Source organism: Streptomyces sp. NPDC002896 (genome assembly GCF_040295225.1).
In the GTDB taxonomy this organism is placed as follows: domain Bacteria; phylum Actinomycetota; class Actinomycetes; order Streptomycetales; family Streptomycetaceae; genus Streptomyces.
The window spans coordinates 115,344-172,710 of the sequence record NZ_JBEOVA010000001.1; the positions used below are offsets into that span (position 1 = coordinate 115,344).

Genomic DNA, 57,367 nt, shown 5'->3' on the forward strand with positions numbered 1-57,367 from the left:
ACGTAGTACGTCAGCTGCTGGCTCTCGGCGCTGAACTGGACGCGCGAGACGACCTCCGAGCCGACCTCGAAGGAGACCTTGCCGGGGTGGTCGACGAAGACGCCGTAGCCCGCGTCGGTGAGGTAGAACGGCACGTTCTTGTAGGCCTGCTCGGTGGCGGTGCCGCCGTCCGCGTTCCACATGTCGACGACCTGGCCGTTCTTGACCAGCGGGCCGAAGCGCTCGCCGAGCCCGAAGACGGAGGTGCCGACGCCGAGGTTGAGCTGCTCGCGCAGGTAGTGCCCGCCCTCGGCGTCCCGCATGATGCCCATGGCCTTGGTGCCGCTGGTGGTCAGCGTCCGGCCGCCCGCCAGGAAGTCGACGTGCCAGGGCCCGGTGCGGGCCACGCGTACGGACAGCGCGCCCGCCGTCAGCACGGCGTGCTCCTCGTCGTACGACACCTGCGGAGCGAACTCCCCGTCGGGCGCCTCGTGCACCTGGAAGCGGGGGCCGCGCTCCTCCTCGCCCTCGAAGTGGGTGACGGTGACGCCGATGACGTCGGGCATCGGGGCGTGCGCGCTGATGGTCACGACCGGTCCCTTCAGCAGGTCACCGCGGTGGCGGATGGGCTGGGTCGGGGCGTGGATCTGCAGGGTGCCGGGCTCTTCGGAGGTGACGTCGAGGACCTGGACCGGGTAAGCGGCGGTGACCCCTTCGCGCAGCAGCCAGTAGCCGTCGGTGAACTTCATGGGCTTCGTACACCCCTTACTTGACCGCGCCCACGGCGATGCCGCGGGTGAGCGTCCGCTGGAAGACGAGGAAGAAGACGATGGCGGGCAGCACGCCCAGCAGAGCGGCCGCGTTCGTCATCGTGGCGTCCATCAGGCGCTGGCCCTGAAGGACGCCGAGCGCCACCGACACGGTCTGGTTGTCGTTGGAGATCAGCATGACCAGCGGCAGCAGGAACTCGTTCCACGTCCAGATGAAGAACAGGACCATCAGCACACCCATGGTGGGGCGGCTGACCGGGACGACGATCCGCCACAGGACCTGCCACTTGTTCGCCCCGTCGATCTGGGCCGCCTCGATGATCTCGCGCGGGAACTGGCCGAGGATGGACGACAGCAGATACGTCCCGAACGCGGACTGGATGACGACGAACACGATGATGACGCTGAGCCGGGTGTCGTAGAGGCCGACTTCCTTGGACAGGTAGTAGACGGGGTAGACCAGGGCCTCCTGCGGCAGCATGTTCGCCAGGACGAAGAAGGCGAGCACCCAGGGGCGGCCCTTGATCCGGCCGATGCCGATCGCGTACGCGTTGAGGACCGACAGGACGACAGCGCCGACCGCCACCGACCCGCTGATCAGCACCGAGTTGATCAGCTTCTGCCCGAAGTCGACGCGCTCCCAGAAGTCCTTCAGGCCGTCGAGGTAGAGGCCGTCGGGCAGGCTGAGCGGCCCGTTCGCGGAGTACTCGGCCGGCGACTTGACCGCGTTGAGCGTGACGATCAGGAACGGCAGGACCATGAAGAGGGCCGCGATGACGAGAGCGGCCAGCACCGGGTATCTGCGCACGGCGGTCACCGGGCCACCCCCTCCTCCGCGTCCTCAGCGCGGGTCTGCAGACGCAGGCCCACCAGGGCCAGCGCCATGATGATCACGGTCAGTACGGTGGCGACCGCCGAGCCGTATCCGACCTGCGTCTTCTCGAAGAAGTTCTGGAACGAGAAGTACGAGGGGACGTTGGTCGCCCCGCCGGGACCGCCCTTGGTGAGTACGTACACGGCGCCGAACACCTTGAGCGCCGCGATCGTGCACCACAGCAGGACGACGTAGATCTCGGGCCGGATCTGCGGCAGCGTGACGTGCCAGAACCGCTGCCACCAGCCGGCCCCGTCCAGCTCGGCGGCCTCGTACAGCCCCGGGTCGACGCGCTGGAGCCCGGACATGAACACCACGAGCGGGAAGCCGATCTGCACCCAGACCATCACGCCCATGACGCTGTAGAGCGCGATGTCGGGATCGCCCAGCCAGTCCTGCTGCAGCGAGCCGAGGCCGATGGCCTTCAGGAGCTCGTTCAGCGAGCCGTTCTCGGGGGCGAGGATCCAGCTCCACACGATGCCCGCGACCGCGATCGGCAGCACCTGCGGCAGATAGAAGCAGGCCCGCAGGACGGCCGCCGTCTTCGAGCCGAAGTGCTTGGCGACGAAGTCGAACAGGGCGGCGGCGAGCACCAGGCCGACGGCGGTCGGCAGGACCGCCATCGCCACGACCATCGCGAGGCTGTGGCGGAACGACTCCCAGAACGCGTCGTCCTCGAGGAGCCTGCGGTAGTTGTCGAGCCCCGTCCACTTCGGCGACCCCACGCCCTGCCAGTCCGTGAAGCTCACGCCCGTGTTCATCAGGAACGGCAGGACGACGACCGCGAGGAAGGCGAGCCCTCCCGGGAGCAGGAAGAGCGCGTACGAGTTGTGGCGGGGGCGGTGCGGGGGCCGGGCCGCCTTACTAGGCGCCTGGCCCCCGCCGCTCCGTTCGGCGAGCACGGTCATTACTGGGGCACACCGTCGTCGTAGGCCTTCTGCAGGGCGTCGAGATACGCGTCCGGCTTGGCCTTGCCCGTGATGAGCTTCTGCGTCTCGGAGACGAGGACGTCGTAGAAGCCGGGGACGGGCCAGTCCGGGTAGAAGGCGAGGCCGTCATTGGTGGACAGCGTGTTGAAGTTCTCGATGAGGGCCTTGGACTGCTCGTCGGTGATGGCGGAGGCGTCGGCCGCGACCGGGACACCGCCCTTGTTGCCGAGCAGGTTCTGGTACTTCTTCTTCATCGTGATGTCGATGAAGTCGTAGGCGAGATCCTTGTTCTTGGCGCCCTTCGGCACCACCCACAGATTTCCGCCGGAACCGAGCGTCATCTTCGATCCGGGCCACAGGAAAGTGCCCCAGTCGTACTTGATCTCCGCCTTGAACCGGCCGAACCACCAACTGCCCGAGAACAGAATGGGATTCTTGCCGGAAATGAATGCGACGCCCGCGTCCTCGGCCTTGGTGCCGCTCGAACTCTTCGCTATGTAGCCCTTCTTCACCCAGTCCGCGAAGGTTTCTGCGGCATACGTCCAGGCGGCGTCGTGGAAGTCCGTCTTACCCTTGTAGAGCTCATAGGAATCGACCCAGGAGCGGTCGGCCTGGGAGAGCGCCAGCTGGTAGAGGTACTGCTGCGCCATGTACTCAGCGCCCGCGTTGGCGAGCGGCGTGATTCCCTTCTTGACGAAGGTGTCCATGGCGTTGGTGAGATCGTCGACGGTCTTCGGCTCGGCGATGTCGTACTTCTTGAAGAGGTCCTTGTTGTAGTACACCATCGTGTACTCGGCGTAGTTCGGCACGCCGTACCAGTTGCCGGACCCCATCACGCCCTTGGCGTCGTACTGGCTGGTCGTGCGGACGCTCGGCGCGATCAGCTTGTCCCACCCGCGCTTCTCGACCTCCGGAGTCAGGTCGGTGAGCAGCCCCTGCTTCGAGAGCAGACCGGCCGTCGCGTTTCCCTTGTTGTACTCCATGAGATCGGGCGCGTCGTCCGAGTTGAGCACCATCGACGCGGTCTTCTGGATCTGCTCGAAGCCTTTCTCCTCGAACTTCACCTTCACGCCGGGATGCGTCTTCTCGAATTCCTTGATCGCCGCGTTCCAGGCCTGGGCCATTGCGCTGTCCGGGCCTTCGTAGTGCCAGAGTTTGAGGGTCTTCGCGTCGGACGAACCGCTGTCCGAGTCGCTGCAGGAGGCCAGGAGCAGGGTTCCCGAAAGAACCGCAGCCGCCACTGCCGCCGCACGCCTTCGTGCCGTCAACATCCAGTGCCTCCGAAGGGGAGTGGGAAGATCACTTGCCGGTGGATCACATGACGCCGCGCTGTCGAATGCCGTCGAACCTCGTCGAATCGTTTCGATGATCATCGTCGAAGCGCTTCGATGCGGGAACTTATGTGCGCGCTGTAGGTGCGTCAATGGGCTGGACGGAATTTCTGGCAGATGTGTGCGAGCGGTCGCACGGCGCTACGGTCGGGCCGATGGTGCCGACGCCAGCGAGACCAGCAGCGCAGTCGCGGCCGCGGCGACCGGAACCCCGTATCCCGCCGTGGCCGACACGTGCTCCACCACCCAGCCGCCCGCGGCCGAGCCGCACGCGATGCCGCCGAGCAGGGCGGTCACCGCGAGAGTCATGCCCTCGTTCAACCGGTCAACCGGGATGCGACGCTGCACCAGCGTCATCCCGGTGATCATCGTCGGAGCCGTCGCCATCCCCGCGATCAGCAGCGAACCGGCCACGATGATCAGGCTCCCGGTGAGCGCGGCCGCCGCCATCGGCAGGCACATGAGGGCCGTCATCGCCGCCACGCACAGCGGATAGCGGCGCTCCGCCGGGCCGGCCGGTTTCACGGCTCCGTACAGCAGCCCGGCCGCGCATGAACCGGCCGCCTGCAGCGCGAGCACCACACCCGCGGCGGACCTGTGTCCCTGTGCATCCGCGAACGCGATCGTCACGACCTCCATCGACCCGAAGACCGCGCCGGTCGCGAGGAACGCGGTGAGCAGCGGCGGCATCCCGCGCGCGCGGAGGGGTGACCTGGCCGTGGTGGCGGTACGTGGACGGGGCGGCGGCTCGGTCGAGCGCTGGGCGGCGAAGACGAGAATGCCGGTCATCAGCAGCACGCCGCCGACCAGGGTGCCCGCCTCCGGGAAGAACGTCCCGCAAAGGAACGCGGCCAGCACCGGACCGAGCATGAAGCACAGTTCGTCCGCGGACTGCTCGAAGGAGTTCGCGGCGTGCAGCGCCTTGTCGTCGCCCTTGAGCAGGTGGGACCAGCGGGCTCGCGACATGCCGCCGGTGTTGGGTGTCGTGGCCGTCGCGGCGTACGCGGCGAACAGCGTCCAGTCGGGGGCTCCGCAGCGCACGCACAGCAGCAGCGCGATGCTGCCGAGCACCGCGAAGGCCGTGGCGGGCACCGCGATCCGCGCCTGCCCCCAGCGGTCCACGAGCCGTGCCGTCCAGGGGGCGACCACGGCCGTCGCCGCCAGCCCCGTCGCCGTCACCGCGCCCGCGAGTGCGTACGAGCCGCGCGACCCGGCGATCATGATCACGGCGCTCACACTGAACATGCCCATGGGCAGCCGGGCGATGAGATTCCCGATCGTGAACGCTCGGGCGCCGGGGATGGCGAAGAGACGGGCGTACGGGTTCACCGGATTCCCGGGTCGCCGCCGGGGGAGGCGCCCGCCGCCCGGACGGGCGCGCTGCGGCTCGTCGTCCACCAGGTCACGCGCACGCGGCACCGCCGCCGCTATCAGGGAATCCCCGGTGACGGCCAGGAACATCGAAGACGGTTGTTGTGGCATGCACCAAACGGTGCCCGCCCTCGTTTCCCCAGGTCCAACACCTTCTCGGCGCCGATTGACGCACCTGCGTTGTAAGTTCGCCGAGTGCCCGACGCCCTGGACCCCCGCCTCCTCCGAGCCTTCCTCGCCGTCGCGGACGAGCTGCACTTCACCCGCGCCGCCGCCCGGCTGTACGTCGCACAGCAGGCCCTGAGCCGCGACATCCGGCGCCTGGAACGGGAGTTGGGCGCCGACCTCTTCGTACGGACGACGCGGCAGGTCGCCCTGACCGCCCATGGCGAGCGGCTCGTCCCGTATGCGCGGCGCGTGCTGGAGGCGCAGGACGCGCTGCTGGCCGCGTTCGGCCGCGGGACGCCGGCTCCGGGGCGCCCGCTGCTCGTGGACGTCAACAGCCCCGGCCTGGTCTTCGGCCGGATCCTGGACCACGCCCGTGAACTCGCGCCCGACTGCGAGCTGATGGCCCGCTTCGAGAGCGGACTCACCGGCGCCGCGGCCGAGATGCTCGCCGGGCGCCTCGACGCGTCGTTCGGGCGGTACGCCGGCCTCGACCCCGCGCTACGCGGCCGCCTCGCGCAACAGCCCGTCAGATACGAACCGATGGCCGTCGTCCTCCCGAAGGACCACCGGCTGGCGGACCGCGAGGCCGTACCGCTCGACGAGCTCGCGGGCGAGACCGTGTACGCGGGCGCCGGCAACCCCCGCACACCGGAGTGGACCGAGCTGGCGCACCGGCTCTTCGAGGGCCGGGGCATAGAGATCGCGCCGCCGGCCCCGCTGGCGATGGGCGCCGAGGAGTTCCAGCGGATCATGGCGAAGTACCGGAACCCGGTACTGGCCGTGGTGGATTTTCCGGCCATGCCCGGCACCGTGCTGCGGCCCCTCGTCGATCCCGTGCCGCTGTCACCGGTGTCACTGGTGTGGCCGAAGGGGCTGGTGCATCCGGCTCTCGACGCGCTGCGTGAGGCAGCGGCGACTCTGGCGAGCCGGCACGGATGGCTCCGCCGGCCCACGAACGGATGGATTCCGGCCGGGGACGCCCGCGTCATGCTGAGCCAGGACTGACTCAGCGATACGACTGTCACTCCGGTGCGCTACATTCATGGTCCGGGCGCAGTGTGATAGGGGGGCGCTCGGATCGGGTGGGGGCCCGATCCGACGGCAGGTGCCCGGAGTCGTACGCGCACCCGGTTCAGTCCCAGGGGGGAAGTGCGGATGCGCGTGGAAAAGTGGCGGGAAGACGCCCGGCTGGCGGAGGACGCCGGACAGGCGGACGACCCGGAAGGTCCTGACGACGACGGCTGGGCGGACGGCGCCGCACGGTGGCCCGATACGCCCGATGATGCCGGCCTGGCCCGGGACCATGACCCGAACGAGGTCACCGTCCAACTCGACGCCATCGGGTACGAAGAGGGCCGGCTGACCGCCCAGGAGAAGCAGGGCGGTCACGAAGTCCCGGTGTTCGTCGACGATTCGGGCCGCCGCAGCCGCACCCTGCGCCGTATCGGCATCGCCGTCGGCACGGTCTGCGCGGTCTACGCGGTGGTCATCGTGGGGACCCTGCTCTCGGGAAACTCGAGCGCACCCTGGCTGCCGATCACCGGCCAGAACGACGAGGACAAACCGGCGAGCCAGGTGGAGACGTCACCGCTGCCCGCCGACCCTGCGAGCCCGTCCGGCTCGGTGGGCACCGCACCCGGCGTGAGCCCGTCGGGCACCAACGGCATCACGACCTCTCCGGGTGCCAGCGCCTCGCCCGACCCCAGCGCCAGCGCGAGCAAGCCGGGCAAGACCGCCGACCCCGACCCCACGACGAGCAGCGAGCCCGACCCCGACGACAGCAGCTCCGCGGACCCCGGTCCCGGCCCCGACCCGACCGGAGGCGGCCCCTCGACCGATCCGGTCGACCCCGAGCCGACGGAGACCGCTGAGCCGTCCACCGAGCCGACGTCGACCAGCGGCGAGGGTGACGGCACGGACACCGTGGCGGAGAGCCCGATCGCCGAGGTCCCCGTGGAGCTGGACCCTGGCACCCCGTCCGAACCGTCCGCTTCCTCCTCGTCCTCGGAAAGCACCCTGTAGATGACCTCCCGCCCGCGCAGTGCGCAGCGCCGCAGGCTGCCCATGCGCTACCTGCTGCCGTCGCTGATCCTGGTCGCCCTGCTCGCGATGCTGATGCTCCGCGGCTATGTGCACAGCGAGATCCTCGCCGACCACCGCGTCCGCCCGCCGGTGGCCGCCGACAAGGTGCCGGAGAAGGTCCTCGAGGGCGGCCCGGTCATCGACACCCGCAGCGGCGAGGCCACCACGCTGAAGGTGCCGGAGCGCCGCCTCGTGCTGACCTTCGACGACGGCCCCGACCCGACGTGGACCCCCAAGGTCCTCGACGTGCTGGCCGAACACCACGCGCACGCGGTGTTCTTCGTCACCGGCACGATGGCCTCCCGCTATCCGGAGCTCGTGCAGCGCATGGTGGCAGAGGGCCACGAGGTCGGGCTGCACACGTTCAACCACCCCGACCTGTCGTACCAGTCCAAGAACCGCATCGACTGGGAGCTGTCGCAGAACCAGCTCGCGCTCGCCGGCGCCGCCGGTATCCGCACGTCGCTCTTCCGCCCGCCGTACTCGTCGTTCTCCGACGCCATGGACAACGCGTCGTGGCCGGTCACCGAGTACATCGGCAGCCGCGGGTACATCACCGTCGTCAACAACACCGACAGTGAGGACTGGCGGCGGCCGGGCGTCGACGAGATCCTCCGCCGGGCCACGCCGAAGGGCCACCAGGGCGCCATCGTGCTGATGCACGACTCCGGCGGCGACCGCTCGCAGACCGTGGCCGCGCTCGACCGCTTCCTGCCCGAACTGCAGGCGAAGGGGTACGAGTTCGCCAACCTCACCGAAGCCCTGGACGCACCGAGCGCCCACACGCCCGTTACCGGCCTCGAGCTGTGGAAGGGCAAGGCGTGGGTGTACCTGGTCGAGGCCTCCGAGAACGTGACCGGCGTCCTCGTCGTCGGCCTCGCCGCGATCGGTGTCCTCGTCTTCACCCGCTTCGGCCTCATGCTGGTGCTGTCCGGAGTGCACGCCCGGCGCGTACGGCGGCGCGGCTTCCGCTGGGGGCCGCCGGTCACCGAACCGGTGTCGGTGCTGGTCCCCGCGTACAACGAGGCCAAGTGCATCACCCACACGGTGAACTCGCTGGCGCAGAGCGACCATCCCATCGAAGTGATCGTCATCGACGACGGCTCCACCGACGGCACGGCACGCATCGTCGAGGACATGCGGATGCCCAACGTCCGCGTGGTGCGCCAGCTCAACGCCGGCAAGCCCGCGGCGCTCAACCGCGGCCTCGCCAACGCCCGTTACGACGTCATCGTGATGATGGACGGCGACACGGTGTTCGAGCCGTCCACCGTCCGTGAACTCGTGCAGCCCTTCGGCGACCCACGGGTCGGCGCCGTCGCGGGCAACGCCAAGGTGGGCAACAAGGACTCGCTCATCGGCGCCTGGCAGCACATCGAGTACGTGATGGGCTTCAACCTCGACCGCCGGATGTACGACATGCTGCGCTGCATGCCGACCATCCCCGGCGCGGTGGGTGCCTTCCGCCGCACGGCGCTGGAGCGGGTCGGCGGCATGAGCGACGACACGCTCGCCGAGGACACCGACATCACCATGGCGATGCACCGCGACGGCTGGCGCGTCGTCTACGCCGAGAACGCCCGCGCCTGGACCGAGGCCCCCGAGACCGTCCAGCAGCTGTGGTCCCAGCGCTACCGCTGGTCGTACGGCACGATGCAGGCGATCTGGAAGCACCGCAGGGCGATCATCGAGAGCGGCCCGTCCGGCCGCTTCGGCCGGATCGGCCTGCCGCTGGTGTCCCTGTTCATGGTGGTCGCCCCGCTGCTGGCCCCGCTGATCGACGTCTTCCTGCTGTACGGGCTGGTCTTCGGCCCCACGCAGAAGACCGTCGGCGCCTGGCTCGGCGTCCTCGCCATCCAGGCCGTCTGCGCGGCCTACGCCTTCCGGCTCGACCGCGAGCGCATGACCCATCTGATATCCCTGCCGCTCCAGCAGATCCTGTACCGGCAACTCATGTACGTGGTCCTGCTCCAGTCCTGGATCACCGCTCTCACCGGAGGCCGGCTGCGCTGGCAGAAACTCCGGCGCACCGGAGTGGTGGAGGCGGCGCCGGGCGCCGTGCCCCAGCAGAGAGTGGCGAGCAGCGGTGATCGGAGGCCGGTGGCATGACGTATCCGTACGGGACCGGGGGCGCGTCTCCCTACGGGACGGGGGACGCGTCGGCGCCCGGGACCGGGGCCGCCTCGGGGGCCACGCCGGCCGAGGCAACGTCGCCGTTCGGTTTTCCGTCGCAGCGCGGGGCCGGGGCGCGCTACCCCGCGGCCGACGGGTCGTACGGGCCGACCGGCCTGGGCGACATCCTGGGCGACTCCACGCGTTCGCTCACCACCGAGCAGCTCCCACCGCGCACCGAGCACACGCCTCCCACGCAGACGCCTCCTGCGGGGGCGGCACCCAAGAAGCCGGGCCGCGATCGCTACCTGGACCTGCTGCGTTCCATCGCGCTGGTCCGCGTCGTCGTCTACCACCTCTTCGGCTGGGCATGGCTGACGATCCTGTTCCCCTCCATGGGCGTGATGTTCGCGCTGGCGGGCTCGCTCATGGCACGTTCACTGAACCGCCCCGCGCTGGGCGTGATCCGGGGTCGAGTCCGCCGGCTCCTGCCGCCCATGTGGGCGTTCAGCGCGGCGGTGCTCGTGCTGTTGTTCGCGGGCGGCTGGAACCCGGGCACCGATCCCGACCACGGCGGCACATGGGGCTGGGCGAGCCTGTTCAACTACATCGTCCCGATCGGCGCCCCGCCGTTCCCGTGGCACATCGGTGACAAGGCGGGCCTCCTCGAGGACACCTGGCCCGCCCAGGCGGCGGGCCCCTTGTGGTACCTGCGGGCGTACCTGTGGTTCGTGATCGCGTCCCCGCTGCTGCTGTGGGCGTTCCGCCGCGTGCCGTGGGTGACGCTGCTGGCCCCGCTGGCCCTGACGGCGGTCGTCGGGACGGGCATCGTGACGATCCCCGGCGAGACCGGCAACGCCGTCACGGACTTCGCCGTCTTCGGCAGCTGCTGGGTCCTGGGCTTCGCCCACCACGAGGGCGTACTGCAGCGGATCCCCCGCTATGTGGCGGTCTCCTGCTCGGCTCTGATCATGGCCTTCGGCCTGTGGTGGGCCTCCGGCCACCTCGGCCCGGACGGCTGGGACCTGAACGACATCCCGCTCGCCCAGGCCACCTGGTCCTTCGGTTTCGTCGTGATCCTGCTCGTCTACTCCCCGTCGTGGCAGCAGCTGCCGGGCCGCCTGGCGAAATGGGACAAGCTCGTCACGCTCTCCAACAACCGAGCCGTGACGATCTACCTCTGGCACAACATGCTGATCATGGCTACGGTTCCGATCATCGACCTGGCGTACGACCTGCCGTTCATGAACGACCGCCTCTCCTCCGCCCTCGACACGACCTACTCGCTGTGGATGTTCGCGCTCGTGTGGCCCCTGATAGGCGCGGCGATCCTGGCCGTGGGCTGGCTCGAGGACCTGGCGGCGAAGCGGAGTCCGCGGCTGTGGCCGAACGGGGCGAAGAAGACGCGGGCACGGGCGCGGTAGCGGCCGCTCCGCCGCAGTGCCCGAAACGGAGGGGATGATTGTGAGCGACCGCCAGGTGCGGAAGATGTTCCAGCTCATGGCGACCGGGGAGGCCGTCGAGCTCACGAGCGCCATGGCGTCCGTGAAGAAGCTCGCCCGGCTCGCCTTCATCGCCGAGCAGTTCGGGTACCAGTACGCGGACGTCCGGCAGGGGGGCGGGCGGAACAGCTCGCTGAAGATGGTCGTCGTCCCCGACCCCAGCCCGGCGGCGCAGCAGCGCGCCGCGCAGAACTGGGCGCAGTATCCGCAGGCGGGCAGTGGCGGGCCACTGCCGCCCCTCGTGCCGGACGCCCTGGAGCTGCTCAAGGCGCGTCTCAACTTCGACCTGACCGGCAAGAGTGCCGAGAAGCGCATGGCCCTCGGCGCTGTCGGTTTCACCGTCGGTGCCTTGATCGGGCTTGGCCGCGCCGACGACGGTATCCCGTTCATCATCGGCACATGGGTGGTGCTGATGGCTGTCCTGGGCGTCGGCATCGCCGTCACGCGCAAGCGCAACGCGAAGTTCGCGGCGCGGCTGCGGTCCGCCGGCTTCACCCCGGTGACCGACGAGACGGGGCGCGTGCGCTACCTCCCGCCGGGCGGCGGGCTGCCGGGCCACAGCAACCCCTTCGCGGCGGGTGCGTACGGGGTCCAGGGTCCGGGTGCGAGCGGTGCACCCGTGCCTGGCCCGTACGGTGCGCCGGGCACCCCCGGGCCGTACGGTGCCCAGGCGGGCACTCCCGCGCAGTACGGCGCACCGGCACCCGGGCAGTACGGCGGACCGGCACCCGGTCCGTACAGTGCACCGGCACCCGGGCAGTACGGCGGCGCCCCAGCACCCGGCCCGTACGGTGCGCCTGCTCCCGGCCCGTACGCTCCGCAGGCCCCTGGCCCGTACGCTCCGCAGGCCCCTGGCCCGTACTCCCCGCCGCAGGCGCCCGGCGCCCACGCCCCCCAGGTCCCCGGCCCGTACGGTGAGTCGTCGGCCCAGGGCCCCTACGGCGCCCCCGCCGCGTATCCGCAGCAGCCCCAGCCCCCGCAGCGCTGAGGCGGACGGATGCCCTGAACCTGGTGCTCGGGGGCTTATCGCGCCTGCTCACCGGGCGTGGTCCACGGTCAAGCCGTCATGATCCACGGCAAAACCCTCACCGACCCGTCCTGCCCGGGGTGAGAGCAAAGTTCCCCGGCGGTCACCCACAGCCACAGGGCCGGAAACGCGCCATCCCTACCTTCGGGCTCATCAGCCGAGATACGTGGAGGCGTGAGATGACAGCCCCGAGCACCACCACCGCATCACGCAAGGGGGGCCGCTGGATCGAGCAGTGGGACCCCGAGGACGAGGGTTTCTGGAAGGAGACCGGGGAGCGCATCGCACGGCGCAACCTGATCTTCTCCGTCCTGTCCGAGCACATCGGATTCTCGATCTGGACCCTGTGGTCCGTGATGGTCCTCTTCATGGGGCCCGAGTACGGGATCGATCCGGCCGGCAAGTTCTTCCTCGTGGCTATGGCCACCTTCGTCGGGGCGTTCGTCCGCGTTCCGTACACCTTCGCCGTCGCCCGTTTCGGCGGCCGGAACTGGACGATCATCGCGGCGTCGATGCTGCTCCTGCCGACGATCGCCGCGTTCGTGGTGATGGAGCCCGGCACCTCGTACACCACGTTCATGCTGTGTGCGGTCCTCACCGGCGTCGGCGGCGGTAACTTCGCCTCGTCCATGACCAACATCAACTCCTTCTTCCCGCTGCGCAAGAAGGGGTGGGCGCTCGGTCTGAACGCCGGCGGCGGCAACATTGGTGTGCCGGTCGTGCAGCTCGTGGCCCTCGGCGTCATCGGTGCGTCAGGCGGTCCGCGGGTGCTGCTCGGGATCTACATCCCGCTCATCCTGGTCTCCGCGGTGTGTGCCGCGCTCTTCATGGACAGCATCGCGTCCGTCAAGAACGACACCGGCGCGGCGAAGGAAGCCGTCCGCGACGCGCACACCTGGATCATGTCGTTCCTCTACATCGGGACCTTCGGCTCCTTCATCGGCTACAGCTTCGCCTTCGGTCTCGTGCTGCAGACGCAGTTCGGCCGTACGCCGCTGCAGGCCGCGTCGGTCACCTTCATCGGCCCGCTGCTCGGCTCGCTGATCCGGCCCTTCGGCGGCTGGCTCGCCGACAAGTACGGCGGCGCCCGCATCACGCTCTGGAACTTCGTCGGCATGGCCGCGGCCACCGCCGTCATCGTGATGGCCTCGATGGAGAAGTCGCTGCCGCTGTTCACCACCGCCTTCATCGCGCTCTTCGTCCTGACGGGCCTGGGCAACGGCTCCACCTACAAGATGATCCCGGGCATCTTCGCCGCCAAGGCCGTGCAGAAGGGGCTGACCGGGGAAGAGGCCGCGGCCTACGGGCGCCGGCTGTCCGGTGCCTCGATGGGCCTGATCGGTGCGGTCGGTGCGCTCGGCGGTCTCGGTATCAACCTCGCCTTCCGGCAGTCGTTCATGACGTCGGGCACCGGCACCGGCGCCTTCGTAGCGTTCCTCGTCTTCTACGCGGTGTGCTTCACGGTGACCTGGGCCGTATACCTTCGCCGTCCGGCCGCCACCGCATCGCCCGCAGCGGCGACGTCCGAGACGAAGCCGCAGCTCAGCTACGCGGAGGTGTGACGGAACCGCGCCATCCCGGGGGACGTCGACATCGGCGGCTGACGCCGCGGGCATCAGGTCCCGGCCGCACCGGCGGCCGGGACCTGGGCCCGCCGCCGGTCTGTACGGGATCCGCGGTGACGTAACACGGACGACATGACGACGATCCGAGCCTGTCACGGGCTGTTGGCAGGCTCGGTGAAGCCCGGAGGAACAACTGACAGCCGCCGGTGAACCACTAGAGCTCGGGACGAGAGCCAATGTTCGACCACAAGGAAGGACCCCTCGCGGGGTTCACCGTCGCGGTGACGGCCGCACGCCGTGCCGACGAGCTCGGCGCCCTGCTGCAGCGGCGCGGAGCCTCCGTCGTGCACGCGCCCGCGCTGCGCATCGTGCCCCTCGCCGACGACAGCGAACTGCTCGCCGCGACCAAGGACGTGATCGACCAGCGGCCCGACGTGGTGGTGGCCACCACCGCCATCGGGTTCCGCGGCTGGGTCGAGGCCGCCGACGGGTGGGGGCTCGGCGAGGCCCTGCTCGACCGGCTGCGCGGCGTCGAACTGCTCGCCCGCGGCCCCAAGGTCAAGGGCGCCATACGGGCCGCCGGGCTCACCGAGGAGTGGTCGCCGTCGTCCGAGTCGATGGCCGAGGTGCTGGACCGGTTGCTGAGCGAGGGTGTCGACGGGCGCCGGATCGCGGTGCAGCTGCACGGCGAGCCGCTGCCCGGCTTCGTCGAGGCGCTTCGGGAGGGTGGCGCGGAGGTCGTCGGCGTACCCGTCTATCGGTGGATGCCGCCGGAGGACATAGCGCCCGTCGACCGGCTCCTCGACCTCGCCGTCTCGCGGGGCGTGGACGCGCTCACCTTCACCAGTGCGCCGGCCGCCGCCTCCCTGCTCTCCCGTGCCGAGAGCCGCGGCCTGCTGCCCGAACTGCTCGCGGCCCTGAACCACGACGTGCTCCCCGCCTGCGTCGGCCCCGTCACGGCGCTGCCGTTGCAGGCTAGCGGCATCGACACCGTCCAGCCGGAGCGCTTCCGGCTCGGCCCTCTCGTACAGCTGCTCTGCCAGGAACTGCCCGCCCGCGCGCGTACGCTGCCCATCGCGGGGCACCGGGTGGAGATCCGCGGCCACGCGGTGATGGTGGACGACTGTCTGCGCCCCGTGCCGCCCGCCGGGATGTCGCTGCTGCGTGCGCTGTCACGGCGTCCGGGATGGGTCGTGCCCCGCGCAGACCTGCTGCGTGCCCTGCCCGGCGCGGGCCGCGACGAGCATGCGGTCGAAACGGCGATGGCGCGACTGCGCACGGCCCTCGGCACACCGAAGCTGATCCAGACGGTGGTCAAGCGGGGGTACCGGCTGGCGCTGGACCCGGCGGCGGACTCCAAGTACGCGGACGCGTAAGTCTCGGACGCGTAAGGGCGGGGTGGTTCGTTACCGCGACCGCCCGCAGCGGCGCGCCCGCCGTCGTACCGTACGAGGATGATCAGCGACGGAATACGGATACGGCGCGCCACCCCTGAAGACGTCCAGGTGCTCGCCGACGCACAGGTACGCAACCGGGAGCGCCTCCGGCCCACGGAGCCGTATCGCAGCGAGGAGTTCTACACCGCCGAAGGGCAGGCCGCGCGGCTCGCCGAGGCGGGGAGTGCGCGGTGGATCGTCACCGACGGGCCGCTCGTCGTCGGGCGCGCCGATCTGACCGGCATCGTGCTCGGGCCGTTCCGCAGCGCCAGTCTCGGGTACTGGATCGACGCGCGGTACGTCGGCCGGGGCCTGGCCTCCCGCGCGGTCGAGGAGGTGTGCCGTGCCGCCTGCGACGAACTGGGTCTGCACCGCATCCAGGCCGGCACACTGACCGACAACACCGCCTCGCAGCGCGTCCTCACGAAATGCGGTTTCGAACGCATCGGCACCGCTCCCAACTACCTCCACATCAACGGCGCCTGGCGTGACCACCACCTGTTCCAGCGGATCCTGCACGACGAGCACCCGCCCGGGATCCCGAGCCACTCGGACCGGTAGCAGGGGTTCCGGCGGCGCGCCGGGGCAGGCACTGTAGGGATACGGCACTCACCGGTATCCCCGAGGCGGTGACAGGCTCATGGCATCAGGCGCCACCAGTGTGGCCGCAGCCACCCGTACGTCCCCGGCGCCGGCCGCGGCTCCGTCCCCGCACGAGCCGCGGTTCGACGCCGGGCGGATCTGCCTGGACTTGCTGGCGACGGCGCATCCCGAGGAGCGGCTCAGCTCCGTTGAACGGTTGCGCACCTGGTGTGCGGGTGCGGGGCTCGTCCCCGCAAGTACGCCGTTGAGCGAGGCCGAGCCTTCCTGGCTCGCGGCGTTCCACGAACTTCGTTTCCACGTCGGCCAGTTGGTGCGCGGCGAACTCGACGGACGGTACGCGGGCGGCGCCCTGGAACGCGTCAACGCACTCGCCCGCTGGGCCCCGCCCGCCCCCAGGGCCGTCCGCGCCGAGGACGGCACTCTCGTGCGGGCCCTGCACGCCGACCCCGGTAGCACCGCGCTCCTCGCCGCCATCGCACGCGATGCCGTCGAGCTGCTGACGGACCCGGTCGCCCGAGCGGGGCTGCGCCAGTGCGAGGGCGACAACTGCCCCCTCATCTACCTCGATACGTCGCGCGGCCGGCGCAGGCGCTGGTGTTCGAGCGAGGCGTGCGGCAACCGGGAACGCGTGGCCCGGCACCGCCGCCGGGCGGCACTCGCGCGGGCCTGAACACCCAGTCTGTGGAATTCCTTTGACGGAGCCTTGAACACAACGCCGTCCGACTACGTACCCCGATGGTGAGCGACCGGCTGGGCAGCACCGGCTGGGCAGCCCCAGTCGATTCGGGGACACCGGAGGTAGGCGTGCGCAAGGATTCCGCCGTGGCCGATGAACGTCCGCCCAGGGCACGACATCGCATGTCCCAGCCCGCGGAACCCGACGAGGAGCTCATGCGCGTCCTCTACCGGGAGCACGCCGGTCCGCTCCTCGCATACGTGCTCAGGCTGGTCGCGGGGGACCGGCAGCGCGCCGAGGACGTCGTGCAGGAAACGCTCATCCGTGCCTGGAAGAACGCCGGTCAGCTCAACCGTGCGACCGGCTCGGTACGCCCCTGGCTGGTGACGGTCGCCCGGCGCATCGTCATCGACGGTCACCGCAGCCGGCAGGCCCGGCCGCAGGAGGTCGACCCGTCGCCGCTGGAGGTCATCCCCGCGGAGGACGAGATCGACAAGGCGCTGTGGCTGATGACACTCTCGGACGCGCTCGAGGACCTGACCCCGGCTCACCGAGAGGTACTGGTCGAGACGTACTTCAAAGGGCGTACGGTCAATGAGGCGGCCGCGACGCTCGGCATACCCAGCGGCACGGTGCGCTCGCGGGTGTTCTACGCGCTGCGCTCGATGAAGCTGGCGCTGGAGGAGCGGGGGGTGACGGCATGAGCGCGTACGACGCGTACGGGTCCGGGTTCGGATCGCCCGGGTCTCCGGGGGCTCCCGCGTCCGGGCGGTCCCCCGGGCCCGAGGGGCCCGATGACGTGCACGAGACGGTCGGCGCCTACGCCCTCGGCATCCTGGACGACGCAGAGGCGACCGCGTTCGAGGCCCATCTGGCCGGCTGCGACTGGTGCGCGCAGCAGCTGGAGGAGCTCGCCGGGATGGAGCCGATGCTCGCGGCGCTCGCCGATCTTCCCGGCGCCCAGAGCGATCCCGTCAGGCAGCAGCTCGGCGCACAGCTCGCGGCCAAACCCAGCCCGAAGCTCGCCGAACGCCTCATCGACGAGGTCGCGGCCCGGCGCGCCGTGAAGCGCAGGCGCGGCCTGTACCTGGTGGCGGCAGCGGCCGCGCTGGTCATCGGCGGCCCGCTGACGGTCATGGCGGTGGACGGCGACGACGCGAACACGCTGGCCGATCCGCATCCGACCAGCCCGGCCGAGGACGCCTTCTTCAACCACATGCCGGAAAAGGTGCAGGCCACGGACGCGTCGACCAAGGTCACCGCCACCATCGGCATGGAGACGAAGGCCTGGGGCACGCACACCGTCCTGGAGCTGAAGAACGTCAAGGGCCCGGAGAAGTGCTCCCTCATAGCCGTCGGCAAGAACGGCGAGCGCGAGACGGTGACCACCTGGTCGGTCCCGAAGTGGGGATACGGCGTTCCAGGCAGCACGCACGAGTCCGCCAAGAGCCCGCTGTACGTGCACGGCGGCGCCGCATTCGCCCGCAACGACATCGACCACTTCGAGGTTGAAACGTTCGACGGCAGGCGACTGGTGGAGGTGGACGTGTAGGACAGCCGGCGGTCTGCGCAGCACGTTTGTGCAGGAATGTGCGCACGCAGGTGCACACAAGGCCCCCCTTTCGCGTACGGTGGACGGCTGCCCAGCACGTCAGAAGGGGGCCTCGGTGGCCGCGCAGGAAGCCGTCGATTCGGCTGCAGATACCGCTGTCGATTCCGTACGCTACCGCGAGATCGGCGTCGAACAGGAACATCTGGACCTTGTGTACCGGCGTCTCGAGGAGAAGATCCACGAGGCCGAGTTCCTGATGAACGACGCCGCCAAGCGCGGTCACGTCGGCACGCCCGGCGCGCTCGCCGAGCGGGATGCGCAGGTCTTCCGTGCCGGAATCCACCTCAACCGGCTCAACAACGAGTTCGAGGACTTCCTCTTCGGCCGTATCGACCTGCTGCGGGGCAAGGACGGCCAGAAGGGTCCCGACGGCGCGTACACGGCGGTGGAGCCGGCCGAGGGCGCCGTGCGGCCCGACAACACGGCCGACATCGCCGAGACCCTGCACATCGGACGCATCGGTGTGCTCGACGCCGACTACTCGCCGATGGTCATCGACTGGCGTGCTCCCGCCGCCGCGCCCTTCTACCGCTCCACGCCCGTCGACCCCGGCCGGGTGGTCCGCCGCCGCGTCATCCGCTCCAAGGGCCGCAAGGTCCTCGGTGTCGAGGACGACCTGATGCGCCCCGAGCTGACGGCCCACCTGGACGGCCAGGCGCTGCCGGTGGTCGGCGACGGCGCGCTGATGGCCGCGCTCGGCCAGGCCCGCACCCACACGATGCGGGACATCGTCGCCTCCATCCAGGCCGAGCAGGACCTGGTGATCCGGGCGCCCGCCGCCTCCGTGACGTACGTCGAGGGCGGCCCGGGCACCGGCAAGACGGCGGTCGCCCTGCACCGCGCCGCGTATCTGCTCTACCAGGACCGGCGCCGGTACGCGGGCGGCATCCTGATCGTCTCGCCGACGCCGCTGCTCGTCGCCTACACGGAGGGTGTCCTGCCGTCCCTCGGCGAGGAGGGCCAGGTGGCGATCCGCGCGGTGGGCTCGCTGGTCGACGGCGCCGAGGCCACGGTCTACGACTCGCCGTCGGTGGCCCGCGTGAAGGGCTCGTCGCGGATGCTCCGGGTGCTGCGAAAGGCGGCGCGCGGGGCGCTGGACCTCGACCCGCCCACCCGGCTGCGGGTCGTCGCCTTCGGGCGCCGGCTCGAACTGGAGGGCGAGCAGCTCGGCCGTATCCGCCGTACGGCTCTCGGCGGCACCGCGCCCGTCAACCTGCTCCGTCCCCGCGCGCGCAAGTTGCTGCTCGACGCCCTGTGGGAGCAGTCTGGCGCCGGATCCCGGCACACCGACCCGGAGCTCGCCGCCGAGCTGCGCTCCTCCTTCGACGAGGACATCATCTCCGAGGACGCCTTCATCGGGTTCCTGGACGCCTGGTGGCCCGAGCTCACCCCGCGCGGTGTCCTGACGGCGATGGGCGACGAGAAGCTCCTCGGCCGGTGGGCGCGCCGCGAGCTCAACCCGGGGGACGTGCGCAGGGTCGCCCGCTCGCTGCGGCGCGACGCGCTCTCCGTCCACGACGTGGCCCTGCTCGACGAGCTCCAGGCGATCCTCGGAACGCCCGCCAAGCCCCGCAAGAAGCGCGAGCTCGACCCGCTCGACCAGCTCACGGGCCTGGAGGAGCTCATGCCGGTCCGCGAGGAGTCCGCGCGCGAGCGCGCGGAGCGGCTGGCCCAGGAGCGTACGGAGTACGCGCACGTCATCGTCGACGAGGCGCAGGACCTCACCCCCATGCAGTGGCGCATGATCGGCCGCCGCGGCCGGCACGCCACGTGGACGATCGTCGGAGACCCCGCCCAGTCCTCGTGGTCCAACCCGGACGAGGCCGCCGAGGCCCGCGACGAGGCCCTCGGCACCCGGCCCCGCCGCCGCTTCACGCTCACCGTGAACTACCGCAACCCGTCCGAGATCGCCGAGCTGGCGTCCCGCGTCCTGGCCCTCGCCATGCCGGGTTCCGAGGCGCCGTCCGCCGTCCGCTCGACGGGCGTACAGCCCCGCTTCGCCGTCGTACGCGGCGAAGGGATGGCGGAGACCGTCCGGGCCGAGGCCGGCCGCCTGCTGGAACAGGTCGACGGCACCGTCGGCGTCGTCGTCGCGATGCACCGCCGCGGGGAGGCCGCCCGCTGGCTCGCCGGACTCGGCGAGCGCGTGGTGGCGCTCGGCAGCCTGGAGGCGAAGGGACTGGAGTACGACGCGACGGTGGTCGTCTCACCTGCGGAGATCGCCGACGAGTCGCCCGCCGGACTGCGCGTCCTGTACGTCGCGCTGACCCGCGCGACGCAGCAGCTCACGGTCGTCTCGGCGGAGCGGGACGAGCCGGACGCCTCCGGAATGCCGGATCTGCTCCGGGACTGATGAGCGCGACGGGAATTGCCTTACGAGGATCGTTTGTTACCGTTGACGTGACACCGGCTCGATCCAAGCCCCCGGGCCCAACCTTCGTCGCTTAGAGCGACCACTTGCCGCGAGGCGAGCATGGCGGGTCGGTGTCACTGAACGTACGAGAGGTCCGCGCCACGATGTGGCGCGGACCTCTTTGTCTTCGCGTCCACGGATCTTTGCGTCCACGGACTGATCTTCGCGTTCCCGGGCACCCCGCTGCCGTACAGTGCCCGCCCGCTCTCGTAAGGTCAGAGCGGTCTTCCGTGAGAACAAAACGTTCGCAATCCGAGGCGGCTACCGCGTACTCGGCGGTAGGTGACACCATCGGATGACGCTGTCCGTGGACTCGCGGGCAGCGCACGCGATACACGCGACACAAAGGGAAAGCAGAGGAAGTCGGCCATGGCAACGGCGCCCAGCGTCTCCTACTCGATGACGGTCCGGCTGGAGGTGCCCGCGAGCGGAACCGCGGTGTCCCAGCTCACCACGGCCGTCGAGTCCTCCGGAGGCTCGGTGACCGGCCTCGACGTCACCGCTTCGGGGCACGAGAAGCTCCGTATCGACGTCACCATCGCCGCGACCTCCACCGCGCACGCAGAGGAGATCGTCGGCAAGCTGCGCACCATCGAGGGCGTCGTCCTGGGCAAGGTCTCGGACCGTACGTTCCTGATGCACCTCGGCGGCAAGATCGAGATGGCGTCCAAGCACCCCATCCGCAACCGCGACGACCTGTCCATGGTCTACACGCCCGGCGTGGCCCGCGTGTGCATGGCGATCGCCGAGAACCCCGAGGACGCCCGCCGCCTCACCATCAAGCGCAACTCCGTTGCGGTCGTGACGGACGGCTCCGCCGTGCTGGGCCTCGGCAACATCGGCCCCAAGGCCGCACTGCCCGTCATGGAGGGCAAGGCGGCCCTCTTCAAGCGCTTCGCCGGCATCGACGCTTGGCCGATCTGCCTCGACACCCAGGACTCCGACGCCATCGTCGAGATCGTCAAGGCCATCGCCCCGGGCTTCGCCGGCATCAACCTCGAGGACATCTCCGCGCCCCGCTGCTTCGAGATCGAGGCGCGGCTGCGCGAGGCCCTCGACATCCCCGTCTTCCACGACGACCAGCACGGCACCGCGATCGTCGTCCTGGCCGCCCTGACCAACGCACTGCGCGTGGTCGGCAAGGGGATCGAGGACGTGCGCGTGGTCATGTCGGGCGCCGGCGCTGCCGGTACGGCCATCCTCAAACTGCTGATCGCCGCGGGCGTCAAGCACGCCGTCGTCGCCGACATCCACGGCGTCGTGCACGCCGGCCGGACGGACCTCGTGGACGCGGCCCCGGACTCGCCGCTGCGCTGGATCGCGGACAACACCAACCCCGAGGGTGTCACCGGCACGCTGAAGGAAGCGGTGCGCGAGGCCGACGTGTTCATCGGTGTCTCGGCGCCGAACGTGCTCGACGGCGACGACGTGGCCGCCATGGCGGAAAACGCCATCGTGTTCGCACTGGCGAACCCGGACCCGGAGGTCGAGCCCGCAATCGCCCGCCAGACGGCGGCAGTTGTGGCCACGGGCCGTTCGGACTTCCCGAACCAGATCAACAACGTGCTGGTGTTCCCCGGCGTCTTCCGCGGCCTGCTCGACGCCCAGTCGCGTACGGTCAACACGGAGATGATGCTGGCCGCCGCCACCGCCCTCGCGGACGTCGTCACCGAGGACGAGCTCAACCCGAACTACATCATCCCGAGCGTCTTCAACGACAAGGTCGCGGGCGCCGTCGCCGGAGCGGTGCGCGACGCCGCGAGGGCCGCCGGGGTTGCTGTGACGGGTAACACCACCGCCTGAACGACCGGCGGCCGGGCGTTGTCAGTCCGGGGTATTAGAGTCGGCGCGTCGTGGAACGCGGGGCCTGAGGCCTCCCTCTAGGGTGGCGGGCAGCCAGCCTGAGCCCTGCGGTCCGCTGTCGGGAGTGGACGGAGCGTCATCAATTCGAGGCAGTGGCGCTTTTCGTGTGACTCCCAGGGGTGCCGGATTGGCTTTCCCGCCGCAGGTGGGGGCAGGATGCGTTTCTGGGCGCGAGGGTCTGGCTACGGACCCGGGTCCGGGGACCGACCGAGGACCCTGGCAGCATCGGCTTCGCCGCATCAAACATGCGGCTCCGCCGCGTGGCACGCCTCAACGGCAAGAAGAACACGGGAGTACAAACATGAACCGCAGTGAGCTGGTGGCCGCGCTGGCCGACCGCGCCGAGGTGACCCGCAAGGACGCCGACGCGGTGCTGGCCGCGTTCGCCGAGACGGTCGGCGAGGTCGTCGCCAAGGGCGACGAGAAGGTCACCATCCCCGGCTTCCTCACCTTCGAGCGCACGCACCGTGCCGCTCGCACCGCGCGCAACCCGCAGACCGGCGAGCCGATCAACATCCCGGCCGGCTACAGCGTGAAGGTGTCCGCGGGCTCCAAGCTCAAGGAAGCAGCCAAGGGCCAGTAAGCCCATACGAAAGGGCGGCCACCCCCTCGGGGGGTGGCCGCCCTTTCGCATGCGCAACTTGGTGGTGGGTGGCGGGGGGCCTCTTGGCGGCTCCCGCCGTCGCGGGGTGCCGCTGTGCCCCCAAGCTCTCGGCTTCGCTCGAGCAGGGGGGACCCCCATCGCCCTGGGGAACGCCTGCCCACAGCGGCGCGGCGCGATTGCCCACAGCGGCGCCCGCCGGAGCGGGGCTCGGCGAGGCTTCTAGAGCGTGCTGCCCGGCAGCTCCACCTTCGCGCCCAGCTCCACCAGCTTCTCCATGAAGTTCTCGTAGCCGCGGTTGATCAGACCGATGCCGTGGACGCGGGACGTACCCTGGGCCGCGAGCGCTGCGATCAGGTACGAGAAGCCGCCGCGCAGGTCGGGGATGACCAGGTCTGCGCCCTGCAGCTTCGTGGGGCCCGAAACGACCGCGGAGTGCAGGAAGTTGCGCTGGCCGAAGCGGCAGTCGGAGCCGCCCAGGCACTCGCGGTACAGCTGGATGTGCGCGCCCATCTGGTTCAGCGCGGACGTGAAGCCGAGCCGGGACTCGTACACCGTCTCATGGATGATCGACAGGCCGGTGGCCTGCGTGAGCGCGACGACCAGCGGCTGCTGCCAGTCGGTCTGGAAGCCGGGGTGCACGTCCGTCTCCAGCGCGATGGCGTTCAGCGTGCCGCCCGGGTGCCAGAAACGGATGCCCTCGTCGTCGATCTCGAAGGCGCCGCCCACCTTCCGGTAGGTGTTCAGGAACGTCATCATCGAGCGCTGCTGGGCGCCGCGGACGTAGATGTTGCCCTCGGTCGCCAGCGCCGCGGACGCCCAGGAGGCGGCCTCCAGGCGGTCCGAGAGCGCACGGTGCGTGTAGCCGCCGAGCTTGTCGACGCCGGTGATGCGGATCGTCCGGTCGGTGTCCATCGCGATGATCGCGCCCATTTTCTGCAGGACGCAGATCAGGTCCTCGATCTCCGGCTCGACCGCGGCGTTGGACAGCTCGGTGACGCCCTCGGCGAGGACGGCGGTCAGCAGCACCTGCTCGGTCGCGCCGACGGACGGGTACGGCAGCCGGATCTTGGTGCCGCGCAGCCGCTGCGGGGCCTCCAGGTACTGGCCGTCCGCGCGCTTCTCGATCCGCGCGCCGAACTGCCGCAGCACCTCGAAGTGGAAGTCGATCGGCCGGCCGCCGATGTCGCAGCCGCCCAGGCCCGGGATGAACGCGTGCCCGAGCCGGTGCAGCAGCGGGCCGCAGAACAGGATCGGGATGCGCGAGGAGCCCGCGTGCGCGTCGATGTCCGCAACGTTCGCGCTCTCGACATGCGACGGGTCCATCACCAGTTCGCCCGGCTCCTCGCCGGGGCGGACGGTCACGCCGTGGAGCTGCAGCAGACCGCGTACGACACGGACGTCGCGGATGTCGGGGACGTTGCGCAGCCGACTCGGAGCGCTGCCGAGCAGTGCGGCGACCATGGCCTTCGGCACGAGGTTCTTCGCGCCGCGGACACGGATCTCGCCCTCCAGCGGGGTTCCGCCGTGAACAAGCAGGACATCGTCAGTGACCGTCATGAATCTCGCGTTCCGAGTAAAGGGGCAGGGCCGAGCAGCAAGCGTAATGGCCGCCTACCCCCCTTCCGTAAGCCCAAGGGGGGCACGAAGGCGTCATGAGTTCGCCACAATACGAACGGTGCCCGGCCGGGGACGCCGGGTCACCGGTCCGCCGCCCTCCCCGCGGCTGCCCGTCCGGCTCCCGCCGAGCCCCTCGAAAGGGGGCGCCACCAGGCCACACCTTTCCTCCCCGGCCGTATTCACTCGGGTAAGGGCATTGGGTGTCCCCACGCGGGGAAGATGCGGGATCATGTCTGCCATGACCGAGGTGTCCTCGCTCACAGGGCGGCTGCTCGTGGCCACCCCCGCCCTGGCGGACCCGAACTTCGACCGCGCGGTGGTGCTCCTCCTCGACCACGACGAGGAGGGCTCGCTCGGCGTCGTCCTCAACCGGCCGACCCCGGTGGACGTCGGCGACATCCTCGAGGGCTGGGGCGATCTCGCGGGGGAGCCGGGCGTCGTGTTCCAGGGCGGCCCGGTCTCGCTCGACTCGGCGCTCGGCATCGCGGTGATCCCCGGCGGCGCTTCGGGTGAGCGGGCGCCGCTGGGCTGGCGGAGGGTGCACGGCGCGATCGGACTCGTCGATCTGGAGGCACCGCCGGAGCTGCTCGCCTCCGTGCTCGGCTCGCTCCGTATCTTCGCGGGATACGCCGGATGGGGGCCCGGTCAGCTGGAGGCCGAACTGGCAGAGGGCGCCTGGTACGTCGTCGAGTCCGAACCCGGTGACGTGTCGTCCCCGACGCCGGAGCGGCTCTGGCGCGAGGTGCTGCGACGCCAGCGCAACGAGCTCGCCATGGTCGCCACCTATCCGGACGACCCGTCGCTCAACTGATCCCGGCGCGCTTCAGTACCCTTGGCGTTTATGAGCACTCTTGAGCCCGAGCGCGAGCGCGGAACAGGTACGGGGACCCTCGTAGAGCCGACGCCACAGACGTCGCACGGTGACGGTGACCACGAGCGCTTCGCCCATTACGTCCAGAAGGACAAGATCATGGCGAGCGCCCTCGACGGCACGCCCGTAGTCGCGCTCTGCGGCAAGGTGTGGGTGCCCGGCCGCGACCCGAAGAAGTACCCCGTATGCCCCATGTGCAAGGAGATCTACGAGTCCATGGGTGCCGGCGGCGGGGACAAGGACAAGGGCAAGGGCGGCGACAAGTAACGCTCTCGTGCCTGTAGCCGCTGCGGCGGCCCATGGCCGGCTGATGGCGGCCCCTGGCGGTATTCCGGCTCGCGGTGGTGGGCCTGCATTCCGGCTCGCGGCGGTGGGTCTGATCCGCCGCGATGCCGCCGTGCCGGTCGCGTGAGATGGCCGGGCTCGTGACATGGCTGGTCGTATGACAAGGCCGGTCGTATGACAAGGCCCCGGATGTGCGCTCTCTGCGCCTCCGGGGCCTTTGTGCTGCCCGGGCGTTGCACGGAGTGCTTCCGGTGGTCACAGAGTGGTTGAGACCACTTGTGGTCATGTTCATTGAACTTCTAGCCTCCGTTGTGTTGTGCAGAGCGAAACCGCTATTGCATATGCTGCAACGCCTTCGGAGGATGTCCGATGAAGCTCCCTGCCTCTGCCCGAATGACCGCCTCCGTGGCGGCACTTGTCCTCGCCGGGCTCACCGCCACCGCCTGCGCCCCGGGGACCTCCGACAGCAGCTCGACCAAGGACGAGAAGAGCGGCACGCTGCGTGTCTGGCTCTTCCAGGAAGTCAACAACGCGCCGAAGCAGAAGGTCGTCGACGCCGCCGTCGCCGCCTTCGAGAAGGCCCATCAGGGTACGAAGGTCACCGTCGAGTACATCCCCGTCGATACGCGCGCGGAGAAGATGAAGGCGGCCTTCAACGACCCCAAGAGCGCCCCCGATGTCGTCGAGTACGGCAACACGGACACCGCCGGCTACGTGCAGGACGGCGGACTCGCCGATGTCACCAAGGAGTTCGGCGCCTGGGCCGAGGCGAAGGACACCGACCCGACCGCCAAGGAGTCCGTGACGGTCGACGGCAAGATCTATGGAGCGCCGTTCTTCGTTGGCGTCCGGGCCCTGTACTACCGGACCGACATCTTCAAGGAACTGAAGCTCGAAGTTCCGAAGACGCAGGCCGAGTTGGCCGCGACCGCCAAGAAGATCCACAAGGCGAAGCCGGACCTGTACGGGATGGCGGTGGGCGGCACGTCCACCTACGCCGCGATGCCCTTCGTCTGGGCCAACGGCGGTGAGCTGGCCGTGGAGAAGGGCGGCACCTACCAGTCCGCCATCGACAGCGCCGCGTCCCAGAAGGGCATCAAGGCCTACACCTCGCTCTTCGGTGACGACAACTGTCCCGCCGCCAAGTGCGCGGCCATGACCGGCAACGACGTCGTGACCGCCTTCGCGTCCGGCAAGGCGGCCATGGCCATCGGAGGCGACTTCAACCACGAGGCGGTCGAGGCCGGCAAGGTCAAGGGCGAGTACGCGGTCGTGCCGCTGCCGGGCGTCAAGGCGGGCGAGATCGCGCCGGCGTTCGCGGGCGGCAACAACCTCGGCGTACTGAAGAGCACCTCGCACCGCACGCTCGCGGTCGAGCTCATGGAGCAGTTGGCGAGCAAGGACACCCAGGAGAAGCTCTTCGACGCGATGGGCTTCCTGCCGACCTACAGCGATGTGCGTGAGACCGCCGCGAAGAAGGAACCTTTCGTCGCGCCCTTCATCAAGACCCTCGGCGCGGGCACCAAGTTCGTGCCCGCCTCACCCGCCTGGGCCCAGATCGACGCGTCCCTGGTGCTGCCAAACATGTTCCAGGAGGTCATCAGCGGCCGTAAGGACGTGGCGGCGGCCTCGAGCGACGCGGCGAAGAAGATGGACGACGCGTTCACGTCCGTGGGCTGAGCCGATGATGCAGAACGCCACTGCCGAGCCGGCCGCCGTGGTCCCCGTGACCCCGGCGGCCGCCTCGGCCGTACCCTCACGGTCCGGGCGCCACGGCGGCCGCTGGACCCCCTGGCTGTATCTCGCCCCCGCCCTCGTCGTCCTGGCGGGCCTGTTGGTCTACCCCGTCTACCAACTCGGCCTGATCTCCTTCCTGGAGTACACACAGGCACAGGTCAGCGGCGGTGAGCCGACCAGCTTCCAGGGCTTCGGCAATTACGCGACGCTGTTCGCGGACGACCAGTTCTGGCAGGTGCTGCTTGCCACGGTGCTGTTCGCCGCCGCCTGTGTCGTGTCGACGCTGGCCGTCGGCTGCGCACTCGCCGTGCTGCTCACGCGCGTACGGGCCGTGCCGCGGCTGGCCCTGATGCTGGCCGCCCTGGGCGCCTGGGCGACTCCCGCGGTCACCGGTTCGACGGTGTGGATGTTCCTCTTCGATCCCGACTTCGGGCCCGTCAACAAGGTGTTCGGGCTCGGCGACCACTCGTGGACGTACGGCCGTTACAGCGCCTTCGCCCTCGTCCTGCTCGAAGTGGTGTGGTGCTCCTTCCCGTTCGTGATGGTGACCGTCTACGCCGGCATCAAGGCCGTACCCGGCGAGGTCCTGGAGGCCGCCGCGCTGGACGGCGCATCGCAGTGGCGGATCTGGCGTTCGGTGCTCGCGCCGATGCTGCGGCCGATCCTCACGGTCGTGACCATCCAGTCGGTCATCTGGGACTTCAAGGTGTTCACACAGATCTATGTGATGACGGGCGGCGGTGGAATCGCCGGGCAGAACCTGGTCCTGAACGTGTACGCGTACCAGAAGGCGTTCGCGTCCTCGCAGTACAGCCTCGGTTCGGCGATCGGTGTCGTGATGCTGCTGATCCTGCTCGCGATCACGCTGGTCTATCTGCGGCTGCTGCGCCGGCAGGGGGAGGAGCTGTGAGCATGACGGGTTTCGTACGGGGTGCGGTGCGGCGGCCCTGGCGGCTCGCTGCCGAGGCGTCGGCGCTGCTCATCGCCGTTGTTGTGGCGTTTCCGCTGTACTGGATGGTGCTCAGCGCCTTCAAACCGGCCGGTGAGATCGAGTCGACCCATCCCCGGCCGTGGACGCTGTCCCCCTCGCTCGATTCCTTCCGGCGCGTCTTCGGACAGCAGGAATTCGGCCGGTACTTCCTCAACAGCGTGGTCGTCGCGGTGACCGTGGTCGTCGTCTCCGCGCTGATCTCCTTTCTCGCGGCGACGGCGGTCACGCGATTCCGCTTCCGTTTCCGCACGACGCTGCTGATCATGTTTCTGATCGCCCAGATGGTGCCCGTCGAGGCCCTGACGATCCCGCTGTTCTTCCTGATGCGGGACTTCGGGCAGCTCAACACGCTGGGCTCGCTGATCCTGCCGCACATCGCCTTCTCGCTGCCGTTCGCGATCTGGATGCTGCGCGGTTTTGTGAAGGCCGTTCCGGAAGCGCTCGAGGAAGCCGCGTACATCGACGGAGCGAGCCGCACCCGGTTCCTCTGGCAGATCCTTTTCCCGCTGGTGTTCCCCGGGCTCGTCGCGACCAGTGTCTTCTCGTTCATCTCGACCTGGAACGACTTCCTCTTCGCCAAGTCCTTCATCATCAGCGACACTTCGCAGTCGACTCTGCCGATGGCCCTGCTCGTGTTCTTCAAGCCCGACGAGAACGACTGGGGCGGGATCATGGCGGCGTCCACGGTGATGACCATTCCGGTACTGGTGTTCTTCGTACTCGTACAGCGGCGGCTCGTGTCGGGCCTCGGGGGAGCGGTGAAGGACTGATGACATCCACAGGAGCATCCGCAATGGATTCAGGAGCATCGGAAATGGATTCGGGAGCATCCGCAATGGATCTGATTCCGGCACCCCGGCGCGTGTCCGGCCACGGCGACGACTTCTTCGCGCTCGGCCCCGAAACCCGACTGGCCGCAGGCGAGGGGACGGAAGGCACCGAGCGGTGGCTGCGCTCCATCCTCGGGGCCGCCACCGGATTCCCGCTGGCACCGGGCTCGGTCGACAACGCCATCTGGCTGTCCGTCGACCCGGCGGTCACCGAGGAACTCGGCGAGGAGGGCTACCGCCTGACGGTCCTGCCCGAAACCGTGGACCTGGTGGGCGGCGGACCCGCCGGGCTCTTCTGGGGCGCACAGACCCTCAGGCAGCTGCTCGGCCCCGACGCGTACCGGCGTGCCCCGCTCCCCGGGCGGGAGTGGCGGCTGCCGGTGACCCGCATCGAGGACTCCCCCCGCTTCGCCTGGCGCGGGCTCATGCTCGACGTCGCACGGCATTTCATGCCCAAGGACGGCGTCCTGCGCTATCTCGACCTGCTCGCCGCGCACAAGCTGAACGTCTTCCACTTCCACCTCACCGACGACCAGGGCTGGCGCATCGAGATCAAGCGCTACCCGAAGCTGACGGAGACCGGGTCGTGGCGGGCGCGCACGAAGGTCGGCCACCGCGCCTCACCGCTGTGGGAGGAGAAGCCGCACGGCGGCTACTACACGCAGGACGATATCCGCGAGATCGTCGCGTACGCCGCCGAGCGGCATATCACCGTCGTCCCCGAGATCGACATCCCGGGCCACTCGCAGGCCGCCATCGCCGCGTACCCCGAACTCGGCAACACCGACGTCATCGACACCGCCTCCCTCTCCGTCTGGGACACCTGGGGCATCTCCGCCAACGTACTCGCCCCCACTGACAGCACCCTCCGCTTCTACGAGGGGGTCTTCGAGGAGGTCCTGGAGCTCTTCCCGTCCACGTTTGTCCACGTCGGCGGCGACGAGTGCCTCAAGGACCAGTGGAAGCGGTCGCCGGCCGCACAGGCCCGCATCAAGGAGCTCGGGCTCGCCGACGAGGACGAGCTGCAGTCCTGGTTCATCCGGCACTTCGACGCCTGGCTCGCCGCGCGCGGGAAACGCCTCATCGGCTGGGACGAGATCCTCGAGGGCGGCCTGGCCCCGGGAGCAGCCGTGTCGTCGTGGCGCGGCTACCAGGGCGGCATCACCGCCGCCCGCGCGGGCCACGACGTCGTCATGTGCCCCGAGCAGCAGGTCTACCTGGACCACCGCCAGCACGGCGGCGACGACGAACCGATGCCCATCGGATACGTACGCACCCTGGAGGACGTCTACCGCTTCGAACCCGTACCGCCGCAGCTCGGACCCGACGAGGCGCGGCACGTCCTCGGCGCCCAGGCCAACGTCTGGACCGAGGTGATGGAGAACCACGCGCGCGTGGACTACCAGACCTTCCCGCGCCTGGCCGCGTTCGCCGAGGCGGTCTGGTCCCGGCTGCCCGCCCCGGCTGACCGAGACTTCGCGGACTTCGAGCGGCGGATGGCCGCCCACTACCGGCGGCTCGACGCCCTCGGCGTCGGCTACCGCCCGCCCACGGGTCCCCTGCCATGGCAGCAGCGTCCGGTCCCCGAGGGAATGGAAGGCGGTTTCGGACGCCCGATCGACGGCCCGCCCCCGAACGTGTGAGGTGACCCCGGCGACGTGACGCACGGCGGCCGTTGCTGCGACGGTGGGGCCTGGAAGGAAAATCGGTACAAGAGGCTCTGAAGAGTGGCAATTCGAGCTGACCGGCGAGGTTGTGCGAAACCGGGACCATCCACCTGCGCAAGGAGGAATGACTCCTAGCGGACCCCCGCGTCGGGCCTGCGGAAAGATGTGCCAGAGTTGCCACGTCCGGCCTGTGAGCACGTACCGTACGGCAACACGGGTGGACCAGGTGGACAGCGGGAAGGGGCAGCCGGTTTGACCACGCACGCACCGCAGGCGGCGCAGTCCGTGACGCTGCCGGGCTCGCTGGACGAGGCTGTGGCGGCCCTGACCGCCATGCCCGCCGCGGTGCCCGTGGCGGGTGGCACCGACCTCATGGCCGCCGTCAACTCCGGTCTGCTGCGCCCTGCCGCCCTCGTCGGACTCGGCCGGATCAGCGAGATCCGCGGCTGGCAGTACCAGGACGGGCACGCCCTGCTCGGCGCGGGCCTCACCCACGCGCGCATGGGCCGCCCCGACTTCGCGGCCCTCATCCCCGCCCTCGCCGCCGCCGCGCGCGCCGCGGGCCCGCCCCAGATCCGCAACGCCGGCACGCTCGGCGGCAACATCGCGACCGCCGCCCCGACCGGCGACGCGCTGCCCGTGCTGGCCGCCCTCGAGGCCACGCTGATCATCGCGGGCCCGGACGGCGCCCGCCGCGAGATGCCCGTCTCGCACCTGCTCGCCGGCATGGAGATGCTGCGCGCGGGCGAACTCATCGGGTACGTGCGCGTGCCGCTGCTGCACGCCCCGCAGGTGTTCCTGAAGGCGACCGGACGCACCGGCCCCGGGCGCGCGACCGCCTCCGTGGCCCTGGTCCTCGACCCGGCCAGGCGCGGCGTACGGTGCGCCGTGGGCGCCGTCGCGCCGATGCCGCTGCGGCCCCTCGATGCCGAGCAGTGGGTCGCCTCGCTGATCGACTGGGACGGTGAGCGGTCGCTCGTCCCCGAGGCGTTGGCCGCGTTCGGCGAGTACGTCGCCGCGGCGTGCATCCCGGACCTGCCCCCGGCCGAGGACGGCACCCCGCAGCAGCTGCCGCCCGCCGTACTGCACCTGCGGCGTACCGTCGCCGTGCTGGCCCGACGAGCACTGGGGAGGGCGCTGTCGTGACCGACCACCACGACGACCACGGAAACGGCGGCCCGACAGGCGTGCCGGGTGCCTGGGAGCCGCTTCCCCAGGGCGAGTACGACGCGGACGCCACGGCGTTCGTGAAGCTCCCCGAGGGGGGCATCGACGGCTACACCGGCATCCCTCTCGCGGCGCCCGGACACGGCTATGTGCCGCCGCCCATAACGGTCGCTCCGGCCGCGGGCGGGGCGACCGATCCGGCCGCCACGGGCGCGTGGGTGATTCCGGGCGCGGTGCACGGCGGCGGGCACGTGCAGACGGACGCCTCCGGGCATGTGCAGACGGTGCAGTGGCCGGATCCGGCCGGGGCGCCGGACGCCGGGCCGGGTGCGGGAATGGATGCCGCTGCGGCGGGGGACCACGCGTCGCAGACCGCGCAGGGCTCGTACGGCGGCACGGACTCGTACGACGGGCAGGAATCGTACGGCGGCCAGGACCTGTACGGCGGGCAGGATTCGTACGGTGGGCAGGACCCGCACGCCGTCCGCGAGCCCTTCTCGTACGACCACGGGATGACCGGGCAGTGGTCCTTCGCTGAGTCGGAAGAGGCCCACGCGGGCTCGTCCGACGTGACCGGACAGTGGTCGATCCCGGTCGCCGATGGCGACCTTCCGGACGAGTCGGGCGAGTTCACCACTTCGGCGCTCGCTTCCCAGTGGGGCGGCACGCCTCCGGCGACCCTCCCCGGCGGTGCGTCCGCGCCATGGGCGACGGGGGCCGACGCGGGGCAGTCGTGGAGCGGTCGGCCGGAAGCAGGAGGTCCGCCCGAGCCGGGGCAGGGACACGAGCTTCGGCCCGAGGCCGGGCACCACACCCAGGCGGGCCTGTACCCGGGCCACCCTGTGGAGCCCGAACAGGGTTTCAGCGGTGCCGATTTCGGGGGTGCCGGTCACCCGGAGCCCGGGATTCCCGCCGCCGCGGCAGAGCCCACCGGTGAGGCGTCAGCCGTCGTCTCCCGGGAAGCGGCCCCCCAGGCATCAGCCGACTCCTCCTCCCCGGCACCCTCCTCCCCGGAACCTTCCGCCTCGGAGACGGCTCGCTCGGACGCTTCGGACGAGCATGTCGTTTCTGCCGAGCACGCCGCTTCGGCTGAGCATGCGGCTTCGGCCGATGACGCGGCTTCCGCCCGAGCCCAGGGACCCGGCGACTCGCCGGAGGTCGCGGAAGCGGCACCGGACCACGAGCCCGCCGCCGACCCCTCCGACGCGGACTCCGCCGAAGACGCCCCGCAGTCCGGCCCCGACGGGTCCGACGACGGTGCAGAAGCCGCGAACACCCCGGCCCTCCACGACGAGCACCCCCTCGCCTCCTACGTCCTGCGCGTGAACGGGATGGACCGCCCCGTCGCCGACGCCTGGATCGGCGAGTCGCTGCTCTACGTGCTGCGCGAGCGGCTCGGTCTGGCCGGCGCCAAGGACGGCTGCGCACAGGGCGAGTGCGGTGCCTGCAACGTCCAGGTGGACGGCCGGCTCGTCGCGTCCTGCCTGGTCCCGGCGGCCACCGCCGCCGGAAGCGAGGTGCGCACCGTCGAGGGCCTGGCCACCGACGGGCAGCCCTCCGACGTGCAGCGCGCGCTGGCCGACTGCGGCGCCGTGCAGTGCGGTTTCTGCGTACCGGGCATGGCGATGACCGTCCACGACCTGCTCGAAGGAAACCCCGCGCCGTCCGAGCGCGAGACCCGGCAGGCGCTCTGCGGCAATCTGTGCCGCTGTTCCGGCTACCGGGGCGTCGTGGACGCCGTACGCGAGGTCGTCGCCGAGCGCGAGGCCTCCGCCAGGGCCGCAGAGACGGAGGCAGAGGCCAAGGCAGAGGCCAAGGCGGAGGCCAAGGCCAAGGCGGACGCGGACGCCGCGGCCGGTTCCGCAGAGGTGCGCATCCCGCACCAGGCGGGCCCGGGCGCCGGCGGCGTCAACCCGGCGGCACACGAGGCGCAAGGGCCGTACGACGACCACGCGCCAGGGCCGTACGACGACCAGGACGGAGGCACGGCATGAGCAACGAGGCCGCAGCCGCCACCGCGACCACCCCCACCGGCACGACCGCGCAGCCCGCCACGGGTCCCGAGGCGCCGCCGCACGGCATCGGCGTCTCGCTCACCTCCGCGCACGGCCGCGCCAAGGCGGAGGGCACCTTCCCGTACGCGGCCGACCTGTGGGCCGAGGGCTTGCTCTGGGCCGGCATCCTGCGCTCTCCGCACCCGCACGCCCGCATCGTCTCGATCGACACCACCCACGCGCGCGAGATGCCCGGCGTCCGTGCGGTCGTCACGCACGAGGACGTGCCGGGCGCCGCGGTGCACGGCCGCGGCAGCGCGGACCGCCCCGTCTTCGCCTCCGAGGTCGTACGCCACCACGGCGAGCCCATCGCCGCCGTAGCCGCCGACCACCCGGACACGGCCCGGATGGCGGCGGCCGCCATCATCGTCGAGTACGAAGTACTCGACCCGGTGACCGACCCGGAGAAGGCCTTCGAGGCCGAACCCCTGCACCCCGACGGCAACCTGATCCGCCACATCCCGCTTCGCCACGGCGACCCGGAGGCGGCGGGTGAGATCGTCGTCGACGGCCTGTACCGCATCGGCCGCCAGGACCCCGCGCCCATCGGCGCGGAGGCCGGACTCGCCGTGCCCCGCCCGGACGGCGGCGTCGAGCTGTACGTAGCCTCCACAGACCCCCATGCCGACCGCGACACGGCGGCCGCGGTCTACGGCCTCGCACCGGAGCGCGTGAAGGTCGTCGTCACCGGCGTGCCCGGCGCGACCGCCGACCGCGAGGACTCGGGCTTCCAACTTCCGCTCGGCCTGCTGGCGTTGAAGACCGGCTGCCCGGTGAAGCTCACCGCCACGCGCGAGGAGTCCTTCCTCGGCCACGCCCACCGCCACCCCACGCTGCTGCGCTACCGCCACCACGCGGACGCCGAGGGCCGCCTGGTCAAGGTCGAGGCGCAGATCCTGCTCGACGCGGGCGCGTACGCGGACACCTCGTCGCAGGCGCTCGCCGCCGCCGTCTCCTTCGCCTGCGGGCCGTACGTCGTCCCCAACGCGTTCATCGAGGGCTGGGCGGTCCGTACGAACAACCCGCCGTCCGGCCATGTGCGGGGCGAGGGCGCGATGCAGGTGTGCGCCGCCTACGAGGCGCAGATGGACAAGCTCGCCAAGAAGCTCGGCATCGACCCGGCCGAGCTGCGGCTGCGCAATGTCATGTCGACCGGCGACGTCCTGCCTACCGGCCAGACCGTCACCTGCCCGGCACCGGTGTCCGAACTCCTCACCGCCGTACGCGACTTCCCGCTGCCCCCACTCCCCAAGGACAGCCCCGAGGACGAGTGGGTCCTTCCCGGCGGCCCGGAGGGCGCGGGCGAACCGGGCGCGGTGCGCCGCGGCGTGGGCTACGGCCTGGGCATGGTGCACATGCTGGGCGCCGAGGGCGCCGACGAGGTCTCAACGGCCACCGTGCGGGTCCAGGACGGCGTCGCGACCGTCCTGTGCGCCGCCGTCGAGACCGGCCAGGGCTTCTCGACGCTCGCCCGGCAGATCGTCCAGGAGACGCTCGGCATCGACGAAGTGCACGTGGCGTCCGTCGACACCGACCAGCCGCCGGCCGGGCCCGGCTGCCGCGGCCGGCACACCTGGGTGTCGGGCGGCGCGGTGGAGCGCGCCGCCAAGATGGTCCGTACGCAGCTTCTCCAGCCCCTCGCACACAAGTTCGGCATGTCGACGGAGCTGCTCCAGATCACGGACGGCAAGATCACCTCGTACGACGGGGTGCTGTCCACGACCGTCACCGAGGCCATGGACGGCAAGGAGCTGTGGGCCACGGCCCAGTGCCGCCCGCATCCGACGGAGCCGCTCGACGACTCGGGCCAGGGCGACGCGTTCGTCGGCCTCGCGTTCTGCGCGATCCGCGCGGTGGTGGACGTGGACATCGAACTGGGCTCGGTCCGCGTGGTCGAACTCGCCGTCGCCCAGGACGTGGGGCGCGTCCTCAACCCCGCCCAGCTGAAGGCGCGTATCGAGGCCGGCGTCACGCAGGGCGTCGGCGCGGCGCTCACGGAGAACCTGCGCACTCCGCGCGGGCTGGTCCGCCACCCCGACCTGACGGGCTATGCGCTGCCGACCGCGCTCGACGCGCCCGACATCCGCATCGTGAAGCTGGTCGAGGAGCGCGACGTGGTCGCCCCCTTCGGCGCCAAGTCGGTCAGCGCGGTGCCGGTGGTCACCTCGCCGGCGGCCATCGCCTCCGCGGTCCGCGCGGCGACGGGCCGCCCGGTCAACCGGCTGCCTATCCGGCCGCAGGCGGCTGTGGTGACGGCCCAGTGACCGCGCCGGAGCCTCCTCGGTACGAACCGCCGCCCAGCGTCGGGAAGTTGCTGGTGTGGATCCTGGTGTTCGTACTGGCGGCGATCGCCGTCGTGCTCGGTGGCGTGTACCTCACGTGATGCGCGGGGTCGTCCTGGTCACCGGTGTGATGGCGGCCGGGAAGTCGACCGTCGCGCAGGCGCTGGCGGAGCGGCTGCCGCGGGCCGTGCATGTGCGCGGTGACATCTTCCGCCGCGTGATCGTGTCGGGCCGCGAGGAGTACGGGCCCGACGCGGGGGCGGAGGCCGAGGCCCAGCTGCGGCTCCGCTACCGGCTGTCGGCACTGACGGCGGACGAGTACGCGAAGGCGGGGTTCACGGCGGTCGTCCAGGACGTGGTCCTGGGCGAGCATTTGAGGCAGTACGTCTCGTCGGTCCGCACCCGGCCGCTCTACGTCGTGGTGCTCGCCCCGAGCCCGGAGGCTGTGGCGGAGCGGGAGGCCGCCCGCGCGAAGGCCGGGTACGGCGCGTGGACCGTGGCCGACCTCGACCGGAGTCTGCGGGTGGAGACCCCGCGGATCGGGCTCTGGCTGGACACCTCCGAACTGACGGTGTCCGAGACGGTGGACGCGATTCTGTCCGGACGGGACGAGGCCCGGGTGGGGTGACGGCGCCGGGGGGCGTTGTCAGTGGTGGGCCGTAGGGTTCTTGAGCAGTGGGGACGGCCGTTGGGGTGGCCGTGGCCGGGGATGTCGTCTGCATCGGTGCATAGGTTCATGGGGGAGTCATGAGCAAGACCGTTACCGCCGCTACTGAGCTCGAGGAAGAACTGCGTCAGGGCTCGGACCTGGCGCTGGACCTGCCGCAGCGGCTCCTGGACGAGGAGTTCGGGCACGGCGCCGTGATGCGCTTCGAGGACGTCGACTTTCCGCGGGCCCTCACCCATGAGCCGACCCGCCGCTTCCTGAAGGACGTCGGACTGCCCGAGGACGGGTTCGTGTTCCAGCTGGACACGGACGTGCCGCTGCCGACACTCGCCGAGTACTACGCGGACGACCGGCTCGACGCCGCCGCGGACCACGTCCTCCCGGAGTGGGCGTCGCAGCTGATCCGCCTCGGGCGCCTCGTCGAGGGCACGGACCTCGTCGTCGACGGGACTACCGGCGCGATCCTCGGCTGGAGTGCCTGCGACGGCACTCCACGCCCGCTCGACGCCGACATATCCACGCTGGTCTGGACCCTGTGGCTGATACACCGCGAGAGGGCCGCCGACGTGGCTCCTGCCTAGCCGGTGCCATGTGGAGGCCGAAGGCTCCGGAATCCGCCCGGTGCCGGCCCGCCGGGCCGAGGTCAGCCGGCGAGGCAGGCCAGCTCGATGGTGTGTCCGGTGTGCTGGGCCTTGGCCTGCAGGTAGCGCACGTTGCTGTCGGTGGCGAAGACGCCGGTCGGCACGGTGGTGCGTACCGAGATACCGAGCTCGTCCAGCTGTCGCGCCTTGTCGGGGTTGTTGGACAGCAGATCCAGTTTCCGGATGCCGAGGGCGGTGAGCATCTGGGCGGCGGCGGTGTAGTCGCGGGCGTCCTCGGGCAGGCCCAGAGTGGTGTTGGCCTCATATGTGTCCAGGCCGGTGTCCTGGAGTGCGTAGGCGTCGAGCTTGTTGTAGAGACCTATGCCGCGGCCCTCCTGGCGCAGATAGAGCAGGATTCCGCCGGCGGCGTCGATGCGCTGGACGGCCTCGCGCAGCTGAGGGCCGCAGTCGCAGCGAGCGGAGCCGAACACATCCCCGGTCAGGCACTCGGAGTGCAGCCGCACCAAGGGGGACTCCGAGGCGGTGGGGTCGCCCAGGACCAGCGCCACATGCTCGGCGCCGTCGGCAAGGCCGTGGAAGGTGACAGCCTCGGCGGTGACCGCGTAGCCGTCGGCGAAGCGCAGGGGGATACGGACCCGGGTGCGCACCGTGGCGTCGGCAGGGGTGGCGTACATCGCGTCTCCGATGGTCGAACGATCAGACTCGATTCAAATTTGAACGAGTGGGCGCCACCGTACACAGCGGTTTGAATTTGAACAACCCGTGTAGGGTGGAGACATGGGTCACCCGAGATGGCTGAGCGAGGAAGAGTTCCGGGCCTGGCAGGCCTTCCTCGCTGCCGGCGCGCTGCTGAACCGGCGCCTGGACCAGCAGCTCAAGGACGAGGTGGGCCTCTCGCACCTGCAGTACGAGATCCTCGTCCGGCTCTCCGCCGAGCCCGGGCACGAGATGCGCATGACGGAACTCGCCGACTCCCTGTTCAACACCAAGAGCGGACTGACCTACCAGATCACCCAGCTGGAGAAGGTCGGACTGGTGCAGCGTCGCGCCTGCACCTGGGATGTGCGCGGAGTCAAGGCGGTCCTCACCGACGCCGGACAGGAGACGCTCAAGCGGGCGGCCCCGGGCCATGTCGCCACCGTCCGCGAGTTGCTCATCGACGTCCTCACCCCGGAACAGCTCACCGCCCTCGCCGACGGCCTCGGCGAGGCCAGTCGGCGCATGTGCGACGGGAACGCCTCGGGCACGTCCTCCAGGAACAGCTGCAGAGGCGCGACGGACGGCAGGTAGGGCGGTCCTCTGTCGGGAGGACCGCCCTACCTGTATCCCTGGTCAAGGGCACAGAAGCCGTGATCGGAATCGAACCGACGTAACTCGCTTTGCAGGCGAGCCCCTAATCCACTCGGGCACACGGCCTTGCCGGAATTTCCGGACCATGGGGAGCATCCGGAGCTTCTGGAACTTCATGTCTCGGGCTCGACGTCTCGAACTCGATGTCTTGACGGTAGGGGGCCGGGCACAAGGGGCTCAAGGGGCGCGCGCGGTCTGCAATGGGACTGCCATACGGCGTTCATGGACGGACACATTCCAGGCGGGAGGGAGGGGGATCGGAATGGAGGGGGCCGAGAAGACCGAGAAGGTCGTAGGACCAAGGAACCAGCCGGTCATGGCCTCCAGACAGGAGCCATCCCAGGCTGTGGCCCTTACTGTTGCGGTCATGACCGCCCGGGAACCGCGCGACACCGACGTCGCCGAGACTGTCGTAGCCGCTGCCGACGCCGCTCCGGCCGATGCCGCCGGCGTGGGAGGCGGGGACGGTGGCCGTGAGGGCGTGCTCGGCCGCTCCCATCGCGCCCTCAGCATCGGCATCGTCTCCGTCGTCCTGCTGATCGCCTTCGAGGCGACCGCGGTCGGTACCGCGATGCCCGTGGCCGCGAGTGACCTGGACGGTGTCTCGCTCTACGCGTTCGCGTTCTCCGGGTACTTCACGACGAGCCTGTTCGGGATGGTGCTGGCCGGCCAGTGGGCGGACCGGCGCGGGCCGCTGGCGCCGCTGACGGCCGGTATAGCGGGCTTCGCGGCCGGGCTGCTGCTGTCCGGCACGGCGGGTGCGATGTGGCTGTTCATCCTGGGTAGGGCGGTTCAGGGGCTCGGCGGCGGGCTGGTGATCGTCGCGCTGTATGTGGTCGTGAGCCGCGCCTACCCGGAGCGGCTGCGGCCGGCGATCATGGCGGCGGTCGCGGCGAGTTGGGTGGTGCCGTCCGTGGTCGGCCCGCTGGCCGCGGGGGCGGTGACCGAGCACCTCGGCTGGCGGTGGGTGTTCATCGGCATCCCGGTACTCGTCGTGCTCCCGCTGGCCCTCGCCCTGCCGCAGATACGGCGCCGGGCGTCCGGGCCCCCGGAAGGGGCCGTTCCGGCGCCTTTCGACGGACGGCGCATACGGCTGGCGCTCGGTATCTCGCTCGGCGCGGGACTGCTGCAGTACGCCGCCCAGGACCTGAGGTGGTTCTCGCTCGCCCCCGCCGTGGCCGGGGCCGCGCTGCTGGTCCCGGCCGTCCTCGGCCTCCTTCCGCCCGGCACCTGCCGGGCGGCGCGCGGCCTGCCGTCCGTGGTGCTGCTGCGCGGCGTGGCGGCCGGGTCCTTCATCGCGGCGGAGTCGTTCGTACCGCTGATGCTGGTGACCCAGCGCGGGCTGTCGCCGACGCTGGCCGGGATGTCGCTCGCGGCGGGCGGTGCGACGTGGGCGCTGGGCAGCTGGGTCCAGGCCAGGCCGCGCGTGGAGCCCTACCGGGAGCGGCTGACGGTGTTCGGCATGGTGCTGGTCGCGGTGGGGATCGCGGTGGCCCCGAGCGTGCTGATACCGGCGGTGCCGGCCTGGACGGTCGCCGTCGCCTGGGCCTTCGGGTGCTTCGGGATGGGGCTGGTGATCTCCTCCACCAGCGTGCTCCTGCTGAAGCTCTCGCCGCCGGAGGAGGCGGGTGCGAACTCGGCCGCGCTGCAGATCTCGGACGGTCTGTCCAACGTCCTCCTGCTCGCGGCGGGCGGCGCCGCCTTCGCCGCGCTGGGCGGGGGCGCGGTGGGCGCCGCGGCGTCGCTCGCGCACGGGGCGGCCGAAGCGGCGCAGGGTTCGCACCCGGCGGCGTTCGCCACGGTGTTCCTGCCGATGGCGGTGGTGGCGCTGGCGGGGGCTTGGGTGGCCACGCGTCTGGGTCGGCCTGCGGCGGCGCGGCTGTCACGGGAGGGAGCCGACACCAACCTCGGCTGAGCGGATCACTCCACTCGCAGAAGCCTTGCGAGGGCGTCGTGTGACGCATGTCGCAACCGACTCAAAAGCGGCGTCGTTGACCCATGGGGCAGGTGAGCTCACCGGTAGGGTGGCCCGGTTGTCATACGTAGCCGAACCCGACAGAGCCGAGCCGCCCAACCCCCCACCGGAGACCGTGACTACCACCGCCGCCACCGCCGCCACCAGCTCCTCCTCCTCACATCACCTCTCTCCCGCCTTCCCTGGCCGTGCCCCCTGGGGTACGGCCAACAAGCTGCGTGCCTGGCAGCAGGGGGCGATGGAGAGGTACATCCAGGAGCAGCCGCGCGACTTCCTCGCCGTCGCCACGCCCGGCGCCGGCAAGACGACGTTTGCGCTGACCCTGGCGTCCTGGCTGTTGCACCACCATGTCGTGCAACAGGTCACGGTGGTCGCGCCGACCGAGCATCTGAAGAAGCAGTGGGCCGAGGCGGCCGCCCGGATCGGGATCAGGCTCGACCCGGAGTACAGCGCGGGCCCGCTCGGCCGTGAGTACCAGGGCGTCGCCGTCACGTACGCGGGCGTCGGAGTGCGGCCCATGCTGCACCGCAACCGCGTCGAGCAGCGCAAGACACTCGTGATCCTCGACGAGATCCACCACGCCGGCGACTCCAAGTCCTGGGGCGAGGCGTGCCTGGAGGCCTTCGAGCCGGCGACCCGGCGCCTCGCGCTCACCGGTACGCCGTTCCGGTCCGACACCAACCCGATCCCCTTCGTGACGTACGAGGAGCGGAACGACGGAATCCGGCGGTCGGCGGCCGACTACACGTACGGATACGGGAGTGCCCTCGGCGACGGCGTCGTCCGGCCCGTCATCTTCCTCTCCTACAGCGGCAACATGCGCTGGCGTACGAAGGCGGGCGACGAGATCGCGGCGCGGCTCGGCGAGCCGATGACCAAGGACGCGATCTCGCAGGCCTGGCGGACGGCCCTCGACCCCCGCGGTGAGTGGATGCCCAGCGTGCTGCGCGCCGCCGACCAGCGCCTGAACGAGGTGCGCAAGGGCATACCGGACGCGGGCGGGCTCGTCATCGCGTCCGACCAGGAATCGGCCCGCGCGTACGCCAAGCTGATCCGCGAGATCACCGGCTCCAAGGCCACGCTGGTCCTCTCCGACGACGCGGGCGCCTCGGACCGGATCGACGAGTTCAGCAACAACCAGGACCGCTGGATGGTCGCCGTCCGCATGGTGTCGGAGGGCGTCGACGTGCCGCGGCTGGCCGTCGGCGTGTACGCGACGACCATCTCGACACCGCTGTTCTTCGCCCAGGCCGTCGGACGCTTCGTGCGCTCCCGCCGCCGCGGCGAGACGGCGTCCGTCTTCCTGCCCACCATCCCCGACCTCCTCGGCTTCGCCAACGAGATGGAGGTCGAGCGCGACCACGTGCTCGACAAGCCGAAGAAGGAGGGCGAGGAGGACCCGTACGCCGAGTCCGAGAAGGAGATGGACGAGGCGAACAAGCAGCAGGACGAGGACACGGGGGAGCAGGACATGCTCCCGTTCGAGGCGCTGGAGTCCGACGCCGTGTTCGACCGGGTGCTGTACGACGGCGCGGAATTCGGCATGCAAGCCCATCCGGGCAGCGAGGAGGAGCAGGACTACCTCGGCATTCCGGGGCTGCTCGAGCCCGACCAGGTCCAGATGCTGCTGCAGAAGCGGCAGGCACGGCAGATCGCGCACAGCCGTAAGAAGCCCGCCGAAGAGGCCGACCTCGTCGAACTGCCCGCCGAGCGGCGGCCTGTTGTCACGCACAAGGAGCTGCTGGAGCTGCGCAAGCAGCTCAACACGATGGTGGGCGCGTACGTCCATCAGAGCGGCAAGCCACACGGAGTGATCCACACGGAGCTGCGCCGGGTGTGCGGCGGGCCGCCCAGCGCGGAGGCCACGGCGGGGCAGCTGCGGCAGCGGATCGCCAAGGTGCAGGAGTGGGCTACGCGGATGAGGTGACGCCGCCCTGGACTTCTCGATGGCGAGGGCATCCGTCGTTGTGAGCTGCGCCGAGTTATCCGACATTTCGGGCAAATCTGGCCGACATGTGCAGTTACTGACCGGATTCTGGACGGTGTCTTCCGCTGACCGGACTGGCTCGCTACTGTCCCGGCAACGCGCACGCTTCGTGGCAGCGCCGCCGCGGAGCGCAGCCGGTGCCCAGCCCGGGTCGACCCCGGGCCGCTTGCATACCGGCGGCTCCTGACTGCGTCGCCGAGGGACCGGTGGCGCATCCGCCGTGAGGGGCCGTCGACCCTCACCACTAAGGAGTGGGCGTCGTGACCGCGGAGACATCCCAGACGCTCGACCGGGGACTTCGTGTCCTCAAGCTGCTCGCCGATACCGACCATGGCCTCACCGTCACCGAGCTCTCCAACAAGCTCGGGGTGAACCGCACGGTCGTGTACCGGCTGCTCGCCACGCTCGAGCAGCACGCACTCGTACGCCGTGACCTCGGCGGCCGGGCGCGTGTCGGGCTCGGCGTGCTGAGCCTGGGGCGCCAGGTCCACCCTCTGGTGCGTGAGGCGGCGCTGCCCGCGCTGCGCTCGCTCGCCGAGGACATAGGCGCGACCGCGCATCTGACGCTGGTGGACGGCGCCGAGGCGCTCGCCGTCGCGGTCGTCGAGCCGACGTGGACCGACTACCACGTGGCGTACCGCGCCGGGATCCGGCACCCGCTGGACCGGGGTGCGGCCGGGCGGGCGATCCTCTCGGCGCGGCAGGGGGCGATGAACGGGCCCGGGTTCACGCTTGCCCACGGGGAGCTGGAGGCGGGGGCGGGGGCGAGTGGGGCGGCTGCGCCGCTCACCGGGGTCACCGGGATCGAGGGCAGTGTCGGTGTGGTGATGCTTTCGGACTGTGTGCCGGAGCGGGTCGGGCCGCGTGTCGTCGACGCGGCCCGGGAGGTGGCGGACGCCCTTCGCTGACCTTCGCCTCCCGGCGGGGCTCGGCCCACAGCAGTACCGGGCTTTGGCCGAGCGGCCAAAGCCTGGCTTCCGTTTCTGGCTGATCTTCTCACCGCTGAACCGTCCTCCTTTCGCATCATCAGGGCCTGGCAGCCGAATGGTGGCGGAGTGGTGGAGGGAGCAGTGCTGTGGAGACGGTCCGTGCGCATCCGGAGGCGGGGGAACAAGGCCGGTTGGCGACGCGGTTGACGCGGCGTCAGGAACTGGGGGAGCTGGTCGCCGAGGCGTCGGGCAGTCCGCTGCGGCGGACGATGGGGCTGAGCCAGCTCACCCTGCTCAGCGTCGGCGCCACCCTCGGTACCGGCATCTTCGTCGTGCTCGGCGAGGCGGTGCCCGAGGCCGGTCCCGCGATCATCGTCTCCTTCGTGCTCGCCGGTGTGACCGCGCTGTTCTCCGCGCTGTCGTACGCCGAGCTGGCCGGCATGATCCCCGGCTCCGGCTCCTCGTACAGCTATGCCTATGCCACGCTCGGCGAGCTGGTCGCCTGGGTGTGCGGCTGGTGTCTGATCCTGGAGTACGGCGTCTCGGTCGCGGCCGTCGCGGTCGGCTGGGGGCAGTACGTCAACGAACTCCTTGAGCTGACCGTCGGCGTCACCCTCCCCGACTCGCTGAGCGCCCCGCCCGGCGACGGCGGCGTACTGAACATCCCGGCCGCGCTGATCGTCGTACTCGCCATGGTGGTGCTGCTGCGCGGTGCCCGGGAGAGCGCCCTCGCCAACACGATCATGGTGGCCGTGAAGGTCGCCGCGCTGGTGATGTTCTGCGCGGTCGCCTTCACCGCGTTCCGCGCGGGCAACTTCCAGCCGCTGTTCCCCCTCGGTGCGGCCGGTATGAGCGCGGGCGCGGCCTCGCTCTTCTTCTCGTACATCGGCTTCGACGCCGCCTCCACGGCCGGTGAGGAGGCGAAGAACCCGCAGCGGGACCTGCCGCGGGCGATCATCCTGTCGCTGGTGCTGGTCACCGCGCTGTACTGCCTGGTCGCGGTGGCGGCGCTGGGCGCCATGCCGTGGCAGAAGTTCGAGGGCACCGAGGCCACGCTCAGCGAGGTCCTCGTGCAGTCGGTCGGCGGCGGCGAGCTGTGGCCGATCCTGCTGTCCGCCGGCGCGGTCATCGCGACGACGAGCGTCGTGCTCACCGTGCAGTACGGGCAGATCCGCATCCTGTTCGCGATGTCGCGGGACGGCCTGGTTCCGCCGCTGTTCGCCAAGGTCCACCCGAGGACCGGGGTGCCGCGCGCCAACACCGTGATCGTCTCCGCCTTCATCGCCGTGCTCGCCGCACTGGTCCCGCTCGGCAGCCTCGCCGACGCCACCAGCATCGGCACCCTCTTCGCCTTCGCGCTGGTCAACGCGGCCGTGGTCCTGCTGCGCCGCCGCAACCCCGACGCGCCCCGCAGCTTCCGCGTGCCGTTCTCGCCGGTGGTGCCGATCCTCGGCGTCGCCTTCTGCGGCTACATGCTCTTCAGCCTCGGCGCGGACACCTGGATCGCCTTCGGTGCCTGGATGGCGGTCGGGCTGGCGATCTACTGGCTGTACGGCATCAAGCATTCCAAGCTCAACAACCGCGGCGGCGACCCCGCCTCCGACAGGGCCAGGCTCACTGCTCCACGGCCCTGAGCCCGCCCAGCGTCCGCAGCTGCAGCCACAGCACCAGGCGTTCGTCCGGGTCGTCCAGGTCGATGCCCACGTGCTGCTGGGCCTGCCTGAGCCGGTAGCGGCAGGTGTTGGGGTGCACGGCGAGCAGGCGGGCCGCGCCCGCCATGTCGCAACCGGCGTCCAGCCAGCAGATCAGGGTGCGCGCATAGTCGGTGCCGTGCGCCGCGTCGTACGCCGTCACGCGGCGCCACGCTCCCGCGGCCAGCTCCCGTCGCTCGCCCATGAGGTCGGCGAGCCGCAGCAGGGTGACGCGGGGCCGTACCTCGTCGACGGTGGCCACGGGGAGGTCAGGGCCGAGGACCCGGAGCACCAGGTCCGCGTCGTCCCGTGAGGCCGCGACCTCCGCGAGGCCCGCCGCCACCTCGCCGAGCCCGGCCCGCACCGGCACCCGCAGCGCCTGCCCGGCCTGCCGCACGATGTCCTCGACGAGCCGCTTGTGCCGTCCTCCGGCCCCTCCGGCCCGGAGCCCGCCCTGTTCGGCGCCCGGCTCCCCACCCGCCGGGAGCAGCGCGTACACGACACCGTCGACGAGCACACACGCCCGCCGCCCGTAGCGGGCCTCGCACTGGAGGCGTACGAGATCCAGCAGCCGTAGCGCCGTCTGCTCGCCGTCGGGCGGCGACACTGTGCCGTCCAGGACGAACGCGGCGACGCGCACCGGGCTGTCGGGGTCCGTGCCGAAGCCCAGCCGGTGGGCGGCGGTGGCGGGGTCGGCGGTGCCGTCGAGGAGGCGGCGCAGCAGCTCGCCGTGCTGGTGGCGGGCGAGTTCCTGTGCCGCCCGGGTGCGCAGCAGAAGCAGCGCGGCCGTGGACGCGCCCTGGACGAGGGTCTCCTCGGCGTCGGGTGCGAGAGTGCCGTCGTCGACGACCCACATGGAGCCGAGCGTCTCACCGCCCGCGCGCACGGCGACGGCGAGCCGGGGAAGGCTTTCGGCGTCCAGTGCGGGCAGGCGTACGGGCCCGTCGGCGGCGAACACGGTGCGGTACTGCTCGGTGTTCTCCGGGCTGCCCGGTACCTGCAGGCCGAGGATGCCCTGGCGGCGGTCCTCGTCGACGGCCTGCCCGGTCACCGTCGAGTAGGCGAGGATGCGCTGGCGCGGGTCCTCGATGGCGGTGGCGCCGCCCGCGGCCGCGGCCAGCGCGTCGGCGAGCGAGAAGAGATCGCCCAGCGGGGCCCCGCTGCCGGCGGGCGAGGGACGGGCGCCGACGGCGGCCGCGAGCAGCAGATGGACCTGGTGCCAGGCCATGTCGTCCGCCACGGACAGCAGCGCCACGCCATGGGCCTCCGCCTCCGCGACCGGGCCGTCGTCGCCGCGTACGACGACTCCCGTCATGCCCGCGTCGGCGGCCGCGCCCGTCAGCGGTCCGGCCGCGGGCGCGCGCACCCCGACGGCCAGCAGCAGGGCGCCCGGGGCGCGGCGGGGCAGCGGCGTGTGGGCGTCGTACAGCAGGACCTCGGTGACGGGCACGGTCAGCCCGGCCGCGGGCGCGCTGAGCAACCGCACGGTCGAACCGCCGAGCGAGTCCAGCAGATCGCCCAGCGTGCAGACGTCCATGGCAGCTGCCCTCCGTCTCCGTGGTCGGATACTTCCACTGACTGTTGGCCGATTGCATCAGGACAGTACGCAGGTCTTGTACCCATGGACAAAACGAGGGCTGCCGGGACCTTCGAGACTCGGAGTCATGACACGAGTGACGACCTCAGCCGCCTCCGCGAAACCGACGGAGGCCGGCCCGTCCCCCGAGGCGGTCCTGCCCGCGGTACGCGACCTCGCGGCCACCGCCGCACGCACGGCCGGGGTCACCGTGCGCACCGTCGACGACGTCACCGGCATCGCCGCCGTGGCCGACTTCTTCTGCGACGTCTGGAAGACGCCGCGCAGCACCCCGCCCTACCCGGCCGAGGTGCTGCACAGCCTGGTGCACGCCGGGGGCGCGGTGCACGCCGCGTACGACGGGGAGCGGATGGCCGGCGCGTCGGTCGCCGTCTTCGGGCCGCCCGACGCGCGGGACGTGTACTCGTTCGTGGCCGCGGCCGCCGCCTCCGACCGCGGGGTCGGCCACGCGGTGAAGCAGGCGCAGCGGGTGTGGGCGCTGGAGCGCGGTGCCCGCACGATGCGCTGGACGTTCGACCCGCTCGTGGGCCGCAACGCCCGCTTCAACCTGGCCAAGCTGGGCGGCACCGGCACCGAGTACCTCGTCGACTTCTACGGGCCCATGGCCGACGGCGTGAACGAGGGTGACGAGAGCGACCGGCTCACCGTGACGTGGGACCTGGTCGCGCCCGGCACCGGTGACGACACGAACGGCACAGACGACGTCCAGGCCGAGGTCACCTATCGTGCCCCGGACGGCGGCCCCCTCGCCACCCGCGCCCCGGACGGCAGCCGGATCCGGTGCCGCGTGCCCCACGACATCGTGGCCCTGCGCGCCGCCGACCCCGCACTGGCGCTGCGCTGGCGTCATGCCGTACGCGAGGTCTTCACGGCGGCCTTCGCCGAGGGCTTCACGGCGACGGGGATGTCCCGCGACGGCTGGTACACGCTCACCCGTCCCCTCTCTTCTGAAGACCACGGGCAGGACCCGCACCGCACCACCACGGAGGTCCCGCAGGCATGAAGCTCGAACGCGTCGAACTGCTCCATGTGGCGATCCCGCTCGTCACCCCCTTCCGCACCTCCTTCGGGACGATGACCAGCAAGGACACGTTCCTGCTGCACGTCGTCACGGACGAAGCCGAAGGCTGGTCCGAGTTCGCGGCCGACCCCGAGCCGCTGTACTGCTCGGAGTTCGTGGCGGGCGCCGAGATCGTGATCCGCGACTTCCTGCTGCCGCGGATCGCCCCACTCCCCGAGCTCACCGCCGCCGCCCTCGCCCCGGCCATGGCCAAGATCAAGGGGCACGAGCTGGCCAAGGCGGCCGTGGAGACCGCGGTCCTGGACGCCGAGCTGCGCGCCCACGGCATGCCGCTGGCCACCTTCCTCGGCGCCGTCCACGACCGGGTGCCCGCGGGCGTCTCGGTCGGCATCAAGAACTCCGTGCCGGAGCTGCTCGACGACGTGGAGCGCTACCTCGCCGAGGGCTACGTACGCATCAAGCTCAAGATCGAGCCCGGCTGGGACCTGGAGCCGGTGCGGGCGGTACGCGAACGCTTCGGCGACCGGCTGCCGCTGCAGGTCGACGCCAACACGGCGTACACCCTCGCGGACGCCGAGCACCTGCGGAAGCTCGACGAGTTCGGGCTGCTTCTCATCGAGGAGCCGCTGGAGGAGAACAACCTCCACGCGCACGCGCAGCTGCAGCGGCGCATCGCGACGCCGGTCTGCCTGGACGAGTCGCTTCACTCCGCCCGCGACACCGCGTCCGCGATCGCCATGGACGCCTGCCGGGTCGTGAACGTCAAGCCCGCGAGGGTCGGCGGCTATCTCGAGGCCCGGCGCATCCATGACGTCGCGGCCGCACACGGAGTCCCCGTGTGGTGCGGCGGCATGCTGGAGACCGGCATCGGGCGGGCGCCCAACCTGGCCCTCGCCGCGCTGCCCGGCTTCACTCTGCCGGGCGACACGTCCGCCTCCAGCCGGTACTTCGCCGAGGACATCACCGAGCCGTTCGTCCTTCAGGACGGCCATCTGCCGGTGCCGCGCACCCCCGGTATCGGCATTGACCCGCTCCCGGACGCCCTGCGTCGCTTCACGACGGCCCGGCGGGAGCTGTACCGGACGGAGCGCTGAGCGGCCCTGGCCGCCGCAGAGCGGAGAGGCCCCGGTCCCCGCAGAGCGCTGAGAGGCCCTGGTCGCCGCAGGTTAGATTGGCCCTGTGCTCTCTCGTCTCTCACGTCCCAAGGCCGTCGCCGTCTGCGCCGCTCCCGTCGTGGCCCTGCTCGCGACCGCGGTCGTCGCGCCGCTGCCGTTCGCCGTGGCGCAGCCAGGGATGACGGCCGACGTGCTCGGCGAGAACAAGGGCAAGCCGGTGATCACCATCACGGGCGCGCCCACGCGCGACACCACCGGGCAGCTGCGCATGACGACCATCGCGGCGACCGGCCCGGACGCGGACGTGCGGCTCGGCAACGTGCTCGACGGCTGGTTCCGCACGGACCAGGCCGTGATGCCGCGCGACGCGGTCTACCCGAGCGGGGAGTCCACCAAGGAGATCGAGCAGCACAACGCGGAGCAGATGAAGAAGTCCCAGGATGCGGCCACAGATGCCGCCCTGGTGTACCTCGGCAAGGACCCCGACGACGTCCATGTGAAGCTGGAGCTCGCCGACGTCGGCGGCCCCAGCGCGGGACTGCTGTTCACCCTGGGCATCATCGACAAGCTCGACGGCGATGGCGCCGGAGGCGATCTCACGGGCGGCCGCACCATCGCGGGCACCGGCACGATCGACACGGAGGGCACGGTCGGCGCGGTCGGCGGCGTCGCCCTCAAGACGCAGGCCGCCAAGCGCGACGGCGCCACGGTCTTCCTGGTGCCGAAGGCGGAGTGCGCGGACGCGCAGGCGGAACTGCCGAAGGGCCTGAGGCTGATCCCGGTGACGAATCTGAAGAGCACGGTCGAGTCGCTGCGTGCCCTGGAGAAGGGCGGCTCGGTCCCGAGCTGCTGACGCTCGGCTACGCGGGACTTTTCTCACCCCTCCTTGACGAATCCCTCCTGCACCATCCACTCCAGCGCCACCAGATGCGGGTCCTGCCCCTCGACGTCCACCTTCGAGTTGAGTTCCTGCGCCACCGTGTTGTTGAGCTTCTTCGTGATCGGGTCGAGGATCTGGGCGATCGCCGGGTACTTCTCCAGGGTCTTGCTGTTGATCGACGGTGCCGCGTTGTAGTTCGGGAAGAAGTGCTTGTCGTCCTCCATCACCGTCAGGTTCATCCCCTTGATGCGGCCGTCGGTGGTGAAGACCTCGCCGAAGGTGCACGTCCCCTTGGCGACCTGGGTGTAGATGATCCCGGTGTCCATCGTGGTGACGTTGGACGAGGGGATGTCCATCCCGTACGCCTTCTCCATGCCGAGGAGTCCGTCCTGGCGGGAGGCGAACTCGCTCTCCACGCACAGCGTGACCGCCTTCGGGTCCTTCTTCGACAGCGCCGCCACATCCGACAGCGTCCTCGTGCCGTACTTCTTCAGGTTGGCCTGGTTGATCGCCAGCGCATAGGTGTTGTTCAGCTCGGCCGGCGGCAGCCAGGTCAGGCCGTTCTTCACGTCGGCGTCCCGCACGGCCTCCCACTGCTTCTGGGGGTCGGGGATCGGCTCGGAGTTGCCCTGGTACGTGATCCAGGCGGTACCCGTGTACTCGTACATCGCGTCCGCGTCGCCGTTCTTGACGGCCTCGCGGGCGCCGATCGAGCCCTGGATGCCGGTGCGGTCGAGGACGTGTGCGCCGGCCGCCTGGAAGGCGATGCCCATGATGGCGCCGAGGATCAGCTGCTCCGTGAACTCCTTCGAGGTCACGGTGAGATCGGCACCCTCCAGCGGTTTGCCCTGCCCGATCGAGCCGGGCTCGACGTCGTCCGTCATCGGGGAGCCGCTCGCAAGCCCGCACCCCGCGAGCAGCGCACCGGCCACCAGGACGGCGGCCACCCCGCGCAGCCGCCCCCGCATGCCCCCGCGTACCCGTCGCCGCCTCACCGTCGCACCTCCAGACCCCGCGGTCGCAGCACCAGTTCGGCCAGCGACGCCAGCCAGTCGACGAGCAGCGCCAGCGCGACCGTCAGGACCGAGCCGAGCAGCAGCACCGGCATCCGCTGGTTGGTGATGCCGGTGGTGATCAGGTCGCCGAGCCCGCCGCCCCCGCCGAACGTGGCGAGTGTCGCCGTGCCCACGTTCAGCACCAGCGCCGTACGCACGCCCGCCAGGATCAGCGGCACCGCCAGCGGCAGTTCGACCTTCCCCAGTACGCCGAGCGGCGACATGCCGATGCCGCGTGCCGCCTCGATGAGCGTCGGGTCGTTGGCCTTCAGGCCCGCGATGGTGTTGGACAGCACCGGCAGCACGGCGTAGATGATGATGCCGATCAGAGCCGCCTTCTGGCCGATGCCCAGCCAGATCACCAGCAGCGCGAGCAGGCCGATCGCCGGGGTCGCCTGGCCGATGTTGGCCAGCGCGATGGCGAACGGCGCCGCCTTGCGCATCCTTCCGCGGGTCAGCAGGATGCCCAGCGGGATCGCGATGATCAGTACGAAGAAGGTGGAGATCACCGTCAGCGCCACGTGCTGGCGCAGGCGCAGCCACACCACGCCCTCCGCCAGCGCGTTCCTGGAGATCGGGTCCAGGTCGGTGGTGGCGAACCAGATCCAGGTGGCGAGCAGCACGGCCGCGACCACCGCGGGCAGATAGGTGAGCTTCTGCCAGGTCACCCGGGCCGGTTCGCGGGCGCGCACCGCCGCCGCGCCCAGCGTCTGCTCCTGGGCCGCACGCTCCTCCCGCTCCAGAAGGTCCTCGACCCCCTGCTCACCGTCGGAAAGCCCCGTGCCGGGCGCTTCGTCCTTGGGAAGCGTCGTGTCGCGGTCCTTCGGAAGCCTCGGGTCCCTGGGAGGCCTCGTGCCGCGGTCGCCGGGAACGCGTTTCACGCCCTCGCCCCTCCGCCGTCGCCCTCCTGGTCCGCCAGCGTCTGCTGGGCGCGCACCTCCTCCAGCTGGTGCTGGTGCTCGATGGCGTCCAGCCGGTCGGCCTCGAGGAGTTCGTGGACGGAGTTCATGAGCGTCTCCATGTCGACGACGCCGGTGTACTCGCCGCGCCGCCCGGTCACCGCGACCCGGCCCGTGTTGTCGGTGAGGACCGCCTCCAGCGCGTCCCGCAGCGTCGCGTCCCGCGTCACCGTGTCGGCCACGAGCGTGCCCGCCCGGGCCAGCGACCCCTTGGCGCGCATCAGGTCGCCGCGCCGCAGCCACTTGTAGGGGCGGCCGCGCTTGTCGAGCAGCAGGATCTCGTTCGTACTGCCCGAACGGAGCTTGTCGAAGACGTCCTGCAGCGGGTCGTCGATCTTCACCGTCGGATAGTCGGTGATCTCCACATCGCGTACGCGCGTCAGGTTGAGCCGCTTCAATGCCGCGCCCGCGCCCACGAAACCGGACACGAAGTCGTCCGCCGGGTTGGTCAGGATCGCCTCAGGCGTGTCGAACTGGGCGATGCGCGAGCGCTCGCGCAGCACCGCGATGCGGTCGCCTAGCTTGATGGCCTCGTCGAAGTCGTGGGTGACGAAGACGATCGTCTTGTGCAGCTCGCGCTGGAGCCGGATCAGCTCGTCCTGGAGGTGGTCGCGGGTGATCGGGTCGACGGCGCCGAACGGCTCGTCCATCAGCAGTACGGGCGGATCGGCCGCCAACGCCCGGGCGACACCCACGCGTTGCTGCTGGCCGCCGGAGAGCTGGCGCGGATAGCGGCCGTGGAACTCGCCGGGGTCGAGCCCGACGAGGTCCAGCATCTCCTCGACCCGCGCGTCGATCTTCGACTTCCGCCAGCCGACCATCTTCGGTACGAGCGCGATGTTCTGGGCGACCGTCATGTGCGGGAAGAGCCCGGAGGCCTGGATGGCGTACCCGATCTTGCGGCGCAGCTTCACCGGGTCCATGTCGGTGACGTCCTCGCCGGCGATCCTGATGCGGCCGCCCGTCGGCTCGATCAGCCGGTTGATCATCTTGAGTGTGGTGGACTTCCCACAGCCCGAGGGGCCGACGAAGATGACGATCTCGCCCGCCTTGATCTCCATGTTGACGCTGTCCACGGCCGGCGCGGCGCTGCCGGGATAGTGCTTGGTCAGGTTCTCCAGCTCGATGGTGGCGCCCGTCTTGCCGTGGTCCGCAGTGGCGCCGGGCGGGGATGTGACGGCGCCCGACCGGTCCGGTTCACCAGCCGCCCTGGGGTCCGTCGCGGCACCTGGAGTCTCAGACACGGATCCCCCTCGGGATGGTCAGCCGTCCGATGAGGACGTACGCGGCGTCGAACAGCAACGCGAGGACGATGATCCCGAGCGTGCCCGCGAGGACCTGGTTGAGCGCGTTGGCGCTGCCCAGGGACGCGATGCCGCGGAAGATCTCGTTGCCGAGGCCGGGCCCGGAGGCGTACGCGGCGATGGCGGCGATGCCCATCAGCATCTGCGTGGAGACCCGGATGCCCGTCAGGATCGGCGGCCACGCCAGCGGCAGCTCGATCCGCAGCAGCCGGGCCGCCCGCGACATCCCGATGCCCTTCGCCGCGTCGACCAGCGTCGGGTCGACGCCGCGCAGCCCGACGATGGAGTTGCGCACGATCGGGAGCAGCCCGTACAGCGTCAGCGCGATCACCGTCGGCGCCACGCCCAGGCCGACGATGGGGATCAGCAGACCGATCATGGCGAGGGACGGGATGGTCAGGATCGTGGACGTCGTGAGCGTGGCGAGATTGCCCGCCCACTCGGTGCGGTACGTGGCGACGCCGATCAGCACTCCCAGGACGGTCGCGACGACCATGCACTGGAAGACCGCGGAGGCGTGCTGGTACGCGTCCGTGAGCAGCTGCTGATGGGTGCTGCGCACGAAGTCCCAGAAGTTCACCTGATCTCACCCTGCCCTGGCACCGTCCGGTGCCCGCGTCAGGAGTCTCCCGACGCCTGCTCCACAAGCGGGATGATCCGCAGCGGAACGGGATTTTCCATGACGATCGCCGTGGAAGCCCGGACGATGCCATCAAAACCCACAACCCGGTCGATCACACGTTGGAGGTCCGCGTTCGACCGGGCCACAAGGCGGCACAGCATGTCCCCGGTGCCCGTGGTCGTGTGCAGTTCGAGCACCTCGGGGACGGTCGCCAGATGCACCCTGACCTCGGCTCCTTGTCCCTGCCGGATCTGCAGCGTCGCGAACGCCGTGACCGGGTAGCCGAGCGCCGCCGGGTCCACCTCGGGGCCGAATCCGCGGATGACTCCATTCGCCTGAAGGCGGTCCAAACGGGCCTGTACGGTGCCGCGCGCCACCCCTAGTCGCCGCGACGCCTCCAGCACCCCGATCCGGGGTTCCCGCGCGAGCAACACGATGAGACTGCCGTCCAGATGATCGATCGCCATGCCGGCCTCCGATGATGGTCATCCTGTACAGAACGCCCGGCCATCCTGGCTTTCGGGTGGCCATATTGACCAGCAGAACTGCGAACTATTGCGCACCTTGTGGGGCGGGTGGAGCCTGCTGCCATGGCAGCCACTTCCGCACCTCTGCACCCCATTCCGACCACCGCACGCGAGGCCGACCCGTTCCCGGTGAAGGGCATGGACGCGGTCGTCTTCGCCGTCGGCAACGCCAAGCAGGCGGCCCACTACTACTCCACGGCCTTCGGCATGAAGCTCGTGGCGTACTCAGGACCGGAGAACGGGAGCCGCGAATCGGCGAGCTACGTCCTGGAGAACGGCTCCGCGCGCTTCGTCCTGACCTCGGTCATCAAGGCGTCCACCGACTGGGGCCGGTTCCTCGCCGCGCATGTCGCCGAGCACGGCGACGGCGTGATCGACCTCGCCCTCGAGGTCCCGGACGCCCGCGCCGCCTACGCGTACGCGGTCGAGCACGGCGCCCGCGGCATCGTCGAGCCGCACGACGTCAAGGACGAGCACGGCACGGTCGTACTCGCCGCCATCGCCACCTACGGCAACACCCGCCACACGCTCGTCGACCGCTCCGGCTACGACGGCCCGTACCTGCCGGGCTTCGTCGCCGTCGACCCGCTCGTCGAGCCCCCGGCCCGCCGCACCTTCCAGGCCATCGACCACTGCGTCGGCAACGTCGAACTCGGCCGGATGAACGAGTGGGTGGCCTTCTACAACGAGGTCATGGGCTTCACGAACATGAAGGAGTTCGTGGGCGACGACATCGCCACCGAGTACTCGGCGCTGATGTCGAAGGTCGTCGCCGACGGCACGCTCAAGGTCAAGTTCCCGATCAACGAACCGGCCGTCGGCAAGAAGAAGTCGCAGATCGACGAGTACCTCGAGTTCTACGGCGGCCCCGGTGTCCAGCACATCGCTCTCGCCACGAACGACATCGTCGAGACGGTGCGCACGATGCGGGCGGCCGGCGTTCAGTTCCTGGACACGCCCGACTCGTACTACGACACCCTCGGCGAGTGGGTCGGCGACACCCGCGTGCCCCTGGAGACCCTGCGCGAACTGAAGATCCTCGCCGACCGCGACGAGGACGGCTACCTGCTGCAGATCTTCACCAAGCCGGTCCAGGACCGCCCGACGGTGTTCTTCGAACTCATCGAACGCCACGGCTCGATGGGCTTCGGCAAGGGCAACTTCAAGGCGCTGTTCGAGGCAATCGAGCGGGAACAGGCGAGGAGGGGCAACCTGTAACTGCTGTGCCCACGACGCACGACCACGGTCAGTCCGGGGGAGCCGTCATGGCCGGCTCCCCCAACTCCTCCAGCGCCGCCTCGGCCCGAGGCGCAAGCAGCGGCGAGAAGTACGGATTGATCCGCAACGCCTGCTGCAGATGCCGCCGCGCAGCCCCATACCGCCCCAGAGACCGCTCGATCTCCCCCCGGTGATAGGCGAACACCGCACTGATCTGCCCCTGGTCCATCGCCTTGAGCGCGTACGTCAAGGCCTCCTCGTCGTCACCGGCCCGATGCAGCGCCCACCCCAACGCATCCGCGACCTCCGCGCTCTCGTGCCGCCCCCACTCCGCCTGCAGCCGCCGGACGGCTGCCGCCGGATCCCCGTGGTCGGCCTCGAAGAGACCGAGGGTCAGTTCGTCGTTGACACCGCCCGCGCCGTCTCGCCGCACACGGGCGCGCAGGGAGTCGTACTGGGCCAGCGCCCACTTGGCGTCCTCCAGCGACTCGTAGAGCTCGCCCAGCTCAAGGACGTATTCGGGAGCGGGCTGCTTCGCGATCGCGGCCTTGTAGGCGCGCAGCGCCTGCGCTGTCCGCCCCAGTGCCGCCAGCGCGCGCCCCTTCCCGGCGAGGGCCGCGTGGTTGCCGGAGTCGGCCCGAAGCGCGGCCTCGTAGTACCGCAGCGCCTGGGCCGGCTCACCCCGCTCCCACAAGAGCTCACCGGCCCGGTACAGGCCCACGGCCTCCTGCGCCGGCGACCTCGCGAGCACCGTCGCGTCCGACAGTGCCGCGGCCGCGTCCTCGCGCCACCCGCGGTCCCGGTAGACCTGCCCCGCACTGAGCAGCACCGCTGCCCGGGACGATCCGGAGGTGCCCAGTCCGCGCATGGTCTCCAGCGCCTTGGCCGCAGCCTCCTGGTCGCCGAGCTGCCCGTACGCCTCGATCAGCGCGGGATACGTCGTCCACCGCTTGGGCGCCAGGTCGACCGCCTGCTCGCCCCACCGCTTCGCCGTACGGAAGTCATGGCGCGCGTTGGCGAGGGCCGCCAGTCCGGCGAGCGCCTGGACGTTGTCCTGCGGCTTCTCCTTCAGCGACGTACGCAGCGCCGTCTCGGCCTTCGGGAAGTACGCGGCGTCGGCGGTCTGCCGCCCCTGCTCGACGTACGCGGCGCCGAGCACCGCCCAGGACTCCTGGTCCGCGGGGTGCGTGCGCAGATGCGCCACGCGGTCGTCGATGAGGGCGATCAGATCGGCCGTGGAGGCGGGCACCCCCGCGCCCAGGGCGGTCGCCGCCCGCGTGATGGGCCCGGGTCCGGGCGCGGGCAGCGGTGCCTCGTAGCGCTGTCCCGGGAGCGACGGGAGCAGCACCAGCGCACCGCCGGCCACCACACCGCCGAGGACCGCGACGGCCAGCGCGCGTTTCACGGCGCGCGGGAGGCGTCGGCCACGCGACGGCTTCGCCGCGGACTG

At 70.6% G+C, this 57,367-nt stretch carries 49 protein-coding genes and 1 tRNA gene (2 of these 50 only partly in view); 35 read left to right on the top strand and 15 right to left on the bottom strand.

Going from position 1 to position 57,367, the window contains the following annotated elements:
• The 5 genes from yicI to ABT009_RS00425 form a co-directional block, all read right to left on the bottom strand.
• Window positions 1-728, bottom strand: partial view of an alpha-xylosidase gene (gene yicI / locus ABT009_RS00405; RefSeq protein ID WP_351287718.1) — the start only. The gene continues 1,609 nt to the left of window position 1, outside the view; the window shows 728 of its 2,337 coding nt (coding positions 1-728); the start codon lies at window positions 726-728; its stop codon lies beyond the left edge, outside the window.
• A gap of 16 nt (window positions 729-744) precedes the next feature.
• The gene (locus ABT009_RS00410) at window positions 745-1,509 is read right to left on the bottom strand and encodes a carbohydrate ABC transporter permease (RefSeq protein WP_351288561.1); all 765 of its coding nucleotides are present in this window, start codon (window positions 1,507-1,509) and stop codon (window positions 745-747) included.
• A 53-nt stretch (window positions 1,510-1,562) separates the two neighbouring features.
• Complete coding sequence (locus ABT009_RS00415; protein ID WP_351287721.1) at window positions 1,563-2,531, bottom strand: carbohydrate ABC transporter permease; 969 nt, start codon at window positions 2,529-2,531, stop codon at window positions 1,563-1,565.
• Complete coding sequence (locus ABT009_RS00420) at window positions 2,531-3,823, bottom strand: ABC transporter substrate-binding protein (protein ID WP_351287724.1); 1,293 nt, start codon at window positions 3,821-3,823, stop codon at window positions 2,531-2,533. The genes ABT009_RS00415 and ABT009_RS00420 overlap by 1 nt, the downstream gene beginning before the upstream one ends.
• Window positions 3,824-4,024: 201 nt before the next feature.
• Window positions 4,025-5,365, bottom strand: coding sequence for an MFS transporter (locus ABT009_RS00425; protein ID WP_351287727.1), 1,341 nt, complete (start codon window positions 5,363-5,365; stop codon window positions 4,025-4,027).
• Between the two features lie 84 nt (window positions 5,366-5,449).
• Here ABT009_RS00425 and ABT009_RS00430 point away from each other — a divergent pair, with 84 nt between their 5' ends.
• The 14 genes from ABT009_RS00430 (at window position 5,450) to ABT009_RS00495 (ending at window position 22,896) form a co-directional block, all read left to right on the top strand.
• Complete coding sequence (locus ABT009_RS00430; protein WP_351287730.1) at window positions 5,450-6,427, top strand: LysR family transcriptional regulator; 978 nt, start codon at window positions 5,450-5,452, stop codon at window positions 6,425-6,427.
• A 150-nt stretch (window positions 6,428-6,577) separates the two neighbouring features.
• Window positions 6,578-7,444, top strand: coding sequence for a hypothetical protein (locus ABT009_RS00435; protein ID WP_351287733.1), 867 nt, complete (start codon window positions 6,578-6,580; stop codon window positions 7,442-7,444).
• On the top strand, window positions 7,445-9,613 hold the full coding sequence (locus ABT009_RS00440; protein ID WP_351287736.1) for a bifunctional polysaccharide deacetylase/glycosyltransferase family 2 protein: 2,169 nt from the start codon (window positions 7,445-7,447) through the stop codon (window positions 9,611-9,613). It begins immediately after the preceding gene.
• On the top strand, window positions 9,610-11,040 hold the full coding sequence (locus ABT009_RS00445; protein ID WP_351287739.1) for an acyltransferase family protein: 1,431 nt from the start codon (window positions 9,610-9,612) through the stop codon (window positions 11,038-11,040). The genes ABT009_RS00440 and ABT009_RS00445 overlap by 4 nt, the downstream gene beginning before the upstream one ends.
• A 40-nt stretch (window positions 11,041-11,080) precedes the next feature.
• Window positions 11,081-12,106, top strand: coding sequence for a hypothetical protein (locus ABT009_RS00450; RefSeq protein WP_351287741.1), 1,026 nt, complete (start codon window positions 11,081-11,083; stop codon window positions 12,104-12,106).
• 218 nt (window positions 12,107-12,324) lie between these two features.
• Window positions 12,325-13,707 carry a nitrate/nitrite transporter gene (locus ABT009_RS00455; RefSeq protein ID WP_351287743.1) on the top strand — a complete coding sequence of 461 codons (1,383 nt, stop codon included), beginning with the start codon at window positions 12,325-12,327 and terminating at the stop codon, window positions 13,705-13,707.
• A 239-nt stretch (window positions 13,708-13,946) separates the two neighbouring features.
• Window positions 13,947-15,086: a uroporphyrinogen-III synthase gene (locus tag ABT009_RS00460; protein ID WP_351287746.1), complete on the top strand. Its 1,140-nt coding sequence runs from the start codon at window positions 13,947-13,949 to the stop codon at window positions 15,084-15,086.
• 78 nt (window positions 15,087-15,164) lie between these two features.
• The gene (locus ABT009_RS00465) at window positions 15,165-15,707 is read left to right on the top strand and encodes a GNAT family N-acetyltransferase (RefSeq protein WP_351287749.1); all 543 of its coding nucleotides are present in this window, start codon (window positions 15,165-15,167) and stop codon (window positions 15,705-15,707) included.
• 79 nt (window positions 15,708-15,786) lie between these two features.
• A complete protein-coding gene (locus tag ABT009_RS00470; protein WP_351287752.1) occupies window positions 15,787-16,419 on the top strand; it encodes a CGNR zinc finger domain-containing protein in 633 nt (210 codons plus the stop codon).
• Between the two features lie 188 nt (window positions 16,420-16,607).
• A complete protein-coding gene (locus ABT009_RS00475; protein WP_351288563.1) occupies window positions 16,608-17,129 on the top strand; it encodes a sigma-70 family RNA polymerase sigma factor in 522 nt (173 codons plus the stop codon).
• The gene (locus ABT009_RS00480; protein ID WP_351287755.1) at window positions 17,126-17,977 is read left to right on the top strand and encodes an anti-sigma factor family protein; all 852 of its coding nucleotides are present in this window, start codon (window positions 17,126-17,128) and stop codon (window positions 17,975-17,977) included. The genes ABT009_RS00475 and ABT009_RS00480 overlap by 4 nt, the downstream gene beginning before the upstream one ends.
• A 115-nt stretch (window positions 17,978-18,092) precedes the next feature.
• Window positions 18,093-20,390: a HelD family protein gene (locus ABT009_RS00485; RefSeq protein ID WP_351287758.1), complete on the top strand. Its 2,298-nt coding sequence runs from the start codon at window positions 18,093-18,095 to the stop codon at window positions 20,388-20,390.
• A 429-nt stretch (window positions 20,391-20,819) separates the two neighbouring features.
• Window positions 20,820-22,253 (top strand): NAD-dependent malic enzyme, encoded by a 1,434-nt coding sequence (locus tag ABT009_RS00490; RefSeq protein WP_351287761.1) that lies wholly within the window; start codon window positions 20,820-20,822, stop codon window positions 22,251-22,253.
• A 361-nt stretch (window positions 22,254-22,614) separates the two neighbouring features.
• Window positions 22,615-22,896 (top strand): HU family DNA-binding protein, encoded by a 282-nt coding sequence (locus tag ABT009_RS00495; protein ID WP_067273695.1) that lies wholly within the window; start codon window positions 22,615-22,617, stop codon window positions 22,894-22,896.
• 240 nt (window positions 22,897-23,136) lie between these two features.
• On the opposite strand, the gene murA is transcribed toward ABT009_RS00495, so the two are convergent.
• Window positions 23,137-24,474 (bottom strand): UDP-N-acetylglucosamine 1-carboxyvinyltransferase, encoded by a 1,338-nt coding sequence (gene murA, locus ABT009_RS00500; protein WP_351287764.1) that lies wholly within the window; start codon window positions 24,472-24,474, stop codon window positions 23,137-23,139.
• Between the two features lie 298 nt (window positions 24,475-24,772).
• Between murA and ABT009_RS00505 the strand changes: the two genes are divergently transcribed.
• The 12 genes from ABT009_RS00505 (at window position 24,773) to ABT009_RS00560 (ending at window position 37,666) form a co-directional block, all read left to right on the top strand.
• On the top strand, window positions 24,773-25,345 hold the full coding sequence (locus tag ABT009_RS00505; protein WP_351287767.1) for a YqgE/AlgH family protein: 573 nt from the start codon (window positions 24,773-24,775) through the stop codon (window positions 25,343-25,345).
• A 30-nt stretch (window positions 25,346-25,375) separates the two neighbouring features.
• Window positions 25,376-25,672, top strand: a complete 297-nt coding sequence (locus ABT009_RS00510) for a DUF3039 domain-containing protein (protein ID WP_181660404.1) — start codon at window positions 25,376-25,378, stop codon at window positions 25,670-25,672.
• 387 nt (window positions 25,673-26,059) lie between these two features.
• On the top strand, window positions 26,060-27,370 hold the full coding sequence (locus ABT009_RS00515; RefSeq protein ID WP_351287770.1) for an extracellular solute-binding protein: 1,311 nt from the start codon (window positions 26,060-26,062) through the stop codon (window positions 27,368-27,370).
• A 4-nt stretch (window positions 27,371-27,374) separates the two neighbouring features.
• On the top strand, window positions 27,375-28,337 hold the full coding sequence (locus ABT009_RS00520) for a carbohydrate ABC transporter permease (protein WP_351287773.1): 963 nt from the start codon (window positions 27,375-27,377) through the stop codon (window positions 28,335-28,337).
• A 2-nt stretch (window positions 28,338-28,339) separates the two neighbouring features.
• The gene (locus ABT009_RS00525) at window positions 28,340-29,188 is read left to right on the top strand and encodes a carbohydrate ABC transporter permease (RefSeq protein ID WP_351287776.1); all 849 of its coding nucleotides are present in this window, start codon (window positions 28,340-28,342) and stop codon (window positions 29,186-29,188) included.
• A gap of 65 nt (window positions 29,189-29,253) precedes the next feature.
• The gene (locus tag ABT009_RS00530; protein ID WP_351287777.1) at window positions 29,254-30,891 is read left to right on the top strand and encodes a beta-N-acetylhexosaminidase; all 1,638 of its coding nucleotides are present in this window, start codon (window positions 29,254-29,256) and stop codon (window positions 30,889-30,891) included.
• 276 nt (window positions 30,892-31,167) lie between these two features.
• Window positions 31,168-32,061 carry an FAD binding domain-containing protein gene (locus ABT009_RS00535; RefSeq protein WP_351287779.1) on the top strand — a complete coding sequence of 298 codons (894 nt, stop codon included), beginning with the start codon at window positions 31,168-31,170 and terminating at the stop codon, window positions 32,059-32,061.
• Entirely contained in the window at window positions 32,058-34,076 is a 2,019-nt protein-coding gene (locus ABT009_RS00540; protein ID WP_351287781.1) for a 2Fe-2S iron-sulfur cluster-binding protein, read from the top strand. The genes ABT009_RS00535 and ABT009_RS00540 overlap by 4 nt, the downstream gene beginning before the upstream one ends.
• On the top strand, window positions 34,073-36,400 hold the full coding sequence (locus tag ABT009_RS00545) for a xanthine dehydrogenase family protein molybdopterin-binding subunit (protein ID WP_351287784.1): 2,328 nt from the start codon (window positions 34,073-34,075) through the stop codon (window positions 36,398-36,400). The genes ABT009_RS00540 and ABT009_RS00545 overlap by 4 nt, the downstream gene beginning before the upstream one ends.
• Window positions 36,397-36,519: a hypothetical protein gene (locus ABT009_RS00550; RefSeq protein ID WP_351287787.1), complete on the top strand. Its 123-nt coding sequence runs from the start codon at window positions 36,397-36,399 to the stop codon at window positions 36,517-36,519. Before ABT009_RS00545 ends, ABT009_RS00550 begins: the two co-directional genes overlap by 4 nt.
• A complete protein-coding gene (locus tag ABT009_RS00555; protein ID WP_351287789.1) occupies window positions 36,519-37,046 on the top strand; it encodes an AAA family ATPase in 528 nt (175 codons plus the stop codon). The genes ABT009_RS00550 and ABT009_RS00555 overlap by 1 nt, the downstream gene beginning before the upstream one ends.
• 119 nt (window positions 37,047-37,165) lie before the next feature.
• The gene (locus ABT009_RS00560; protein ID WP_351287792.1) at window positions 37,166-37,666 is read left to right on the top strand and encodes an SUKH-4 family immunity protein; all 501 of its coding nucleotides are present in this window, start codon (window positions 37,166-37,168) and stop codon (window positions 37,664-37,666) included.
• 62 nt (window positions 37,667-37,728) lie between these two features.
• On the opposite strand, the gene ABT009_RS00565 is transcribed toward ABT009_RS00560, so the two are convergent.
• On the bottom strand, window positions 37,729-38,361 hold the full coding sequence (locus tag ABT009_RS00565; protein ID WP_351287795.1) for a GTP cyclohydrolase II: 633 nt from the start codon (window positions 38,359-38,361) through the stop codon (window positions 37,729-37,731).
• A 103-nt stretch (window positions 38,362-38,464) separates the two neighbouring features.
• Here ABT009_RS00565 and ABT009_RS00570 point away from each other — a divergent pair, with 103 nt between their 5' ends.
• The gene (locus ABT009_RS00570; protein WP_351287798.1) at window positions 38,465-38,977 is read left to right on the top strand and encodes a MarR family winged helix-turn-helix transcriptional regulator; all 513 of its coding nucleotides are present in this window, start codon (window positions 38,465-38,467) and stop codon (window positions 38,975-38,977) included.
• A gap of 54 nt (window positions 38,978-39,031) precedes the next feature.
• Here the strand turns inward: ABT009_RS00570 and ABT009_RS00575 are convergent.
• A tRNA-Cys gene (locus ABT009_RS00575) sits at window positions 39,032-39,103 on the bottom strand.
• Window positions 39,104-39,404: 301 nt separating this feature from the next.
• Between ABT009_RS00575 and ABT009_RS00580 the strand changes: the two genes are divergently transcribed.
• From ABT009_RS00580 to ABT009_RS00595, 4 genes are all read left to right on the top strand, one after another.
• Window positions 39,405-40,952: an MFS transporter gene (locus ABT009_RS00580; protein ID WP_351287801.1), complete on the top strand. Its 1,548-nt coding sequence runs from the start codon at window positions 39,405-39,407 to the stop codon at window positions 40,950-40,952.
• A gap of 175 nt (window positions 40,953-41,127) precedes the next feature.
• Window positions 41,128-42,939, top strand: coding sequence for a DEAD/DEAH box helicase (locus ABT009_RS00585; RefSeq protein WP_351287804.1), 1,812 nt, complete (start codon window positions 41,128-41,130; stop codon window positions 42,937-42,939).
• Between the two features lie 320 nt (window positions 42,940-43,259).
• Window positions 43,260-43,907 (top strand): IclR family transcriptional regulator, encoded by a 648-nt coding sequence (locus ABT009_RS00590; protein WP_351287807.1) that lies wholly within the window; start codon window positions 43,260-43,262, stop codon window positions 43,905-43,907.
• Between the two features lie 167 nt (window positions 43,908-44,074).
• Window positions 44,075-45,562, top strand: a complete 1,488-nt coding sequence (locus tag ABT009_RS00595; RefSeq protein ID WP_351287810.1) for an amino acid permease — start codon at window positions 44,075-44,077, stop codon at window positions 45,560-45,562.
• Here ABT009_RS00595 and ABT009_RS00600 read toward each other — a convergent pair.
• The gene (locus ABT009_RS00600; RefSeq protein ID WP_351287812.1) at window positions 45,543-47,156 is read right to left on the bottom strand and encodes a PucR family transcriptional regulator; all 1,614 of its coding nucleotides are present in this window, start codon (window positions 47,154-47,156) and stop codon (window positions 45,543-45,545) included. The two genes, ABT009_RS00595 and ABT009_RS00600, sit on opposite strands and share 20 nt — an antisense overlap.
• 127 nt (window positions 47,157-47,283) lie before the next feature.
• Here ABT009_RS00600 and ABT009_RS00605 point away from each other — a divergent pair, with 127 nt between their 5' ends.
• The 3 genes from ABT009_RS00605 to ABT009_RS00615 all read left to right on the top strand — a co-directional run bounded on the left by ABT009_RS00605 (window position 47,284) and on the right by ABT009_RS00615 (window position 50,205).
• A complete protein-coding gene (locus ABT009_RS00605) occupies window positions 47,284-48,219 on the top strand; it encodes a chorismate synthase (RefSeq protein WP_351287815.1) in 936 nt (311 codons plus the stop codon).
• A complete protein-coding gene (menC, locus tag ABT009_RS00610) occupies window positions 48,216-49,331 on the top strand; it encodes an o-succinylbenzoate synthase (RefSeq protein WP_351287818.1) in 1,116 nt (371 codons plus the stop codon). Before ABT009_RS00605 ends, menC begins: the two co-directional genes overlap by 4 nt.
• Before the next feature lie 85 nt (window positions 49,332-49,416).
• Window positions 49,417-50,205 (top strand): S16 family serine protease, encoded by a 789-nt coding sequence (locus tag ABT009_RS00615; RefSeq protein ID WP_351287820.1) that lies wholly within the window; start codon window positions 49,417-49,419, stop codon window positions 50,203-50,205.
• A gap of 23 nt (window positions 50,206-50,228) precedes the next feature.
• Here ABT009_RS00615 and ABT009_RS00620 read toward each other — a convergent pair whose 3' ends face one another.
• The 5 genes from ABT009_RS00620 to ABT009_RS00640 form a co-directional block, all read right to left on the bottom strand.
• Window positions 50,229-51,200 carry a glycine betaine ABC transporter substrate-binding protein gene (locus ABT009_RS00620; protein ID WP_351288565.1) on the bottom strand — a complete coding sequence of 324 codons (972 nt, stop codon included), beginning with the start codon at window positions 51,198-51,200 and terminating at the stop codon, window positions 50,229-50,231.
• Between the two features lie 23 nt (window positions 51,201-51,223).
• Window positions 51,224-51,994 (bottom strand): ABC transporter permease, encoded by a 771-nt coding sequence (locus tag ABT009_RS00625; protein WP_351288567.1) that lies wholly within the window; start codon window positions 51,992-51,994, stop codon window positions 51,224-51,226.
• Window positions 51,995-52,164: 170 nt separating this feature from the next.
• Window positions 52,165-53,490 carry a betaine/proline/choline family ABC transporter ATP-binding protein gene (locus ABT009_RS00630; RefSeq protein ID WP_502989782.1) on the bottom strand — a complete coding sequence of 442 codons (1,326 nt, stop codon included), beginning with the start codon at window positions 53,488-53,490 and terminating at the stop codon, window positions 52,165-52,167.
• On the bottom strand, window positions 53,483-54,130 hold the full coding sequence (locus tag ABT009_RS00635) for an ABC transporter permease (protein ID WP_351287823.1): 648 nt from the start codon (window positions 54,128-54,130) through the stop codon (window positions 53,483-53,485). The genes ABT009_RS00630 and ABT009_RS00635 overlap by 8 nt, the downstream gene beginning before the upstream one ends.
• 38 nt (window positions 54,131-54,168) lie before the next feature.
• Window positions 54,169-54,639, bottom strand: coding sequence for an Lrp/AsnC family transcriptional regulator (locus ABT009_RS00640; RefSeq protein WP_351287825.1), 471 nt, complete (start codon window positions 54,637-54,639; stop codon window positions 54,169-54,171).
• A 123-nt stretch (window positions 54,640-54,762) separates the two neighbouring features.
• Here ABT009_RS00640 and hppD point away from each other — a divergent pair, with 123 nt between their 5' ends.
• Window positions 54,763-55,917 carry a 4-hydroxyphenylpyruvate dioxygenase gene (hppD, locus tag ABT009_RS00645; RefSeq protein WP_351287828.1) on the top strand — a complete coding sequence of 385 codons (1,155 nt, stop codon included), beginning with the start codon at window positions 54,763-54,765 and terminating at the stop codon, window positions 55,915-55,917.
• Between the two features lie 28 nt (window positions 55,918-55,945).
• Here hppD and ABT009_RS00650 read toward each other — a convergent pair whose 3' ends face one another.
• Window positions 55,946-57,367, bottom strand: the 3' portion of a protein-coding gene (locus tag ABT009_RS00650; protein ID WP_351287831.1) for a tetratricopeptide repeat protein. The gene runs 93 nt beyond the window's last position; the window shows 1,422 of its 1,515 coding nt (coding positions 94-1,515); its start codon lies off the right edge, out of view; its stop codon occupies window positions 55,946-55,948.

Excerpts from the sequence above, each read along its gene's own strand:
- ABT009_RS00410 (WP_351288561.1), bottom strand. The coding sequence starts at position 1,509 with ATGGTCCTGCCGTTCCTGATCGTCACGCTCAACGCGGTCAAGTCGCCG.
- ABT009_RS00415 (WP_351287721.1), bottom strand. The coding sequence starts at position 2,531 with ATGACCGTGCTCGCCGAACGGAGCGGCGGGGGCCAGGCGCCTAGTAAG.
- ABT009_RS00420 (WP_351287724.1), bottom strand. The coding sequence starts at position 3,823 with ATGTTGACGGCACGAAGGCGTGCGGCGGCAGTGGCGGCTGCGGTTCTT.
- ABT009_RS00425 (WP_351287727.1), bottom strand. The coding sequence starts at position 5,365 with ATGCCACAACAACCGTCTTCGATGTTCCTGGCCGTCACCGGGGATTCC.
- ABT009_RS00435 (WP_351287733.1), top strand. The coding sequence starts at position 6,578 with ATGCGCGTGGAAAAGTGGCGGGAAGACGCCCGGCTGGCGGAGGACGCC.
- ABT009_RS00440 (WP_351287736.1), top strand. The coding sequence starts at position 7,445 with ATGACCTCCCGCCCGCGCAGTGCGCAGCGCCGCAGGCTGCCCATGCGC.
- ABT009_RS00445 (WP_351287739.1), top strand. The coding sequence starts at position 9,610 with ATGACGTATCCGTACGGGACCGGGGGCGCGTCTCCCTACGGGACGGGG.
- ABT009_RS00455 (WP_351287743.1), top strand. The coding sequence starts at position 12,325 with ATGACAGCCCCGAGCACCACCACCGCATCACGCAAGGGGGGCCGCTGG.
- ABT009_RS00460 (WP_351287746.1), top strand. The coding sequence starts at position 13,947 with ATGTTCGACCACAAGGAAGGACCCCTCGCGGGGTTCACCGTCGCGGTG.
- ABT009_RS00465 (WP_351287749.1), top strand. The coding sequence starts at position 15,165 with ATGATCAGCGACGGAATACGGATACGGCGCGCCACCCCTGAAGACGTC.
- ABT009_RS00470 (WP_351287752.1), top strand. The coding sequence starts at position 15,787 with ATGGCATCAGGCGCCACCAGTGTGGCCGCAGCCACCCGTACGTCCCCG.
- ABT009_RS00475 (WP_351288563.1), top strand. The coding sequence starts at position 16,608 with ATGTCCCAGCCCGCGGAACCCGACGAGGAGCTCATGCGCGTCCTCTAC.
- ABT009_RS00480 (WP_351287755.1), top strand. The coding sequence starts at position 17,126 with ATGAGCGCGTACGACGCGTACGGGTCCGGGTTCGGATCGCCCGGGTCT.
- ABT009_RS00490 (WP_351287761.1), top strand. The coding sequence starts at position 20,820 with ATGGCAACGGCGCCCAGCGTCTCCTACTCGATGACGGTCCGGCTGGAG.
- ABT009_RS00495 (WP_067273695.1), top strand. The coding sequence starts at position 22,615 with ATGAACCGCAGTGAGCTGGTGGCCGCGCTGGCCGACCGCGCCGAGGTG.
- murA (WP_351287764.1), bottom strand. The coding sequence starts at position 24,474 with ATGACGGTCACTGACGATGTCCTGCTTGTTCACGGCGGAACCCCGCTG.
- ABT009_RS00505 (WP_351287767.1), top strand. The coding sequence starts at position 24,773 with ATGACCGAGGTGTCCTCGCTCACAGGGCGGCTGCTCGTGGCCACCCCC.
- ABT009_RS00510 (WP_181660404.1), top strand. The coding sequence starts at position 25,376 with ATGAGCACTCTTGAGCCCGAGCGCGAGCGCGGAACAGGTACGGGGACC.
- ABT009_RS00515 (WP_351287770.1), top strand. The coding sequence starts at position 26,060 with ATGAAGCTCCCTGCCTCTGCCCGAATGACCGCCTCCGTGGCGGCACTT.
- ABT009_RS00520 (WP_351287773.1), top strand. The coding sequence starts at position 27,375 with ATGATGCAGAACGCCACTGCCGAGCCGGCCGCCGTGGTCCCCGTGACC.
- ABT009_RS00525 (WP_351287776.1), top strand. The coding sequence starts at position 28,340 with ATGACGGGTTTCGTACGGGGTGCGGTGCGGCGGCCCTGGCGGCTCGCT.
- ABT009_RS00530 (WP_351287777.1), top strand. The coding sequence starts at position 29,254 with ATGGATCTGATTCCGGCACCCCGGCGCGTGTCCGGCCACGGCGACGAC.
- ABT009_RS00545 (WP_351287784.1), top strand. The coding sequence starts at position 34,073 with ATGAGCAACGAGGCCGCAGCCGCCACCGCGACCACCCCCACCGGCACG.
- ABT009_RS00555 (WP_351287789.1), top strand. The coding sequence starts at position 36,519 with ATGCGCGGGGTCGTCCTGGTCACCGGTGTGATGGCGGCCGGGAAGTCG.
- ABT009_RS00560 (WP_351287792.1), top strand. The coding sequence starts at position 37,166 with ATGAGCAAGACCGTTACCGCCGCTACTGAGCTCGAGGAAGAACTGCGT.
- ABT009_RS00565 (WP_351287795.1), bottom strand. The coding sequence starts at position 38,361 with ATGTACGCCACCCCTGCCGACGCCACGGTGCGCACCCGGGTCCGTATC.
- ABT009_RS00570 (WP_351287798.1), top strand. The coding sequence starts at position 38,465 with ATGGGTCACCCGAGATGGCTGAGCGAGGAAGAGTTCCGGGCCTGGCAG.
- ABT009_RS00580 (WP_351287801.1), top strand. The coding sequence starts at position 39,405 with ATGACCGCCCGGGAACCGCGCGACACCGACGTCGCCGAGACTGTCGTA.
- ABT009_RS00600 (WP_351287812.1), bottom strand. The coding sequence starts at position 47,156 with ATGGACGTCTGCACGCTGGGCGATCTGCTGGACTCGCTCGGCGGTTCG.
- ABT009_RS00605 (WP_351287815.1), top strand. The coding sequence starts at position 47,284 with ATGACACGAGTGACGACCTCAGCCGCCTCCGCGAAACCGACGGAGGCC.
- menC (WP_351287818.1), top strand. The coding sequence starts at position 48,216 with ATGAAGCTCGAACGCGTCGAACTGCTCCATGTGGCGATCCCGCTCGTC.
- ABT009_RS00620 (WP_351288565.1), bottom strand. The coding sequence starts at position 51,200 with ATGCGGGGGCGGCTGCGCGGGGTGGCCGCCGTCCTGGTGGCCGGTGCG.
- ABT009_RS00640 (WP_351287825.1), bottom strand. The coding sequence starts at position 54,639 with ATGGCGATCGATCATCTGGACGGCAGTCTCATCGTGTTGCTCGCGCGG.
- hppD (WP_351287828.1), top strand. The coding sequence starts at position 54,763 with ATGGCAGCCACTTCCGCACCTCTGCACCCCATTCCGACCACCGCACGC.